Source organism: Flavobacterium beibuense, from assembly GCF_004151245.1.
GTDB lineage: Bacteria > Bacteroidota > Bacteroidia > Flavobacteriales > Flavobacteriaceae > Flavobacterium > Flavobacterium beibuense_A.
Genome location: NZ_JUIW01000011.1, coordinates 57,672 through 115,342, shown reverse-complemented (window position 1 = coordinate 115,342; position 57,671 = coordinate 57,672). Strand labels below are relative to the sequence as shown.

The following is a 57,671-nucleotide window of genomic DNA, read 5'->3' as shown; positions in this document are numbered from 1 at the left end:
TGCAAATTTAGGGCAGTCCCCTGCAAGACAGGCTGCAGTATTTGCAGGATTGCCCGTGGAGGCAGATGCCACAACGGTAAATAAGGTTTGTGCTTCGGGACTAAAGGCTGTTATTACAGGAGCCCAGCAGATACAATTGGGAACCGATAATGCAGTTGTAGCAGGCGGAATGGAGAGCATGAGCAATGTTCCTCATCATACAACCCAGCGTAAAAGCACAAAACTTGGCAATACAGAAGTTATAGACGGTTTACTGAAAGATGGTCTGACTGATGTTTACAACAGTTTCCACATGGGGAATGCGGCAGAAATTTGTGCCAGGGAATACTATCTGTCAAGGGAAGATCAGGATGCTTATGCCTTACAGTCTTACGAGAAAGCTGCAAAAGCATTTAGCCAGGGTAAGTTTAATAATGAAATAATTCCTCTTACGGTTAACGGAACGACAATTACGGCAGACGAGGATGTGTATAAACTTATACCGGAAAAGGTAGCCAAATTAAAACCTGTTTTTGAAGAAGGAGGTACCATTACAGCTGCAAATGCCAGTAACCTTAATGATGGCGCTGCTGCCTTATTACTGGTTTCAGAAGAAATGATAAAGGAATATAACCTTAAACCACTGGCAAAGATTAAAGGTTATGCAGATGCCGCCCAAGCCCCCGAATGGTTTACCACATCGCCGGCGATAGCTATACCTAAAGCATTGCAACAGGCAGGACTTACCAAAGAGGATATTGATTACTATGAAATTAATGAAGCTTACGCTGCGGTGATACTGGCAAACAGTAAAATTCTGGATCTAGATATGGATAAGATAAATGTTTATGGAGGCGGTGTGGCTATGGGACACCCAATAGGCGCATCGGGGGCTAGGATAGTGGTAACGCTTTTATCTGTCCTTAAACAGGAAGGCGGTAAATATGGTGTTGCCGCAATTTGTAACGGAGGCGGAGGAGCCTCGGCATTAGTAATTGAAAATTTACAGTAATATGGAAAAGGCATCAGAATTCCTGAAACAGTTTTTGGGTAAAAAGGTAGAGAATTCACCATCAGCTTTTATGAACTGGTTAAATCCGGTTATGGTGGCTGTAGAGTCCGAAAGTCTCACATTTCAGTATACGGTAAGAAAAGAAATGACCAACCCGTTCGGGATACTCCATGGTGGGGTAACGGCAGCTATGATAGATGACGCCGTAGGAGCAACTTTTATAAGTATGGGCGAACCCTATTACCATATAACAGTAAATCTGGCTGTAGACTATTTTGCTTCGGCTCGTGAAGGGGATGTTATTACAGCAACATCTACAGTGATAAAAAAAGGAAAGCAGATTGTAAATGCACAGTGTGAGATATGGAATGAAGACCATACCAAACTCATAGCAAGAGGCTATACCAATCTGATAAAAACCGAAATAAAATAAATGTATGAAAAGAGTAGCCGTAACAGGACTTGGTGCCATTACCCCGTTGGGTAATTCGGTAGCGGAGTTTTGGCAGAATATAATAGCAGGTAAAAGTGGTGCCGGACCCATAACAAAATTTGATGCCTCTAAGTTTAAAACGCAGTTTGCCTGTGAGGTTAAGGGTTTTAATCCTGAAGATTATATAGAACGTAAGGAAATTAAGAAATATGATCTTTTTACCCAATATGCCATAGCTGCCACAGACGAGGCAATACAGGATGCAGGCCTGGATTTTAATACAATGACACAGGAGCAGCGATTTGATGTAGGTGTTATTTGGGCTTCGGGTAATGGTGGTATAGGTACGTTTGAAGAGCAGCTGGATGAGTTTCATAAAGGAGATGGTACACCACGTTTCAACCCGTTTTTTATCCCTAAAATGATTGTGGATATTGCAGCAGGTGTTATCTCAATACGCAATGGTTTACACGGACCTAATTATGCTACGGTTTCTGCCTGTGCCTCATCAAACACGGCGTTAATTGCTGCTTATGATGCCATAAGGCTGGGCAGGGCAAATATTATGATAGCGGGTGGTAGTGAAGCTGCCATAACTCCTGCTTCTATAGGAGGTTTTAATGCTTCTCAGGCACTTTCCAAACGCAATGATGACCCGCAGGGTGCCTCAAGGCCTTTTGATAGTAATAGGGACGGATTTGTTGCAGGTGAAGGTGCCGGTGCCCTTATACTTGAGGAATGGGACCACGCAGTTAGCCGTGGTGCAAAAATATATGCAGAATTGGCAGGTGGCGGTATGGCAGCAGATGCTTACCATTTAACAGCTACCCCTGCAGATGGTATAGGCGCATTGCTGGGTATGCAGAAAGCTCTTAACGATGCCGGACTTACACCCGATAAGATAGACTATATCAATACTCATGCTACGTCTACTCCGTTAGGGGATGTCAGTGAACTTACAGCGGTTAAAACACTTTTTGGTAATCATACTCCGGCTATAAGTGCGACAAAATCCATGACGGGACATTTACTGGGTGCTGCCGGCGCAATAGAAAGTATTATAAGTGTATTGGCAATACAAAATAATATTATCCCTCCTACAATCAATACACAAAACATAGACAATGCAATCCCTTCGGGGCTCAATATAATTACACAACAGGCTGTAAAAACTAAAGTGGATTATGTGCTTAACAACACTTTTGGCTTTGGCGGACATACAGCGAGTACCATTTTTAAGAAAGTTTAATTAATAATCCCAAATACTTTATATATGAAAACAACAGGAAATACCATTTTAATAACCGGCGGTAGTGCCGGTATAGGTCTTGAAATTGCAAGAAAGTTTGTACAGCAGGGCAACAAGGTGATAATTACCGGAAGAGATGCAGCAAGGCTTGAAAAAGCAAAAGCGGAATTAGGTAATGTAACCGCAATACAGTTTGATGTTACCAGTGCAGCTGATGCTGATGCTCTTACAGAAAGGATAAAAGCAGAATTTCCTGAGCTGAATATCCTGATCAATAATGCAGGTAGGGCACTTATACATAACCTGTCGGAATCAAGGTCGTATGATATAGCGGTGGACGAAATGACAACCAATTACTTTTCGGTACTCCGCCTTACCGATAAACTATTACCCTTACTAAAAGAACAAAATGAGGCAGCTGTATTGAATGTATCGTCTGTAGTTGCTTATGTGCCAACACAACACCTGCCAACTTATGCGGCTTCAAAAGCAGCACTTCATTCCTATACAACATCGTTGCGATTGGCTTTAAAAGATACTTCGGTTAAGGTGTTTGAACTAATGCCTCCTCTGGTTAATACTGAGCTTTCTAAAGAAATAGGAGGGGAGAATGGTATTGCTCCGTCAGTAGTGGCAGAGGATGTGCTGGATGCCATTGCAGGCAACAGGTATGAGATACGTACCGGACAAACAGAAGATGTTTACAAATTAAGCCTTGCCAATCCGGCTGAGGCACTAAAAGTTATGAATCCGGTAGCTTAAAGCTTTCTGAATATTTAATTGTGCAAAGCCAATACTTTAAGTGTTGGCTTTTGTTTTTCAGGTAATTATGTTAATATAATCTTTAATAAATTCTATAAGCCTGCTCGTTTTTCTAACTTTATCCGTCAACTTCTAAAAATACACGCCCAATGAATTTTTCTAATCTTGACACTAACCTCATAAAATTTATTGCAATAAGTGTAGTAGGTTTGGTAATTGTCTTTACCATAGTTTTTTATGTTCTTAAAAAGGTAGGTAAAAACCCTAAAAACATACTTCCTGTAAATTTTGCCCATCGCATAAAAATTCCGCTGGTTCTTTTTATAGCTGCGCTTGCCCTGCGAATAGGCGTAGCCAGTGATGTTTTTAACGAGAAAGCCTCGAAGGCAATAGCGCATATCGGGACACTATTGTTTATACTAAGTGTTACGTGGTTCCTAATAATTTTTGTAAAAGTGCTTAAGGCAAGCTTTGTAAAGAAGTATGATATCTCGGTGTCGGATAATCTTACCGCTCGCCGGGTATATACACAATTCTCCATACTGGAAAGGGTGGTGGTCTTTCTTATTATTGTATGCGCCATAGGAGTGGCACTTATGAGCTTTGAAAGCATACGGTCTATAGGGGTGAGTTTCCTGACCTCGGCAGGTATAGCAGGTATTATTATTGGTTTTTCGGCACAAAAAGCATTAGGGACATTATTGGCGGGTATTCAGATAGCGATTACACAACCCATACGGCTGGACGATGTGGTTATTGTAGAAGGTGAATGGGGAAGGATAGAGGAAATTACCTTAACCTATGTGGTGGTAAAGATTTGGGATAAACGCAGGCTGGTGGTGCCAACACCTTATTTTATAGAAAAACCCTTCCAAAATTGGACGCGCAATTCTGCTGAGATATTAGGGACAGTATTTATTTATACCGATTTTAAGGTGGAAGTTGATAAATTACGAACAGAGCTGACAAGGCTGTTGGAAGGTTCTGATTTATGGGACGGACAGGTAAATGTGCTTCAGGTTACAGATGCCCGCGAAAGGGTAATGGAAATAAGGGCGCTTATGAGTTCTAAGGATTCTTCCATCTCATGGGATTTGAGGGTTTATGTAAGGGAAAAGCTTATAGAGTTTATACAAAAGAATTATCCGGACAGCCTTCCGAGAACCCGTATAGCACTAAAGGAAAGTCCTAAAGAAGAAGATGATAAGAATGATGAATAAAAAAGCCCCTGAAAAGGGGCTTTTTGTATTAATTAAGTTCTTTTGTAACGATTTGTAATGTTTCGCGGCTTAGCTGTCTTACTAAAACTTCTCTGTTTTTAGTAACAGCATCGGCCGATTTGTCGTTAAAGTGGCGGATGGTATATAATGATACATCATCATTGTAAGTCACTTTAAATTTCTTTGAAAGAATTGTTTTAAGCTCATTAAAATTACCAAACTTATCATCTACACATACAGAGAAACTGATGGCAGAGTTCTGGATAAGGTGCACTTTCATTTTGTATTTATGCAGCAGGCTGAAAATCTCACTAATGTTTTCTTCCATAATGAAAGAGAAATCAAGGGAAGACAGCGATATGAGCAACTGGTCTTTCTTAACGATAAAGCACGATGTTTGCGGCTCTAAATCGGCACCTTTGCTTACGCTTGTTCCCGGTAATAACGGGTTGATAAACGATTTTACATAAAGAGGTATTTCCTTTTTTTGTAACGGTTGCAGCGTTTTAGGGTGAATAACCGAAGCTCCGTAAAACGCAAGCTCAATAGCTTCACGGTACGAAATCTGGTTAAGCAGCGTAGTGTTTTCAAAATACCTTGGGTCGGCATTAAGTACACCCGGTACATCTTTCCATATTGTTACGCTTTCTGCATTAAGGCAGTAAGCAAATATAGCGGCACTGTAGTCAGATCCTTCCCTTCCCAGTGTGGTTGTAAAGCTGTTTTCGTCAGACCCTAAGAAACCCTGAGTAATGTTAAGGGTTTTCTTTTTGATGCCTTTTTTAATGTTTTGTTGTGTCTGTTCCCAGTCAACAACCGCATCACGGTACGTGTTGTCTGTTTTAATAAGTTCCCTTACATCTACCCATTGGTTTTTAAGTCCGCTGTGGTTAAAGTAGTGGCTTACTATGGTAGTAGAGATAATCTCTCCCATACTGACAACCTGGTCGTAAACAAAGTTGTAGTTAGGCGATTTATTATGCTCAAGAAAATATTCAAGATCTTTAAAAAGAGTATTCACAGCAGCAAAAACCGCATGCTTTTCGTCGTCAAAAAGGTCAAGAAGTATTTGGTTATGATACTTCTTCACTTCCTGAATAGATGCCTTCAGTTCGGCCGACTTGTCAAAATAGTTCCTTACAACAACCTCCATGGCATTAGTGGTTTTGCCCATGGCAGAAATAACAACAAGCACATCTTCGTGCCCTACCTTCTGCAAAACATCATATACATTTTTAATGCCGTCAGCATCTTTTACCGACGCACCTCCAAATTTAAATACTCTCATAAATTAAGTGTAAACTTTGTAATTCCTTCTTCGTTCATCTGCACTGTTAGCCAGTCCTGAAAAACTGTTGCTCCGGATCGTTCATAAAAATCGATGGCGTGCTGGTTCCAGTTTAAAACCGCCCATTCCACACGGCGAACACCTTCATGCTTGGCAAACTTTATAACCTCTTTATAAAGCGCACTTCCGGCACCCGTACCGCGATGATTTTCTTTTACGATAAGATCTTCCAGGTGTATGGTTTTTCCTTTCCAGGTAGAATAACGGTAATAAAACAGCGCCATGCCTATAATCTCGTTGTCTTTTTCGGCAACAAAGGTTTTAAACAGGGGGTTAGGGCCAAAGCCATCTTTTACCAGTTCGTCAACAGTTACTACCACCGCATCAGGTTCCTTTTCAAATACTGCAAGTTCTTTTATAAGTTCCAGTGCGGCAGGCATGTCCTCTTTTTGTCCTTTTCGGATAACCATAAGCAAAATTTGAGGCAAAAATACATTCTATTTAGCTATCTTATAATAAATTATTATCATATCACAAAAATATCGATATTTGTGCCCTCAACACAACTACAACGTTATAGTAATGGAAGAACGCAACAAGACACTGGGGGAATTTATAATTGAAAAGCAGGAAGAATTCAAGTATTCTTCGGGCGAGCTGTCAAGGCTTATTAACTCGATACGATTAGCTGCAAAAGTGGTTAATTATAAGGTAAATAAGGCAGGACTGGTAGATATTGTAGGTGCTTTTGGTGAACAGAATGTACAGGGTGAAGACCAGCAGAAGCTTGATGTTTATGCTAATGAAACTTTTATGCAGACGCTTATAAACCGTGAAATTGTTTGCGGTATAGCCTCTGAAGAGAATGATGACTTTATAACAATTAAGGGTAAAGATGAGTCTAATAATAACAAGTATGTGGTGCTTATGGACCCGCTTGACGGTTCATCTAACATCGATGTGAATGTGTCGGTAGGTACGATCTTCTCGGTATACAGAAGGGTAACACCGGTAGGTACGCCTGTAACCATAGAAGATTTCCTTCAGCCGGGCGTTAACCAGGTAGCTGCGGGCTATGTAATTTACGGTACCTCTACCATGCTTGTTTATACTACAGGGCACGGGGTAAACGGGTTTACCTTAAACCCTGCAATAGGTACCTTTTACCTTTCGCACCCTAACATGCAGTTCCCTAAAGACGGGAACATCTATTCAATAAATGAAGGAAACTATGTTCATTTCCCTCAGGGAGTGAAAGACTATATTAAATACTGCCAGACTGAAGAGGAAGACAGGCCTTATACATCAAGGTACATTGGTAGCTTGGTATCTGATATTCATCGCAATATGATTAAAGGTGGTATTTATATTTACCCAACCAGCTCTAAGGCGCCTTCAGGAAAATTGAGACTGCTGTACGAGTGCAACCCTATGGCTTATTTAGCAGAACAGGCCGGAGGCAAGGCTTCAGACGGGTTTAACAGGATAATGGAAATAAAGCCAACCGAACTGCATCAGCGTGTTCCGTTCTTTTGCGGAAGCTACAATATGGTGGAAAAGGCAGAGGAGTTTATGGCAAAGTATAAGTAATAAAAAAAAGCCCCGGTTTTCGGGGCTTTTTTTATTTATTCATGTGTTGCATTTCGTAAAGGAAAGTGTCAAGATCTACATTAAGAACTAAAAGCGAAAGGGCCTTGTCTACAATGTAGTGTACGTTACCCGGTGTAAAACCTAATGCAAGGGCAAAACGGGTAAGTATTTCTTTTTGTTTTGGTCCAAGTATATGGTCAGCATAAACCATTCTTGACAGGTCATACAAACGCTCTAGCCTGTGTACATGCAGGTAAGGAGGGTTGATAGGGTACTTTAACGGATTAGCCATTATTTCCTGATATTCATCTTCTGAAATCTCCAGCTGTTTTGCAAGTTTATCAAGAAACGTTTTCTCTTCAGGACTTAGGTGTCCGTTCTCCATAGCTACTCTTACAATAGCCGAAAAGTGACCTTTATTCCTGTTTTTAAAGCCGCTATCAAATAAATCTGAAATTGACATAATTCTCTATGTATTATATATTTTGAGCAAATATAATCCTATATTTTATCTCCTTTAAAATTTTTTTAAAAGTTTTTGGCAATAATATGCCGTTATGGCGTTTTTGCAGTAAGGTATTTTATAAAAATTGATGTAAGTTTACGGCTTGCAAACACTAAAATTACTATGTCAGAATTTCAGTTATATTTTCAGCAGGGACTGTACCACGTGCTTGATATTTATGCATACGACCATATACTTTTTATCGTTGCATTAACCGTGCCATACGTATTTAAAGACTGGAAGAATGTGTTGTTGCTGGTAACATTGTTTACCATAGGGCACAGTATGTCGCTTATACTTTCGGTATACGATATTATCCATGTAAACGGAAGGCTTGTGGAATTCCTCATTCCGGTAACAATACTCATAACTGCTCTGTATAATATATTCAGGGCAAATAAGTCGGGTAAAAAGGAGAGTGTAAACTTCCTTGCTTTTACCACTTTGTTTTTCGGTATTATACACGGGCTTGGTTTTTCAAGCTATTTTAAAATGCTGGTAGCAAATAACCACGACGATAAACTGTTGCCTTTAATGGAGTTTGCCTTAGGTATAGAGGTGGCACAGGTTATTATTGTACTAATAGTACTTATACTGTCATGGGCGGTACAAACGTTTTTCCGTTTCTCGTTAAGAGACTGGATATTGGTTACCTGTTCGTTTGTAGCGGGAGTGGTTGTACCTATGATAATTAACAACAGAATTTGGTAAGGATATAATGCATAAAAAAGGTCAAAAAAGCTTAAATTTGACTGTATGCTTTAAAGATGAAGGATAAAAAATTAAACAAATACGATAAGGCTTATTTAAGAATAGCCAGAGAGTGGGGCCAGCTGTCTTATTGTGAAAGAAAGAAAGTTGGTGCAATTATTGTAAAGGATAGGATGATAATATCCGATGGGTACAACGGTACACCATCGGGGTTTGAAAACTGCTGTGAAGATGAAGAAGGCCTTACTAAATGGTATGTACTGCATGCTGAGGCCAATGCTATTTTAAAAGTGGCGCGCTCTACCCAATCCTGTGAAGGGGCAACCTTATACATAACCATGTCGCCCTGTAAAGACTGCAGTAAACTTATACATCAGTCGGGTATAAAAAGGGTGGTTTATCAAAGCGGCTATAAAGACAATTCGGGTATCGATTTCCTGATAAGAGCAGGAGTTGAAGTCGTACACATTCCCGATCTAGATTCATAATACTATGGAAAACGAAGAAAGAGACATGTACCCTCATAACAAAAGAGGTGGTTCTGTAAACAGGATTTACCTGCCTATTATTGTTGCTTCAGCATTGGCTGCCGGAGTGCTTATGGGTGGTTTTCTTAATTTTTCTTCGGGAGGAAGTACATTACTTGGTTCAGGGTCTCATAAAAATAAGCTTAATAAGCTTATGGATTTTATAGAAAGCGAGTATGTGGATAATGTAAATACCGATTCTATAGTAGATCTTACGGTTAACAACATACTGGAACAGCTTGATCCGCATTCGGTATATATAGACAAAAATGACATGGAACAGGTAGCCCAAAGCATGAAGGGCGATTTTGTAGGTATCGGGGTGAACTTCTATATGTACAAAGACTCTGTGGCGGTTATTAAGCCTGTACCAAACGGTCCGTCAGACAAGGCAGGTATCAAAGCGGGCGACCGTATTTTATTTGCCGGTAATGATAAACTATTTGGGCGAAACCTGCCTAACGACAGCCTGTTCTCAAAACTTAAAGGAGAAGAGGGTTCCAAAATAGAGCTTACCGTATTCAGGAAAACGGACAATAAGAAATTCAAGGTTAATGTAACCCGCGATATAGTTCCTATTAAAAGTGTAGATGCTTCGGTTTTATTAGATAATAAAACTGGTTATATAAAAATCAATCGTTTTGCCGAGACTACCTATAATGAATTTCATGACGCGCTGTTAAATCTTAAAGATGAAGGGGCTAATTCGCTTATTATAGATTTAAGGGATAATGGTGGTGGATATCTTGAAATGGCAGTTAGTATAGCCGATGATTTATTGGCTAATGATCTACTGATTGTAAAAACCAAGAATAAAAAGAATCGTGAAGACTTAACTTTTGCTACTTCAAGAGGTGATTTTGAAAAAGGTAAAGTATATATACTTATTAACGAAAACAGTGCTTCTGCCAGCGAAATTCTTGCCGGTGCCATACAGGATAACGACAGGGGTAAAATAGTAGGCAGGCGTTCTTTTGGTAAAGGGCTTGTACAGCGCGAAATGCCTTTAGGTGATGGTTCTGCGGTAAGACTTACCGTGGCAAGATATTATACACCATCCGGGCGTTCGATTCAGCGAAGTTATGCCGAAGGTGGTGATGCTTACTTTAATGATTTTTCCAAGCGTTATGAAAGTGGTGAGCTTTATGCTGCCGACAGTATTAAAATAGCTGATACCCTTAAATACAAAACACTAAAAGGTCGTACCGTATATGGCGGCGGCGGTATTATACCGGATATGTTTGTGCCTATGGAAGGCAAACATGGCGACGAAGGCGTTACAATGGTAATGCAGTCGGGCTTTGTGAGCTATTTCATTTTTGAACAGCTGGATAGGGAAAGAAAGCAGTTTGAAGGGCTTTCACAGAAAGAAGTCGTGGATAAGGTACTTGCTACCGATAAATATTACACTGCCTTTTCGTCTTATCTTTCTAATAACGGACTTGTGTTTAATCTGCAAAAGCATAAAGACAGGGTGAAGCATTACCTTGCTGCCGAATTTGTAAGACAGCTTATAGGGGAGGATGCTTACTACCAAATGGTGCTTAAGGAAGACAATATGGTAAAAGCCGTATTGACAGACGAGAAAGAATAATGTTGCTTATTCTTTCATCTCTGCCGTATAATTTAAATCTGATTTTTTATTAATGTTTAGGACGTGTACTGTCGTGGTGTTGCGACGGGATGCCGTTATTCCATAAGGTAAGGATATCTGTTCCTACAGATGCTCCGCTGCCTGCTGCAATAGATAACTGGCTTCTCCAGCCTGCAAGTGTTCCTGCTGCATAAATACCTTCGGTAACTAAATGATCGTTGTTTTTAAGCTGTATCCTGTTTTTTTCAGGTAGTGCTTTTTTGTGCGGAATAACATAATCCATTAACCCTTCTATAGCAAAAGTATTGGCAGAGCCAATAGCAATAACCACAATCCTGGTTTGGTAAGTGTTTTTGTTAGTGGTAACTATAAAGTTTCCGGCTGCACCTTCCACTTTCATTACTTTTTCGTTTTCAATCTGCTCAACTTCAGGATAAGCACTGTGCAGATGCTCCAGGCTTTCAGCCATAAGATCTTTGCCTAGTTTTCCCTGAGGTATTCCATATGCATTATTAAATAATGCGTCCTGTAATGCAGTTGATTTCTGGTGGGTAAAAATCCCTACCCTTTTGCCCTGAGCATAAGGTTTGTTGTGTGCAGAGCCTAATATAAGAGCACAGGATACTCCTGAAACCCCTCCGCCAATAATTAAAACATCAAACATAAAAAAACGACTTAGTATCTGGTTTTTTCGTCAATGCTTCTGGCAATCTTGAAGATAATAAGTATGCATACGGCACATAGCGAAGCTACTATACCGATAAGTGCTACAAGGCTGTTTCCTTCAAACAGGTTACTAAAATCAAGAAGGGTTGCATTAAATATTATAAGCGCTACCGCAATAGCTAAAAGTGTATAAATAAAAATTTTCATTCTTTAAATCTTAGATGCAAAAAAAGATTAATATATGTGATTATCAGGTTGTGAAAGTACTAAATATAAAACTAAGGGAACAATTGTTTAACATTAGCTGCAAATAATTTAACAGCTATGGCTAAGAGGATTACGCCAAAAACCTTACGTATAACGCCAAGTCCGTTTTCACCTAAAAGCTTCTCTATTTTAGAGGAAGATTTTAAAACAACATATACTACCGTAACATTTATAAGTATGGCTATAATAATGTTTATCTTCTCATATTCTGCCCTAAGGGAAAGTATGGTAGTCATTGTTCCTGCACCTGCTATAAGCGGGAACGCAATAGGTACTATGGATGCGGTGCTGGGGTTATCCTCTTTATAGAGACGTATTCCCAGTATCATTTCCAAAGCCAGGAAGAAAAGTACAAACGAACCTGCCACGGCAAACGAACTGGCGTCTATGCCTATAAGTTTAAGGATTTCTTCTCCTACAAAAAGGAAGGCAATCATTATAACGGCAGCTACTATAGATGCTTTTTCCGATTGTATGTGTCCTATTTTAGCGCGCAGGTCTACTATAATTGGTACACTACCTATAATGTCTATTACAGCAAAAAGTATCATGCTGATTGTAAACATTTCTTTCCAGTCAAATCCCATTTAGCTTAGTTTTTAAGAATTAACAAAAGTATTAATAATAAAGGGATATATAGTTAAAATTTTTCAGGCACCATTTTAGGTGATAAACAAGGGTAAACTTTGACTATCTTTGCGGCATGTTTCAACTGGGAAAAACAATTGTCTCTGAAGACATATTAGAAAAAGAATTTGTATGCAATTTATCGGCATGCAAAGGGGCTTGTTGTGTAGACGGTGATGCGGGTGCTCCCCTAAATGAAGAGGAGACAAAAATACTTGAGGAAATTTATCCTAAGATAAAACCCTTTTTAAGAAAAGAAGGTATAGCGGCTATAGAGGCGCAGGGTACATGGGTACATGGTACCGATGGTGATCTTGAAACTCCGCTTATAGATAATAAGGACTGTGCTTATGTAATTTTTGACGGACAAACTGCATTGTGCGGTATAGAGCAGGCATACAATCAGGGAATTGTAGACTGGAAAAAACCGGTTTCCTGCCATTTATATCCGGTAAGGGTAAAAGACTTTACCGAGTTTGCGGCTGTAAATTACGATCGCTGGGATATATGTAGTCCGGCATGTGCTTTAGGAAAAGAATTAGAGGTTCCTGTATACAAATTTGTAAAGGAAGCACTGATAAGAAAGTTTGGTGCCGACTGGTATGCGGAACTCGAAAAGGTTGCTGAAGAGCTAAAACAGGAACCGGGTCAAAGAAGGCGTTAATTCTTCCAAAAAGCCAAGTATATTGCGGTTTTTCCGCAAAAAATCCGTAACTTTATTTTTGTTCAAAATGTTCGTAATCAACAAGTTGCGAATAAGGTTTTTATACTCTGTAAAAATCAGCGTTGTTAAAAACTATCGCTGATTGTGAATAAGTTTGGCTTTCATTTTTTAATTCAAATGCCAATCTTTGTAGAACCGCTTTACCAAAAAAATCATTTTCATAATATCATATAAGTCAAAAAGATATGTCTGTAGTAGAACCAATTTTACAAGAAAACAAGAATCGATTTGTAATTTTTCCGATAAAACACCATGATATTTGGGACTGGTACAAAAAGATGGAGGCTAGTTTCTGGACGGCTGAAGAGATAGATTTACATCAGGACCTTACCGACTGGAACAATAAGCTTAGTGATGATGAAAAATATTTTATCAAGCACATTTTGGCCTTCTTTGCAGCATCTGACGGTATTGTAAATGAAAATCTGGCAGAAAACTTTGTAAATGAGGTGCAGTATGCAGAGGCTAAGTTTTTCTATGGTTTCCAGATTATGATGGAAAACATTCATAGTGAGACTTATTCGTTGCTAATTGATACATATGTAAAAGATGAGGCAGAAAAAGATGAGCTTTTTAATGCTATTGAGGTTTTTCCTGCTATTAAGAAAAAGGCGCAATGGGCACTTAAATGGATAGAGTCTGACTCTTTTGCAGAAAGGCTTATTGCATTTGCAGCGGTAGAAGGTATTTTCTTCTCTGGTGCATTCTGTTCAATTTTCTGGCTTAAAAAGCGTGGTTTAATGCCGGGGCTTACCTTCTCTAACGAGCTTATCTCAAGAGATGAAGGAGTGCACTGTGATTTTGCGGTACACCTGCACAACCATCACCTTGTAAACAAAGTACCTAAAGACAGGATTAAAGAGATTATTATAGATGCCCTTAATATAGAAAGAGAGTTTGTTACCGAGTCGCTTCCTGTAAGCCTTATAGGTATGAACGCTACCTTAATGACGCAGTACCTTGAGTTTGTTACCGACAGGCTTTTAGTAGAGCTTGGCTGTGAAAAACAGTTTAACTCAGGTAATCCGTTTGATTTTATGGATATGATTTCGCTTCAGGGTAAAACCAACTTCTTTGAAAAGAGAGTTTCTGAGTATCAGAAAGCGGGAGTACTGAATAAAGATAATAATGATACAGGAAAAATTAGTTTTGACGCTGATTTTTAATAAATATATACCCCAACCCCACGGGTGTCGTGACACCCAGTATTAACTTAAAATTGTTGCCTTATGAATGTAGTAAAAAGAGATGGCCGCAGAGAGCCGGTAATGTTTGACAAGATAACGGATAGAGTAAGGAAATTATGCTATGAGCTTAACGACTTAGTAGATCCGGTAAAGGTGGCTATGCGTGTTATTGAAGGTTTATATGATGGTGTGTCTACATCTGAATTAGATAACCTTGCAGCAGAAACAGCTGCGTCTATGACAACAACGCATCCTGACTATGCACAGTTAGCAGCGCGTATTGCGGTGTCTAACCTGCATAAGAACACAACAAAATCCTTCTCGGAAACGATGCATGAAATGTATCATTATGTAAACCCGAGAACAGGCCAGGAATCTCCGCTTCTTTCTGATGAAGTGTATGAGACAATCATGGCTAATGCAGAAGTTTTAGACTCAACAATTATTTATAACAGGGATTTTAACTACGATTATTTCGGATTTAAAACCCTGGAGCGTTCTTACCTGTTAAAAATTAACGGTAAGATTGTAGAAAGGCCTCAGCACATGCTTATGAGAGTGTCTGTAGGTATACACCTTAACGATATTGAGGCTGTTTTAGAGACGTATGAGCTAATGTCTAAAAAATTCTTTACACATGCTACTCCTACGTTGTTTAACTCCGGTACTCCAAAACCGCAAATGTCTTCATGCTTCCTTTTAACAATGCGTGATGACAGTATAGACGGTATTTATGATACTCTTAAGCAAACTGCAAAAATATCGCAGTCTGCAGGAGGTATAGGCTTATCTATCCACAATGTAAGGGCTACAGGTTCTTACATCCGCGGTACAAACGGTACTTCAAACGGTATCGTACCTATGCTTCGTGTATTTAACGATACTGCCCGTTATGTAGACCAGGGTGGTGGTAAACGTAAAGGTAGCTTTGCGGTATATATAGAAACATGGCATGCCGATATTTTTGATTTCCTTGATCTTAAAAAGAATCATGGTAAAGAGGAAATGCGTGCAAGGGATTTATTCTATGCTATGTGGACGTCTGACCTTTTCATGAAACGTGTTGAGGAAGATGCAAAATGGACATTAATGTGCCCTAACGAGTGCCCGGGACTTTATGATGTATATGGTGAAGAATTTGAGAAGCTGTATGAATCGTATGAGGCTGCCGGAAAAGGAAGAAAAACTATCAAGGCACGTGAGCTTTGGGAAAAAATCCTTGAGTCGCAAATTGAAACCGGTACACCATACATGCTTTATAAAGATGCGGCTAACAGAAAGTCAAATCAAAAGAATCTTGGTACTATCCGTTCTTCAAACCTTTGTACAGAGATTATGGAGTATACAGCTCCGGATGAGGTTGCGGTTTGTAACCTTGCTTCTATCTCATTACCAATGTTTGTGGAAGAAGGGAAATTTAACCACGATTACCTGTATGAAGTAACTAAGCGTGTAACGCGTAACCTTAATAAGGTGATAGACAGGAACTACTATCCTGTGCCTGAGGCAGAGAACTCTAACATGCGCCACCGTCCCGTAGGATTAGGTGTTCAGGGTCTTGCTGACGCATTTATCCTTATGCGCCTTCCGTTTACAAGTGATGAGGCTAAACAGGTTAACCAGGAGATTTTTGAAACTATTTACTTTGCGGCTGTTACTGCTTCAATGGAAATGGCTAAAGAAGAAGGTCCTTACTCAACATTTGAAGGATCGCCTATTTCTCAGGGTGAATTCCAGTACAATCTTTGGGGCTTAAAAGATTCAGACCTAAGCGGCCGTTGGGACTGGACTTCTCTAAGAAAAGAAGTTATGGAGCACGGTGTAAGAAACTCGCTTTTAATGGCGCCGATGCCTACTGCTTCAACTTCTCAGATTTTAGGTAATAACGAAGCGTTTGAGCCATACACTTCTAATATTTATACAAGAAGGGTACTATCGGGTGAGTTTATTGTAGTAAACAAGCACCTTTTAGAAGACCTTGTACAGTTAGGTTTATGGAACGATGAGCTTAAGCAGGAAATAATGAGGGCAAACGGATCTATACAGCATATAGATATTATCCCTCAGGAAATAAAAGAGCTTTACAAAACGGTATGGGAGATGAGTATGAAAGACATCATCGATATGTCCCGCCAAAGAGGTTACTTTATAGACCAATCGCAATCGCTTAACCTGTTCATGGAAAATGCAACCTTTGCTAAGCTTACTTCTATGCACTTCTATGCATGGAAGAGCGGACTTAAAACAGGTATGTACTACTTAAGGACTAAAAGTGCTGTGGATGCTATTAAGTTTACCCTTAATAACGAGAAAAAAGCACAGCCTGTTGCTGCGGTAGCAAATGCAGAAGGCGAGTCAGAAGCTATGTCGGTTACAGAATTCCAGGCGATGCTGGAGCGTTCGCGTAACGCAGAGCCGGATGACTGTGAAATGTGCGGTTCTTAATTTTAGAATAAATATAACCAATGATAAAGAAATAAGGAGCAGTAATGCTCCTTATTTGATTAAACCAATTTTAACCAAACACACCAACCAATGGAAACAACCACTTTTTATGTTAATAATGACCTTCTTGTAGGTTCGGGTAAAAGGTTTGCAAATTACGTAATCGACACAATTGTTTTTTATGTCATTATTTTTATCATAGCAGCATTAGCGGGCTTGATGTCAGGAATCTTAGGAATTGATGGGCCACTTATGTGGATTTCTACTATTGGCGCTGGCGAAGAGTTATTGCTTAATTTGAGTGTTCTATACATATACTCTACATTTATGGAGTCGCTTACACAACGAACGATAGGGAAATATATAACAGGAACAAAAGTAGTGATGCAGGATGGGTCAAAACCAAAGATTGGAACTATATTATTAAGGTCACTATGTAGGTTTATACCACTTGACGCTTTTACTTTTTTTGGAGATAAATCAAGAGGATGGCATGATAGTCTTTCTAAAACTTATGTTGTAGACGCTAAAAGTTTTGAACATGCCATAACGCTTAAAGAATCTTTTGAAGAAATAGGTGTTGAACAGTAATTATTGAGAATAAACAATTAAATCAAATATATGTCAAAAGACAAAAAGGAAATCTATATAGGGATTATAGAAAAAGATGATGAAGGGAACTTTTTTTGCGGAGAGTACCTGTTAGATTATCAGCGTGTAACAGCCGGATTTAAACCCGGAGAAAAAATAACCATAAGATCGGTTATTGAGAATCCAAGCGATAAAAGTTATGATAAGTACCCTAAAAAGTCTAAAGATTTCTTTTTGTTTAATAATAAAAAATAAGGGATTTAAATCTCTTAACTAATTATGGCTACAAAGATGCAGTGGGAACAGTTGCTGTCGCTAAAAAGACAGGGAGATACAAGCAAGCGTTTGCGTAAAGAGCAGGACGATACCCGTTTGGGTTTTGAGGTGGATTACGACCGTATAATATTTTCATCGGCTTTTAGGAGCCTGCAGGATAAAACACAAGTTATACCACTTTCTAAAACCGACTTTGTGCATACGCGCTTAACCCATAGCCTTGAGGTATCGGTTGTAGGCCGTTCCTTAGGAAGGCTTGTAGGAAAGAAAATTATAGAGAAGCATCCGTATCTTCAGGATGTACACGGCTACCAAATGAATGATTTTGGAGCCATAGTGGCTGCCGCAGCACTGGCTCATGATATTGGTAACCCGCCTTTTGGGCATTCGGGCGAGAAGGCTATTGGTGAGTATTTTAAAACCGGAAAAGGGCAACAGTATAAAAGTGAGCTTACCGATAAGGAATGGCAGGATCTTATAGATTTTGAGGGTAATGCAAACGGATTTAACCTGCTAACCGCTTCAAGGCCCGGAATTGAAGGCGGCCTAAGAATTTCTTATGCAACCCTTGGGGCTTTTATGAAGTATCCTAAAGAATCGCTTCCTAAAAAACCTACTGCTAATATTGCTGATAAAAAATATGGTTTCTTTCAAAGTGACAAGGCCTTTTTTCAGGATGTGGCAAAAGAGTTAGGGCTTATTCCTAACAAAACAGGTGATGATATAGGTTTTGAACGCCATCCGCTGGCTTATCTGGTAGAGGCGGCCGACGATATATGTTACACTATTATCGATTTTGAAGATGGTATAAACCTTGGACTTATCCAGGAAGAATATGCTTTGGAATATCTTATAAAACTGGTAAAAAACAGTATTGATGTTGCAAAATACAATACGCTTACCACTAAAGAAGACCGTATAAGTTACCTGCGTGCTTTAGCCATAAGCAGTCTTATAAGTGATGCGGTCGATGTATTTGTAGCAAACGAAGACAAAATACTTAATGGGGAATATCCTTATGCCTTAACCGATCAGGGCAAGTATACTGCCCAGATGAAAGATATTATAAACCTGAGTATTAAAAATATTTACCAGAGCCGCGAGGTGGTAGAAAAGGAGATTATTGGCTACCGTATTATCAATACACTTCTGGATACCTTTTGTACGGCTTATAACAATAAGTTTGAAGGTAAGGACAGCAATTATGATAAGCTGGTATTAAAAATGCTTCCGGAAAGGTTTGTGACAGAAAAGATGAACCTTTATGACAGGTTACTGCACATTTGCCACTTTGTATCTACCTTAACCGATGGTAAGGCATTACTTTTATATAATACTATAACAGGTAATACTAAGGCTTAATTAAAAAGTATAGCTAAGGCCAACGCCCAGCATTTGCTTTAGCTGTATTTTTGGCCCCATTGTTACCACTTCACCGTCTACCTCTTTGGTAGATTTAATGTCGTTGTCATAAATAAGCTGAGTACCTATATTGGCTTTTACATATTCGTTTACCGTCATATCCAGTTGTAACTGCCAGTCAACGTCTATGTTTCCGAACTTATTGATGTAATCAGAGTAAAGGGATATACGCTGATCCATCATGATGTTCTTAAATATCTGTCTTTTTAGCTGCGCGGTTAAGAGCATACCTATTTCGGTACGTGAATTTTTTCCTGATCGTACAAGATTGCCCAAATCATCATAAACTGCTTTATCAACACCAAATGCACCTTTATTGGCAAGCGTCTGGTTTAGTACTAAAGTAGTTTTATTAGTAAGCGGAGACATATATACGGTAAGGCCTAAATCTTTACGTTTGTATTCAGAACCAACACCCAGAAATATATAAGCAGGCGAAAAAGGGCCTGATATTTCATCATCAGTATTTGGATAAGCATAACCGTTAGCAAATTGCGTGTTGAAATTAAACTTAGCACTGTAGTACCAGTTTGAGACAGTGTCTTTCCTGTAACCAAAAGTAGAGGTTAACTGAATTTTATCTTCGGTTTTACGTACTTCCTGACCTTCCTGGCTGTTTAGACCATACCTAAGAATAAGCTCGTTAGCCCAGTTTACGTTTTTTCTTGTGTAGTTTTTGTCAAACTCACCTTTTATAACTCCGGAGATAGCATTGTTACCACCCACACTCCAGTTAATGAAGGCAACCTGGTTAATGTCCAGTCCTACTCTATTGGTGTTTTCCCAATGGCTTATGGTATCCGGTAATGTTGTGGTTATGATAACCTGTGAAGTTGCTTTAGTGCTTATAATAATAAATAATACTGCAAGAACGGCTTTTATTCTCATTTTACTAAACGGTGTATTAAATAGATGCGATGCAAAAGTCGGTATTTTTAATAAGTTGAAAAAATATCTTTTAAGCTTTTAACGTCAATACCGCAGTAATGTTGTAGCTGGGCAATACTTCCGTGCTCTATAAATTCATCGGGAATGCCCAGTATGGTTATGTTTGTAGTGTAATTATGTGTGGTTGCAAAAGAAGCTGTTATTGAGCCAAAACCTCCTTTAACTGTGCCGTCTTCTACGGTAATTACGGTTTTGTATTTGTTTAGGATGGTGTGTAATGCTTCCTCATCAACAGGCTTTACAAACCCAAAATGATAATGTGAGAACAAATTAGCTTTTTCGGTTTCGGCTAAGGCTTTGGTAACATTGTTGCCAATGGTTCCTGTGGTAAGTATCGCTACTTCACTACCTGCTTTAAGCTGTTTTGCCTTGCCAAACGGAATCTTTTCAAAAGGCAGTTGCCATTCGGTACTTTCTCCACGGCCTCTTGGATAACGTATGGCTATAGGATGATCTAAGCCAAGCTGTACGGTATATAATATATTCCGTAATTCCCTCTCATTAAGCGGAGCAAAAATACTCAGGTTAGGAATACAGTTAAGATAAGCCAGATCGAAAACCCCGTGGTGCGTAGCGCCGTCTTCACCTACCAATCCTGCCCTGTCAAGACAAAATATAACCGGAAGGTTTTGCAGGGCCACATCGTGTATTACCTGATCGTATGCCCTTTGCAGGAAGGTGGAGTAAATATTGCAGTATACAATCATGCCCTGAGTAGCCATCCCCGCGGAGAGCGTAACGGCATGTTGCTCGGCTATACCTACATCTATGGCCCTTTCGGGAAAAGCCTCCATCATAAATTTCATAGAGCTACCCGATGGCATGGCAGGGGTAATACCTATAATCTTATCATTTTTTTCGGCGAGTTCCACAAGGGTAAGCCCAAATACATCCTGGTATTTTGGTGGAAGATTCTCATCGGCAATCTTAAGGATTTCTCCTGTAAGTTTATCAAACTTACCGGGAGCATGGTATTTTACCTGATCTTCCTCGGCCTGTTTAAGGCCTTTCCCTTTAGTTGTAATTATATGAAGAAACTTAGGGCCTTTTATGTTTTTAAGACGCTCCAGTTCTTTTATAAGTCCGTTAAGGTCGTGCCCGTCAATAGGTCCTGAATAGTCAAAATTCAGGGATTTGATCATGTTGTTTTTACGCGGGTTTTTTCCGTCCTTAACCTGTGTAAGGTAATCTTTCAGTGCACCTACGCTTGGATCTATGCCTATGGCATTGTCATTAAGTATAACCAGTAGATTGGCATCGGTAACTCCTGCATGATTAAGGCCTTCAAAAGCCATCCCTGAGGCTATTGAAGCATCCCCGATAACCGCAATGTGGTTTTTGTCGTTTTTTCCCTTTAACTGAGAGGCTATTGCCATACCTAACGCCGCAGAAATAGAAGTAGAGGAATGACCTACACCAAAAGTATCATAAATGCTTTCGCTTCTCTTCGGGAAACCGCTAATACCTCCCAGCTGCCTGTTGGTGTCAAAGTTATCACGGCGTCCGGTAAGTATTTTATGTCCGTATGCCTGATGGCCCACATCCCAAACCAATAAATCGTTTGGGGTGTTAAAAACATAGTGCAGGGCAATGGTAAGCTCCACAACACCAAGGCTGGCGCCTAAGTGCCCTTCCTTAACCGATACGATATCAATAATAAAATCACGCAGTTCTTTTGCCAGTTGCGGCAGCTGCTGTGGCTCCAGTTTACGTAAATCGCCGGGGGTTTGTATGTGTGAGAGTAAATTGCCTGACATTATAGCTTTTGAAAGGACAAATTTACAATATAGTTTCCTATTTTTGGGTTGGCAATACAAACAATTAGGTTAACCATAATGATTGAAGACATTTTTACCGATGAGTATTTTATGAAAAAAGCACTGCAGGAAGCGCAGGAAGCTTTTGATAAAGGCGAAATACCGGTAGGTGCGGTTATAGTTGTTGATAATAAGGTTATTGCCAGAACCCATAACCTTACCGAACTTTTACACGATGTTACCGCCCATGCAGAAATGCAGGCCATAACATCGGCAGCTAATTTTTTAGGAGGGAAATATCTTATAGGCTGTACGCTTTATGTAACGCTTGAGCCCTGCCAGATGTGTGCGGGGGCATTATACTGGAGCCAGATATCAAAAATTGTTTTTGGGGCTGCAGATACGCACAGGGGATACAGGGTTATAGGGACAAAGCTTCATCCTAAAACTGAGGTGGTTAGCGGAATTATGGAGAACGAATGCTCGGTTTTGGTGAAAGATTTTTTTAAAAGAAGGAGATAGAGACATAAAGGTGTGATTGTCAGTAAATTTTTAATGTTTTTATTACAATAATTCCGACTTTTTTTAAGTTATTGCAGTACACAAATATCCATTTTTAACATAAACCTTACCGGCCTATGAAACCCCTTAAACTGTTACTGTTTGTTGCAGCTATGGCATTGCTGCATTCATGCTCCAAAAAATCTGATGAAGATTTTGAATCCGAGATCTCTCTTTATCGCGAATACATAACCAGTTTTACTTCGGGAATCATTTCAACGCACTCTGATATTCAGGTAGGGCTTGCTTTTGATAAAAAGGAATGGGAACTTAATAAGGAACTGGATGACGATTATTTTACCATATCACCTTCGGTTTCGGGAAAGGTGGTTTACATGCCGGGCAACATTATCACCTTTAAACCTGAAAAACCTTTACAGCCGGATACTGAATACAGGGTTACACTTCACCTTTCAGAATTTATAGATGTACCTAAAAATCTGCGTGACTTTAACTTTATAGTAAAAACGCTGGAGCAGGATTTTATGGTTGCCTCAAAAGACCTGCAGTCGTACAGCAAAGACTGGCAGTTTTTAAACTGTGAGCTCAAAACAAGTGATTTTATTGATGCCGAAACCGTGAAAAAACTGGTAAGGGCAGAGCAGGACGGAAGGCAGCTTGCTGTTCGTTTTACTAAAACCATGGGTAACCAGACAGAGTTTCCTTTTGTGATAGACAGCATTAAGCGTCCGGAAGAGGATGCCGCCATAAAAATTATATGGAACGGTAAGCCTTATGGTATTGAGCGTGAAGGCTCGGAAGAATTTATCATTCCCGGTAAAAACAACTTTAAGGTTATTAGTATTGATGTGGCTAACGGCGATACGCAGGCTATGTATATTAATTTCTCCGACCCACTTAAAAAGAACCAGAATTTTGACGGACTTATATCGGTAGAAGGGGTACAGAACCTTAAATTCTCGGTAGACGGTAACCTGCTTAAGGTTTTCTTTTCGGAAGCATTAAACGGTAACCGACTGGTGGAGGTTTTTCAGGGAATAGAAAGTACAGACGGTTATAAGACCAAAAAGACCTATTCCACTAAAGTGCTTTTCGAACAACTTAAACCGGAAGTGAAGTTTTTAAAGAGCGGAACAATACTGCCGGGATCGAGCAATCTTAAAATAAACTTTCAGGCAGTGAACCTTAGTGCGGTAGATGTAAAGGTTTACAGGATTTTTGAAAACAACATAATGCAGTTCCTTCAAAGCAATGAGCTTGATGGTAGCTATATAAGAAACGTGGCCCTGCCGGTAGCCAAAAAGAACCTTGTACTTAATACCGATAAGATGGCCGATTACAGCAAATGGAATTCGTATGCCATAGATCTTGCAACCATTATAAAGCCGGAAAGAGGAGCTATTTACAGGGTAGAAATAACCTATAAAAAAGCATACTCGCTGTACAAGTGTGACCCAAGCGAAACAAACGATGATGAAAGTAGCGATGAGGAAGAGGAAGACGATGAGTCAGACTACTATCCGGAGTATGACGAATATGGTGAGGAGTATTATGATTACTATGACTATGATTACGACTGGAGGGAAAGAGAAAACCCTTGCAGCAAATCATATTATTACAATAAGAAGATAGCTACTAACGTACTGGCCAGTGACTTGGGTGTAATTGCCAAAAGAGGTGAGGATAACAGTTATTATTTTGGCGTAAGTAGTATTATCACTACCGATGCGGTTTCGGGAGCCAATGTTGCGGTATATAATTACCAGCAACAGAAAATGGCAGAGGGCACAACAGGGGTAGATGGTTCTGTTACGTTGTCAACCGAAAGGCCTGCATTCTTTGCGATAGTTAAAAAGGATGACAATACCACCTATGTGAAAATGGCTGATGGTAACTCACAGTCGGTTAGTAACTTTGATGTAGACGGTACCAAGCTGCAAAAAGGACTTAAGGGGTATATTTACGGGGAGCGTGGTGTATGGCGTCCGGGAGATACCCTGTTTATAGGGTTTATCCTTAACGACAAAGCGGCTAAACTGCCACCATCTCACCCTATAAAGCTAAAACTAAGCGATCCTAATGGTAAAGTAGTGTTTGAAGCAGTACAAAACCATAATGATAAAAACCATTATAAATTTATTGTGCCCACACAGGCTTCGGCACCAACAGGAAACTGGGAAGCTGTAGTGGCTGTGGGAGGAGCTAAATTCTATAAAAGTATTAAAGTAGAAACCATAAAGCCTAACCGATTAAAAATTAAAAATGGCTTTAATGGTAAAACCATTTATGCATCACAAAAAAACACAGCTAATGTTGATGTGGCATGGCTTCATGGAGCAGTAGCTAAAGACCTTAAACTGGAAATGCAGGCCAAATTCCTGAACCAGAAAACAACCTTTAAGAATTATAACAACTTTGTGTTTGACGATCCTGCACAACGTTTCTCTACAGAAGAGGTAAACATCTTTACAGGAAAGACCGATGCAAACGGTTCGGCAACGGTAACGCTTCAGCCAAAATTAAAGCTGCGTGCACCAGGTATGCTTAAGGCGGTGATAATGACTAAGGCCTATGAAAAAGGAGGCGATTTTAGTACCGATGTTATTAGTTCTACCTATTCTCCATACAGCAGCTATGTAGGGGTAAAGCTGCCTGAAGGAAATAAGTATGGAATTGTAGAGAACGGTAAGAGCAACCGTATTAATGTGGTATCTGTAGATGAGAACGGTAAACCTAAGGCATCAAGAAAACTTACAGCTAAAGTATTTGAGGTGTCATGGAGCTGGTGGTGGGATGCCTCACACGGCAATATGTCGTCTTACAGTTCGGCGCTTTCAAATACGCCATATTATGAAACCCAAATAGTAACAGATGCTTCGGGTAAAGGAAGCTTTAGTTTCGGTACCGATAAAAATCAGTGGGGCAGGTTCCTTGTAAGAGTTACCGATGATGAGAGCGGACACTCTGCCGGAGGTACCGTATATATAGATTACCCTTACTGGTCTGGCAGAAGCAGAAACAACGGAGGAGACGAAGCAAAAATGCTTGTGTTTACTACTGATAAGGAGAAATACAGTGTAGGCGAAAAAGTAAAAGTGTCATTCCCTTCCAGTGAAGGGGGAAGGGCATTGGTGTCTCTTGAAAACGGCTCTAAGGTACTTGAAACCTATTGGGTAAAAACGCAGAAAGGCGAAACCCAAATGGAAATTCCGGTAACGGCAAAAATGGCCCCTAATGTGTATGTAAATGTTACCATGTTACAGCCGCATGCCACCACTAAGAATGATTCGCCTATACGACTGTATGGTATAGTGCCTATTGAAGTGGTAGATAAAAGCACGTTATTACAGCCTCAGATAAACATGCCTGAAGTGCTGAAACCGGAACAGAAAGCTACAATAAAAGTTAGCGAGAAATCAGGTAAGGCTATGACCTATACCATTGCCATAGTAGATGAAGGTTTACTTGATCTTACAAGGTTTAAAACGCCAAACGCGTGGGACAGTTTTTATGCAAAAGAAGCTCTGGGAGTAAAAACCTGGGATGTATATGATGATATTATTGGTGCTTACGGTGGTAAGGTAAACCAGATATTCAGCATTGGTGGTGATGCTGACCTGGGCGGAGGTAATGCCAAAAAAGCAAACCGATTTAAACCGGTGGTAATTTATTTGGGTCCGTTTAATCTGGCTAAGGGTGAAACCAAAGCACATAGTATTACACTGCCTAAATATGTAGGCTCCGTACGTACTATGGTTGTGGCTTCCAATAACGATCTTAATGCTTATGGCAATGCCGAAAAGGCAACACCTGTAAGGAGTCCGTTAATGTTGTTGGCTTCACTTCCAAGAAAAGTAACTCCGGGTGAGAAGGTAACCCTTCCGGTAACGGTATTTGCCATGGAAGACCATGTGAAGAATGTTACCGTTAAGGTAAAAACCAATAACGGCTTTATAATGGAAGGCTCTGCAAGCCAGACACTCTCATTTAGCAGACCGGATGAAAAGATTGCCTACTTTGATTTAGAGGTTGGAAACCTTACCGGAATTGGTAAGGTAACGGTTGAGGCTTTCTCAGGCAATGAGAAGGCAAGCTATGATGTGGAGTTGGATATAACCAATCCTAACCCTGTAACCACAAACGTTAAGACGCTGGTTATAGACCCTAAGAGCACAGCAACTATAGACTGGGCTGCATTTGGTGTGCCGGGTAGTAATAAGGCTAAGCTGGAGGTATCATCGTTCCCGTCTATTGATTTTAATAAGAGACTGGATTACCTTATCCAGTATCCTCACGGATGTTTGGAGCAAACTACTTCAAGTGTGTTTCCTCAGCTGTACCTTGCGGATATAGCTGATATTGATGAAGCAAGAAAACAAAAAATACAGCGCAATGTAACCGCTGCCATAAACAGGCTGGCACAGTTTCAAACGGCAAGCGGCGGTTTTGTATACTGGCCGGGTAATTCAAATCCGGATGATTGGGGTTCAAGCTATGTAGGGCATTTTTATATTGAAGCCGAGAAAAAAGGATATAAACTTCCTTTAAACGCAAAAGCCCAATGGTTGTCTTACCAAAAGAAAATGGCAAGGCAATGGCGCTATGCAGAGGGTTATTCTAATGATTTTGCACAGGCTTACAGATTATATACACTTGCACTTGCAGGTTCACCTGACTTATCGTCTATGAATAGGTTACGAGAAACAAGAGGCCTTGATAATGAATCGAAATTAAGGCTGGCAGCAGCCTATGCACTTGCAGGGCAAAAGAATGTTGGGCAGTCATTGTTAAGCCAGAGTAGTATTAATTACAATTATCAGGATGGATATTATTACTATTATGGCTCTGCAGAGCGTAACAAGGCTATGGCATTGGAAACACTTGTAATACTTAATCAAAAAGAAAAGTCGTTTGAAATGGCTAATAAAATAGCTGAGTCAATGTCGTCTAACATGTGGATGAGTACACAAACCACGGCTTATTGCCTGTATTCAATGTCTAAATTTGCCAAAGCAAATGGTGGTAAGGGAATAGAGCTACAATATAACAATGCCGGTAAAGCCCAAAGCATTGCAACTGCCAAAACATTTGCAGACAGGGTGCTTACGGTGTCGGATAATAATTCGGTTACAATTAAGAATACTAAGGATGCTACACTATACGCTAAAGTAGTATACAGTGGTATACTGCCTGTGGGCGAGGAGCAGACCGAGCAAAAAGGACTTAGTACAAGAATAAGCTTTAAAGACAGGTCTGGTACTGTTATTAACCCTGCTTCGTTAACTCAGGGAACAGAGTTTGTAGCCGAAGTGTATATAACCAACCTGAAAGATGAGAGGGTAGATAATGTGGCGCTTACACAAATTATTCCTTCGGGATGGGAAATTGTAAATACAAGGTTTACTGATTTTGGCAACTTTGCAGAGAATCAGGTTGACTATACCGATATAAGGGATGACAGGACCAACTTCTATTTCACGCTCAAACCTCGTGAAACCAAATCCTTCAGGATACTGCTTAATGCATCTTATCCGGGAAGTTATTACCTGCCGGGAGTACAGTGTGAAGCCATGTATGACAACTCTTATCTGGCACGAACCAAAGGACAATGGGTGAAAGTAGAAAAACAGCAATAATCAATTGGATTAAAAAGCGCAGGATAAAACTTGGAGTAAGTTTTATCCTGCTGCTTCTATACTATTTTTGCCTTCCCTCAACTCTTTTTAAAGAGCCTTATTCTACGGTTATAGAAAGCACCGAAGGCGATTTGCTGGCTGCCCGTATAGCAACGGATGGTCAATGGCGTTTTCCGGCGCAGGATAGTGTGCCCTATAAGTTTAAACAATGTATTGTTTATTTTGAGGACCAGCATTTTTACAGCCACCCGGGGTTTAATCCGGTAGCGATTGTAAAGGCTGCAAGGCAAAATCACAAAGCAGGCAGGGTAGTAAGGGGAGGAAGTACGCTTACCCAGCAGGTAATACGCCTTTCCAGAGGTGATGAAAAACGGACTTACTTCGAAAAATTTATAGAGATTATACTGGCTACCCGACTGGAGTTTAGGTACAGTAAAGACGACATACTTAACCTGTATGCTGCACATGCTCCTTACGGAGGTAATGTAGTAGGGCTTGAAATGGCCTCCTGGCGCTATTTTGGCGTTCAGCCGCATCAGCTTAGCTGGGCAGAGACTGCAACACTTGCCGTATTGCCTAATGCTCCAAGTCTTATCTATCCGGGTAGGAATCAAAAACAGCTTTTGGATAAACGAAACAGGCTCCTTAAAAAACTTAAGGATGAGGGTGTAATAGATAAGGAAACCTATGAGTTGTCCTTGCTGGAGGAGTTACCTCAAAAACCTTTTGATTTGCCTCAGTCGGCACAGCACCTGTTACAAAATATTGCTAAAACACACGAAGGGCAGCGTATAAAGACTACAGTAAATAATAACCTTCAGGGAAGAGTAAACCAGATAGCTGCAAGATATTATCAGGAATATAAACAGACAGAGGTTTATAACCTTGCTATACTGGTTGTGGATGTGCAAACCAGAAATGTTATGGCTTATGTGGGTAATTCCCCTACCGACAGGGCACACCAAAAGGATGTGGATATAATACCTGCAGCGAGAAGTACGGGAAGTATACTTAAGCCTTTGCTGTTTGCCTCCATGCTTAACTCGGGAGAGTTATTGCCTAACACCTTAATACCTGATATTCCTACGCAGATAGCGGGCTATAGCCCTAAGAATTATGACCTGACCTATGATGGTGCCGTTCCGGCGCAAAGGGCGCTTGCAAGGTCGTTAAATGTGCCTGCTGTACTTATGTTAAGGGATTATGGGGTGTATCATTTTTATGAACAACTTCAAAAGTTCAAACTTTCGGATATTAAGGAGCATCCTAATCATTACGGGTTGTCGCTTATTTTAGGAGGTGCGGAGTCTAACCTTTGGGATTTATGCAGTGCTTATGCCGGTATGAGCTCTACGCTCAATTATTTTACGGCACATCAGGCAAAATACAGGCAAAATGAATTTGCCAACCTTAATTGGGACAGCAGCCTTAAAAATGACTTTGGTAAGGAAGTATATAACAAGCCTGTATTAGGAGCAGGGTCTATATGGCTTACCTATAATGCCATGAAGGAAGTTAACCGCCCTGAAGGGGATGAAGCCTGGAAGTTTTATGATTCGTCGCTGGAAATCGCATGGAAAACAGGAACCAGTTTTGGTAGCCGTGATGCCTGGGCTATAGGTACTAATTCAAGATATGTGGTAGGTGTGTGGGTTGGAAATGCATCAGGAGAAGGAAGGCCAACACTTACAGGTGTAGGGAGTGCGGCTCCTGTATTGTTTGATGTATTTAACCTGTTGCCAAGGCAGAAATGGTTTGCCACTCCCTATGATGATCTTGAAGAGGTTGAGGTATGCACTGCAAGCGGGCATCTGGCCGGGCAGTTTTGTCCTACTATTAAGCAATGGATTCCTTTAAGCGAGAAACAGACAGAAGCATGTCCGTATCATCGTTTAGTGCATCTTGATGTTTCAGAAAAATATCAGGTAAACAGCGGATGTGAGAGTGTGGATAATATGGTAACCAAACCATGGTTTGTACTTCCTCCTGTAATGGAATGGTACTACCGCAGCAACCACCTGGATTATATAGCGTTGCCGCCTTTCCGGGAAGACTGTAAAGGTTCATCTGGCAGTACTATGGATTTTATCTATCCTAAGGAGGACAGTAAAGTATATCTTACCAAAGATTTTAACGGCGAAATTCAGCCTGTTATATTCAAAGCGGCCCATACTGTGCCTAATGCAAAGCTGTTTTGGTATTTGGGGGATAAATATCTGGGAGAAACCCAAACGTTTCATGAAATGGCCGTAACGGCACAAACAGGAACTTATTATTTAACAATAACCGATGAGGAGGGTAATGAAATAAAAAGAAAGGTTGAATTTATAAACAAGTAAAGTGATGTAAAAGCAAAACAGCTCCCTGTAAAGGAAGCTGCCGCATTTATTCAGAATTAATTATGGGTTTATTTTGAAACTGTCTCAGAGAACATTTTGTCGTTGTAACTAATTACAAAAGTGAACTCTTTAGATAATATTTTACTTGTGTTGAACTTCTTAGCAACGTTACCTTTTACAGTCTCGTTGTAAAGCTCTCCGTTGTGCTGATCGTATAGTGTAATGTTTACAGGAGTTTTTACATCACCCGGTACCGTTACAGTGATATAATCGCCTTTTTTAGTGATAACCGGCTTATATGTTTCTTCGATAGCAGTTTTAGAAATTGTAGCTGTCTGGTTTACTACAGTAATTTCATAACGAGCAACTTTAGCTGCTGTTTCTGCCTCAAGGTAATAGGTTCCTTCAGGGAAAGCCGAAAGGTCATAAGTCCTGTTAATAGCGTTAGGGCCGGATATCTGTTCGTTAAATAACAGCTCTTCGTTAGTATTGTATATAGAGAAATTTACTGTTTCTGCATCAATAACAGAAAAGCTTACTTTTTTTCCTGTTTCGTTAGTTACCTTCAGTGAAAAATCATATTCACCTGCACGTACACCGAACGTAGTTAATAAAACTGCTACGGCTAAACCAATTTTCGCAAAATTTTTCATAATTAAAAGTCTTAAGGTTCTACATCTTTTTCTATAATGCTAAATTACTGTGTTTAAGTCCTGGCTATTACCACATAATTTTCATATTTATATACTATATTAACTCTACTATAACGTTTTAGTGTTAATTTTGGTAAAAATGTATAATATTTAGGTAAATTTGCAAAGAGAAAAATGATGTTGCCATGAAAACGCTTAAACCCACTTTTGAAGTTATAGAACCACCATTTGGGAGTTCGTTTTGCTATTCTAAATACATGCAGAATGAAAACAGTAAAGCACACGTTTGGCATTACCATCCTGAAATAGAACTGGTATTTGTAAACGGGGGTTCGGGTAAGAGACAGATAGGCACACACCTTTCTTATTATACCGATGGAGACCTGATACTAATAGGGAGTAACCTGCCGCACTGCGGATTTACCGACACTACTACCGGAAACCGTAATGAAACCGTAATACAGATGAAGCCTGATTTTTTAGGAGAAGGTTTTTTAGAGATTCCGGAAATGAAGAATGTTCAGCATTTGTTTGACAGGGCAAGAGGTGGGCTCGCTTTTGGCGAAGAGACTATAAAGAAGCTGGGCCATAAAATAGAAGCGCTTAACGATAAACCTTATTTTGAAAGGCTACTGGGGTTGCTTGAGGTACTTAACGAACTGGAAGACGCGGCCGATTATAAGGTTTTAAATGCGCAGGGGCTGTCTATGGAAATGCAGGTGCAGGATAACGACAGGCTAAACACCATATTTAATTATGTAAAAGATCATTTTAAGGAACCTATTCCGTTAGATGAGGTAGCCGACAGGGTGAGTATGACCGTACCTTCTTTTTGCCGTTATTTTAAAAAGATAACCAATAAGACCTTTACCCGTTTTGTAAATGAATACCGTATTGTACACGCTTCAAAACTGCTGGCCGAAAAACCTATTGGCATTACCGAGGTATGTTATGAAAGCGGATTTAATAATTTCAGCCATTTTAATAAGGCGTTTAAGGAGTTTACGGGTAAGAGTGCTTCGCAGTATCGCAAAGAGCTTAAATCGGTTATTAAATAAGCAAGGGTTTAAATAATTTGATTATATTGGTTAGCCAATTAAATAGTCAATACTAAATCTTATGAAAAAACTACTGCTTCTTCTTCCGTTATTACTTTTGACTTCCTGTGCCAAATTTTCCCTGTATAGTGAAAAAATCAAGGATTTTCCGGATAACCGATGGGTAGCAGCTGATGCAAAAACCTTTAGTTTTGAATTAACGGAAGATGTTGAAAAAGCAAAACTGGATTTGTTTTTTTCTTATGTTTTTGAACCGGGTTACGACAAAGTTCCTGTTAAGTTGTATATGATAAAAGAGGGAGAAGAAGAGAACCTAATGCCTGAAGTCCTTCTTTTAAAGAATGAAGCAGGTGAGGATATGGGTGATTGCCTGGGTGATGTTTGTGACCTCACACAAACTATAGCAACACAAAGCTTTACTAAAGGTAAATATACAATAAAGGTAATGCATGAAGTCAACGGACCTTATTTGCCTAATGTTATTGCTTTAGGAATAAGCCTTGAAACTACAGAATAATTACTGAGGGGTATAGCTTAACAGTACCACGCCGCTTTTAAATACTTTTGAGTTGGTAAGCATCAGGTTTAGATTGTTGCTTATACCATTAAAAATAGGTGTGCCGTTGCCTATGGCTACGGGATCTATCATAATTTCATAGCCATCTATAAGTCCGGCTTCGGCAAACTGTGTAACAATGCTTCCGCTGCCCAGTATGGTCATGTCTTTACCCGGCTTCTGTTTCAGTTTTTTTATTTCCTCAACTATATCTCCCTTTATAATACGGGTGTTTTGCCACTCGGCTTTATCAAGTGAGTTGGAAAACACTATTTTCTCGGCATTGTTCATTCCGGTAGCTACATCGGGCATACTTTCCATAGCCATGGGGGTAGGCCAAAAGGAAGCCATCATTTGGTAAGTAACCCTGCCAAACAAAAGCATATTATCCTGCTGAAGGCTGTCTACAGAGAAGCCTTCCTCTTCGCCGCCGTGCCTGTGCCAGCTTATGTCTTCATTTAATCCTTTATAAAAACCGTTAAGGGTAATAAAGTTGTACATGGTTAACTTTCTCATCGCTGTATGTTTTATTCAGATATTCAAAGTTCTGAAAATCAAATTAAAACATAAGGAGGCAGACGGGACAAAAAAAGGGGGTGTTTGGGTATAAAATAAGCCGCTATAAGCGGCTTTGTTATATGTAGACTATTAATTGAGTAACTGTTTACGGTATTCATTAGGTGTTAAACCGGCCTCTTTTTTAAAGAGCCTTGTAAAATAAGGCGGGTTTTCAAAACCAAGCTGATAAGCAATCTCTGCGACCGTGTTTTCCGATGCCTGAAGCATGTGCTTGGCTTCGGTTATAAGATGGATATGAATAAGGTCTATAGCTGTTTTTCCGGTTTCCTGCCTAAGCATATCGCTTAAGTAACGAGGGGAAAGGTTAAGCGAATCGGCCATGGTCTTAACCGTTGGTAATCCGTTCTCCTTTAGTTGTCCGCCCTCAAAATAAGAACCCAGCAGTTCATTGAATCTGGATATGGTTTTACCCGAAAGCTGGGTGCGGTTTATAAACTGTCTTTTGTAAAAGCGTTGCGAATATTTAAGGATGGAGTCGATATGCGTTAAGATAATATCGCGGCTGTACTCATCGGTAGTGTTATTGTACTCTGCCTTTATCCTGAAAAAAAGATCCCATATTATCTGTTCTTCACGAGCGGAAAGGTGCAATGCCTCATTAGCCTCATACTCAAAGAAGCCATACTTCTTTATTTCAGAATGCAGGCTGTGGCCATTAAGGTAATCTTCGTGTATGTAGATAATAAAACCGTTTTCTTCCAGTTCAATATTGTCCAGCTGTATAATCTGTCGGGGTTTTACAAATGATAGTGAGCCATTATCATGATCATATTTTGTACGACCATACAGGACCACCCCCGACTTCATTTTTTTAAACATTATTGCATAAAAATCGCTGGTAAACTCTTCCCTGATTATAGAGCATGTATCTAAACCTTTACATTCTACTAAACTTAATAAAGGATTTTCGGGTGGCGGAAAACCGTTCTGTCGGTTAAACTCGCTCAGGCTTTTAAAATGTTTCATAACCTTTAAAGATAAACACCGGCACCCGTTGCGGGTGCTAGTGTAAAGTTAGTAAAAAACAATGTGAAATTATTTTCCGTGAGCAGCAGATGCAACCGCATCCCACTCTTCCCACTCGTTAATACGCTGTTCGTAGGTTTGTTTTGCCCATGGTAGCGCTACTTTACCTAAAAACAAGCGAAGCGGTGGTGTTTGTGCGTCTACCAGTTTTAGTATTGCAGGTGTAGTAGCTTCTGGGATACCAAAAATATCTGTGTCGCTCATGCCTTCGTTAAATGCGGCTCTTACCTGGTCGTAAGCAGGTATGGTTTCAGATTGTTTAGCAGAAGCACCAGCCCATTCGGTAGCAAAACCATTTGGTTCTACTAATGTAATGTTGATTCCGAAATCTTTTACTTCAGCAGCTAAGGTTTCGCTAAGGCCTTCCACGGCAAATTTAGAAGCGTTGTATATGCCTAAGTTAGGCAGGGTAGTAATACCAAGTACACTTGATACCTGAATGATGTGTCCGTGCCCCTGTGCTCTCATAACAGGAAGTGCTGCCTGAGTAACCCAAAGTAGTCCGAATACGTTGGTTTCAATCTGTTGACGGGCATCTTCCTCGCTGGTTTCCTCAATAGTTCCAAACAATCCGTATCCGGCATTATTAATCACTACGTCTATTGTGCCGAAATGTTCTTTGGCTTGGTTTATTGCAGCAAAACTTTGTTCGCGGTTGTTTACGTCAAGCTGAAGTGTTAGCACAGCATCGCCGTATTTTTCTTTCAGTCCGTTAAGGGATTCTGTACTTCTTGCTGTGGCGACCACTTTGTCACCACGGTTTAAAAAGGCCTCTGCCCAAAGGCGTCCAAATCCTCTGGAAGCACCTGTTATAAAAATTGTTTTGCTCATTGTTGTATCATTTAATATTGATGATACAAAGTTATGTAGGGCACCTACCTTAGGACTTATACAAAAGTGGGGGAGTATGATACATTTTGACGGGAGTTATTCCTCAGCTCTTTTGGTTAGCTCCTTTTCAAATAATATTCTTATTTCTTTATAACTTCTTCGTCCTTTATTGTATCTCGCATTAACTTCACTTTCTATAAGATGGTTTATACCAGCTTCGAGTTCAGAGTTTGAAAGCTCTATAGGGTTTTTGAGAAGTATTTCGTTTTTGAATATTTCTTCCTCCTCTAATTCGTTTTCAATAAGGTATGTCTGCTTCTTAACGTCATTTGTTATAACATCTGTTATAGTATATTTTGAACTGTCAAGTTCACTGCGATTAATAATAGTAAGATATTCGTTTACTATGCGGCTGTCTACAGCTATTTTTCCGGAACCAAAAGTGTGTCTGTCGAAACCATTTTTTTTAACGCCCGATATCCAGTACTCATCGCCAGTCTCCATATCATAGTAATTGCCGCTTATACCCTGAGCTTTTAAGTTTTTAAGAGCCTTTCCGTTAAAATATATGGTACGTCCGGTTTTGGAAAAAGTAACAAGTCCTATCCATGCAGGTCCGTTGTCGCTGTAGCCTGATTTTAGTTCTATATATTTAATTTGCGGTTTCATGTTTAGTAGGTTTTGTATAAAAACTATTTTTTATCCCTTATTACAATAGTTTTTGCCCAACTGTCGCCAAGGCGTTGACTTTTCTCGGAATTTTTAATTGTAATTATCCCTACTAAACCAAAGAAGAACATATCTATGGGGTCTAAAAGATGTCTTTTAAAAGATTGTATAAAACTGGGTTTTGAACCTGATAAGGTTGTTGGTTTTAAGCCAGTTATGCCATTGCCTAATGTTGCCCCGGTTATTTGCTCCATGCCGACAATAAATAATAGCCAAAACAAATTAATTATAAGAGCGGGAAATCCTGTTAATTCATAATTACCACCACCTTTATGTGTTCCAAGAGTTACTATAAGGATAACTGATATGAAAAACATACAGCTGTAATCTATAAATCCTGCTATAATTCGTCTTGTAAGGTAAGGCTTAAGTATAATGTCCATTGGAAAATTTATGAAACGCTAATTTAAGAAAAACTAGTAAATAGTAAAAAAAACCGCCAGGGTTTCCCAAAGCGGTTTTTTATTATTATTTTAAAACATCTTTAGTGATATTACCATCTTTATCTAAAAGATTAAAGGAGGCATTTCCGTTATCATCTACAGCTATTTTTAAGCGTGGCTTACCGTTGGCATCGTTTAATATCAGTTGGGCACTACCGTTATCATTCTCTAAGGCAATACGTCCGTTACCGCGGCCCAATGTTCCTTTAGGAGATGGATCGTTTATTATGAAACCGGCATTGTAGTCTCCACCTTCGGTGTCAATTACGCGCATTGCTATGGCGTCCATGTTGCTGTAGTCTAAAACCAGCGCGCCAATATCTGTATTGTCTTTGCCTGAAAGGGCAAGTCCTCCACATTCATTGCCTTTTTTATCATAAAATATAATTCCGGCGGGGCTTATAGCTCTTTTAAACTCTTTGCCGTCTAATATGGGAGGCGGTATCCTTTCCTCATTTGATATTACAAGACGTACATTACCTTGTTCATCGGTTATGTTAATGCGTTTTAATGATATTTCATCTTCATTAAAAGAATTATTTGTTTTAAAGGAAAATAAAAGAAATACGAATGCTATACTTACAATAGCAGAATACACCACCAAAAGAATGGCAGGGATTTTTACTGTTTTCATTGATTGATTGATTTTAATGATTTTTATACGGCAAACTTCAGGAAATTTAATAACATATCAGGGTGGGTATTGAGACTATAATAGGTAGAATAAGATTTTAATGCTAAATATTGATATTGGTTTACTATTCGTTATAAAACAAAAAAACCGCCAGGGTTTCCCAAGGCGGTTTTTGTTTGTTACTCTTTGATAGCGTTTCCTTTGCTGTCAAAAAATCTGTATTCTAAATACGTGTAAGCGTCACGCGGTATGATTTTCACCCATTTTTTATGTTCAAAAAACCATTTTGAACGTATTGATGGAAAACCTTTAGTAAGGTATGCGGCCACAAAAGGGTGTGCGTTAAGCACTATCTTCTTATGGGTCTTAATAATTCTTTCTAGGTCGGACGTAATTCGGTCTATTACCAGTATAGGAGCTTCAATTTCTCCGTTAACCCTGTTAGGGTCTTCTTCTCTGGTTTTAATATTCACCTCTGGCCTGACACGCTGTCTGGTAATTTGGATAAGTCCAAATTTACTAGGAGGCAGGATCTTGTGTTTCGCTTTATCGTCGCTCATTTCCTCTTTCAAAAAGTCGTAGAGGGTCTTTCGGTTCTCTGGGTTGGACATGTCTATAAAATCGACAACTATAATTCCACCCATATCCCTTAGCCTTAATTGTCTTGCAATCTCTGCAGCAGCAATAAGGTTTACTTCAAGGGCTGTATCTTCCTGGCTTTGTGCCTTATTAGAACGGTTTCCGCTGTTTACGTCTATAACGTGAAGAGCTTCTGTGTGTTCTATAATAAGGTAGGCTCCCTTACTCATGGATACCGTTTTCCCGAAAGAGGTTTTAATCTGCCTTTCTATATTGTATTTCTCAAATAGTGGCAGTTCCTTAGACTGGTACAGCTTAACGATGTTAGCTTTTTGAGGGGCTATCTCCTGCAGATAGTCCTTTGTTTGGTAATACAAATCCTCATCATCCACATGAATACCGGTAAAGGTATCATTAAAAATATCCCTTAGCATTGATGAAACTTTATTTACTTCACCTAATACTTTAGAGGGATGATGGGCAGATGGGATGCGCTTGCACATGGCTGACCATTTATCGATCAGGTTTTGCAAGTCTTTATCCAGTTCGGCTACTTTTTTGCCTTCTGCTACTGTTCTCACAATAACACCAAATCCTTTTGGCCTGATAGACTGAACCAAGCGTTTTAGTCTTTCTTTTTCATCTTTGGAATCAATTTTCTGAGAAATTGAAATCCTGTCAGAGAAAGGTACTAAAACAACATATCTTCCGGCCAGTGAAAGCTCTGAGCTTATTCTTGGGCCTTTTGTAGATATGGGTTCTTTTACTACCTGTACAAGAACCGACTGGTTGGCGCTCAAAACATCGGTAATGGCTCCGTCTTTGTCGATTTCTTTTTCAAAAGGAAAGTTTTTCAGGGAGAAATCTTTTATTTTACCTGCGCTTACAAGTTTTATGAATTTCAACAGGGAGGGCAAATTAGGCCCCAGGTCATGATAATGTAAAAAGGCATCTTTTTCAAAGCCTACGTTTACAAAGGCGGCATTAAGGCCGGCAACAGGTTTTCTTATTTTGGCTATAAATATATCGCCAACAGAAAACTTGTTTTTATCTTCCTGTTCCTTGTGTAATTCAATTAGTTTTCCATCTTTTAATAAGGCAAAATCTACGGCATCAGAACTGGATCGGATAATTAATTCCTTGTTCACACTGTACATTTTTATCCGCACATGGCAAAAATTTCAGGTTTTAGCTTTCAGGTTATATAACTTGAAATTTGAAACATCGAAACCATTGCTCTATACAGATGGATTAAACAATAAATTTACAGGTATTGTGTACCCGGCGGTTTTTATAGACAATTATTGACAGAAATAGTTTTTTTAATTGAGCCGTATAGGCTAGAGTGTTATTTCTTAGTGTCTTATAAAAACCTTTTTCAATGAACTTAAATCTTAAAAAAGAAAAAGTAGTATTAAACTACTTTTTCTTTTTGTGACGGTTAGCTCTCGCTCTCTTCTTACGTTTGTGCGTCGCTACCTTATGTCTTTTTCTTTTTTTACCACTTGGCATAGTGTTAAGGTTTTGTGATTAATAATTAGTTTACTTTGACTTCAGTATTTGTTTTTACTCCGTCAATGAATATTTTCGCAGGTTTAAATGCCGGAATGTTGTGTGCAGGAATTTTAATGGTAGTGTTTTTAGAAATGTTTCTACCAGTTTTCTCGGCACGGGTTTTAATAATAAAGCTACCAAAACCTCTTAGGTATACGTTATCACCCGTTTCTAAAGAGTTTTTTACTTCTTCCATAAAAGACTCAACTGTTGCCTGTACATCTCCTTTTTCTAGACCCAGTTTTTCCGAGATTTTCGCTACGATGTCTGCTTTCGTCATTTTTATTCTTATTTATAAGTATTTAAATATTTCTCTTGTGCATTTTTTTGAGTTTGCAAATATATGAATTAAAAAAACAATTATTCAACGTTAATGCATTAAAATTTAATAACATAAACTTTTACTTTTGTTGTCTAATAAGTAATAATGGTTTTTTATAAGTCTTTAATTCAGTGGTATTTACATAATAAAAGAGATTTGCCATGGCGAAAAACTCACAATCCGTATTTTATATGGTTGTCAGAAATTATGCTTCAGCAAACGCGGGTTGCACAGGGGTTGCCCTACTTTTTGAGCTTTCAGGAAGCTTTTCCTACCGTGTTTGATCTTGCTGATGCTCCTGAGGAAAAGGTGCTTAAGCTATGGCAGGGGCTGGGTTATTATTCCCGTGCACGCAACCTCCATGCTACCGCTAAACACGTGGCTTATAACTTAAACGGTAAGTTTCCTTCAAGCTATAAGGAGCTATTAAAACTAAAAGGAGTAGGCGATTATACTGCTGCTGCCATAGCTTCCATATCCTATAATGAACCTGTTCCTGTGGTAGACGGTAATGTGTACAGGGTACTGTCCCGCTATTTTGGTATTGAAACAGATATATCGTCTTCTGCCGCCAAGGCAGAGTTCAGGGAGCTGGCAGGTTCTCAATTGCCAAAAGATAATGCTGCCGAATTCAATCAGGCCATGATGGAGTTTGGTGCTTTGCAATGTGTTCCTAAAAGTCCTGATTGTGTAAACTGTATTTTTAATGTAAACTGTGTGGCCTACACTACCGGTAGGGTAGACAGCCTGCCGGTTAAACTGAAAAAAACAAAAGTGACCAACAGGTACTTTAATTATATGGTGGTTAAAGATGCGTTAGATAATACTATTGTACAAAAACGTACGGCAAAGGGTATTTGGCACAATCTGTATGAGTTTCCGCTTTTGGAGACTGTAATGCCCGTTCCTGATAAGGAAGTTGTAAAACTTATTGAACAGTTTCCTGGGTTTGAATTTACTGTAAAAAGCGTGCAGGCTATAGTGCCCGAAGTTGTGCATAAGCTTTCGCATCAGCACCTTCACATCCGTTTTTGGGAGGTTGTTACTAACGACACTGTTGTTAATGGTCAGTCTTATGATGAGATTAAGGTCTATCCGTATCCTATAGTGATCCATAATTTTATGGAGAAGCATTGGGAGTAACAATTAAATTTAGTATTTTTGAGTAAACACAGTAAAAGCCATGAACGGAACGTTAAATAAAGTAATGCTTATAGGACACTTGGGAGATGATGTAAAACTGCACTATTTTGAAGGAGGTAACTGCATTGGAAGGTTTCCTTTAGCGACCAACGAAGTGTATATTAATAAGCAGACTAACGAAAAGATAACTTCTACGGAATGGCATAACCTTGTGGTGAGGAACAAAGCTGCAGAGATTTGTGAAAAATACCTTACCAAAGGTGATAAGATTTATATAGAAGGCCGTATTAAGTCGCGCCAATGGCAGGCTGAAGACGGGACTACTAAATATACAACGGAAATTCAGGTTACCGAATTTACTTTCCTTACTACTAAAAAGGATATTGACGGCAGCGGTAGCACAACAGCACCTGCAAAGCAGCAAAACTATGGTAGTGCTGCCAGTGAACCTGCCAGAACGCCGGATGCCGAACCACATAATGTACCCGCGCCGGATGATGACCTTCCGTTCTAATTGTTTAACTAATTTGTATAGCTTTGGATCCTGACCCCTCGAGTTACACGCTGTTAGATTATAACCTTATTATAGGTTTCGCAGGGATATTACTCCTATTAATCTGTTCTGCATACATTTCGGGAACAGAAGTAGCTATTTTTTCGCTTACTCCCCATGATCTTGACAAGATAAACGAAGAGAACCCTAAAAAAGGTAAGCTCATCAGTACACTATTGCAAAAGCCTAAAAAACTATTGGCTACCATAGTAATTACAAATAACATGTTTAACCTGGCAGTTATCATCCTTTTTTTCAGGCTGTCGGGTAATCTGTTTGCTAATGTTATTTCGCCATTTCTAAGATTCGGACTCGAAATACTACTTGTTACCTTTTTTATATTATTGTTTGGAGAGGTGCTGCCTAAACTCTATGCCTCTAGAAACAGTATACGTTTCTCCAAAAGGGTAGCTTTTCCATTATATGTGCTAAATATAATACTCTCGCCAATAAGTGTCCCTATGCGTGAGGTAACGCTGGCTCTAAACAAACGGTTTGGGAATAAAAAATCGAATTTTTCTGTAGACCAGCTTTCGCAGGCACTTGAACTTACCGATTATGGTGATGCTACCCAAGAAGAACAGAAGATACTGGAAGGGATAGTGTCTTTTGGTAATACTGATGTTAAGCAGGTTATGTGTCCGCGTATTGATATTTTTGCTCTGGAGATTGAGGAAACTTTTCAGGAGATATTCCCAAAAATCCTTGATAAAGGGTTTTCCAGGATACCTGTGTATCGTGACAATATAGACCAGATTGAAGGAGTGTTGTTTATTAAAGACCTTATACCTCATATTGACAAGGAAGAATTTAACTGGCAGGAAATAATAAGGCCTCCGTTTTTTGTGCCCGAAAACAAAAAGCTGGATAACCTGTTGAAGGAATTCCAAACCATGAAAAACCACCTTGCCATCGTGGTAGATGAATATGGAGGAACATCGGGGCTTATATCGCTGGAGGATATACTGGAAGAGATAGTAGGGGATATAAGTGATGAGTTTGACGACGAAGATATAATTTACTCTAAAATAGACGATAAAAACTATCTTTTTGACGGTAAAATAAACCTTAAGGACTTTTACAGGGTTACTGATGTTGAGGAAGAGGAGTTTGAGGAAGCGAAGGGTGAAGCAGAGACACTTGGCGGCTTTATTTTAGAGATATCAGGAAATTTTCCTAAAAAAGGACAAAAAATTACTTTTAATGGCAATATCTTTACCATCGAATCTGTTGATAAGAGAAGGATAAAACAAATAAAGGTTACTTTACTATAAATGGACGCTATTAAAAGATTTTTTGGTTTTGGTATAATGGTTTCAATAGCTGCTTTTACAGGAAGCTGCGGAGACGATACGGTACCTAAACCTGAGGCTTACCTGAGACTGGATTACAACGAGGCTAATTATGTGCTTTATAATAAGGATTGTGCTTTTGATTTTGCAGTAAACGATAGGGTCATTGTTGAAGATAAGGGTAACTGCAACCTGACTCTCAGATATCCTAACATGAAGGCGAGTGTTTATATTACTTATAAGCCGGTTAATGGTAATCTTGAGAAGCTGCTTAGGGATGCGCAAAAGCTTACCTATGAGCACGTTATTAAGGCTGATGGTATACAGGAACAGCCGTTTGCTATTCGCGAAAAGAAACTTTACGGTATGTTTTATCAGGTAGGGGGTGATGCGGCAACTAATGCCCAGTTTTATGTGACCGACAGTACAAATCATTTTGTTACCGGGTCTTTATATTTTTATGTAAAGCCTAATTACGATTCCCTTATGCCGGCAGCAAGTTATGTAAAAAACGATATGCGAACCCTCATGGAAAGCATACGATGGAAATAAAAAAAGGCAGCTGAATAGCTGCCTTTTTTGTTTATATGTTTAAGAATTACATAGTTGTAGGTTTCTTAGTTTCAGAAGAGCATTTTTTAGCTCCGCCACAGCATGAGCTTCCTTCTTTTTTCTCTCCTGATGAACAGGATTTATCGTTTTTCTTGTCAGCTTTTTTAGTTTTTTCTTTCTCCTGGTCTACACCATAGTAAGCTTTATCAGCCGAAGAGTGTACATCAGATACTTTGTAAGCACCATCTGCAATATTTTCTACAGTATAAACGAGTGTTTCAGGAGTTTGTTTTGCAGTGTCATAAGAAATGGTAGCTGTTTTGTTGTCAAAATCCACTTTAGCATCCTGAACACCTTCAAGAGCAGCAAGTTTGTGCTCTATAGTAGCAGCACATCCCTGAGGGCATGTCATACCATCAATTTTAAACGAAGTAGTTTCTACATTGGCAGCAGCAGTAGCATCTGTCATTGTAGTATCTGCAGATCCTTCAGGAGTCTCCATGTTTTCTTTCTTGTCATTACAACTTACAAGTAAGGCAGCTGTAAGTGCAAAGAATGCAATTTTTTTAATACTGTTCATAATATATAATATTGTGTAGTTAATAAACTCTGTTAAAAGAGTTTACAAAAATATGAAAAAACTGTTGTCAGGCAGTTTTAAATAGCGGAATTTTGGGCAAAATAATTTAAAAAGTATGCAGTCAAAAAACTTAAAGTGGTATCTTTTAATAGTGTTAGCCTGTATTTGGGGCAGTTCTTTTATATTGATGAAGAGAGGCTTGGAAGGGCTTACGGCTTTTCAGATGGGTTCGCTGCGTATTATATTCTGTGCTCTTTTTTTACTGATAGTAGGGTTTAAAAGCCTTAAAACTATTCCGTTAGGTAAGTGGAAATATATAACCGCAACGGCATTAACAGGTACTTTTTTGCCGGTATATCTATTTTCTATAGCACAAACGGAAATAAATAGTTCGGTAAGCGCCATATTAAATTCTTTGGTGCCGCTTAATACGTTAGTTATCGGGGCGCTTGTGTTTGGGCTTCAGTTCCAGAGGAGACAGTATTTTGGGGTAGTTATAGGTTTAATAGGCAGTATACTTTTAGTCTATAATGGTGCAGTAGACAATCCGGGACAGAACTATTATTTTGCTTTGTTTGTGGTGTTGGCCACCATTTGTTATGCTACAAACGTAAACCTTATAAAAAAATACCTTTCAGATCTTACTCCTTTAAGTATAACGGTAGGCAACTTTGTTGTTATGCTTGTGCCGGCACTTATTATCCTGTTCTGTTCAGGGTTTAGTGATGTAATGGTAAAGCCAGAGGCTCAAACTGCAATGATGTATATAGCCATACTTGGTATTTTAGGTACAGGTATAGCAAATATTGTTTTCTTCAGGCTTATACAAATGTCCTCACCGGTATTTGCTTCTTCGGTTACTTATCTAATACCTATAGTAGCCTGTATATGGGGCTTGCTGGATAACGAATCGCTTAGCTTAGCTCAGGGATTTGGAGCTTTGGTAATTTTAATCGGGGTTTATTTTTCTGCAAGGAAATAGCGAATAAAACACATAAAAAAAGGCTGCCAATCGGCAGCCTTTTGTATATAAAGTCTTTAATGATTATTGGAAATCAGCATCGCTAACACCTTCATTGATCTTAGCCTCAGAAACTGTTAACTCAATATCGATACCTACATTCATTGTAAGTTTGTAAGGAATCTTAATACCTTTTACATCTTTATAATCGCTGTAATATGTAGTTTGTGTCATTTTTTGACCCATTTGTTCCATTTCTTTAGCTTCAGCAATTTTTAAACCTGTTTTTGTGTCAAAGTATAAAGTTGTATCGTCGTTTTTAACAGCATATGCGTCAGTACCGTTAATAGTTTCGATACCTGTTAGGGTTACATTAGCATTGTTTACAAGGTTAAGCTCATCAAAAGGAACTGCACCTTTTCTCATTTCCTCCAGCTTTTCACCCTCAACAGCCATTTTTTGGCCTTGTTGTACCATGTAGCCTTCTTTGTTGTTAACTACCTGTTTCATCATGCTCATACCCATGGCAGTCATTTCTACAAACATTTTGTGGTCTGCAGTAGTTTTTACAGTAAGCTCAAGCGGAGTACCCTGTACTACACCAGAAGCTTTAGTATAAAGTGTTTTTACACCTTTAACGGCTTTCTCACCACCAATTGCGTTGATATAACCTTCTAAAACAGTTTTAGCTGTTACACCAGCAGGTATTGGTTTGTTAAGAACCGGTTTTTGTGTAGGGTTGCCATACTTATCAAAATAGTTGATAGGAAGCTTTCTGCTCTCAAGACCCGGTAATACGTCTGCAGCTTTACCTACAATTACGATTCTTGCATTATCAGCCTTAAAGAATTTTTGAGCTGCATTTCTAATATCTTCAGGAGTTACTGCATTAATGTTTTTAATGTAGTTCTCATAGAAATCTGCAGGAAGGTTTTGTGTTTCTGTTCTTAAAGCGTAACTGGCAACAGTAGATGGTTTTTCAATCTGCATTACAAAGTTACCAATGTATTTAGCTTTAGCGTTTTTAAGATCTTCTTCGCTTACAAGATCAGTTCTTATTCTCTTCATTTCGTTAAGAATCTCAACGATAGAACTGTCAGTTACTGTATTTCTTACAGAAGCTGTAGCACGGAAAGAAGATACACGTTTGTTAGCGCCAAGTGAAGAGTATGAACCATAAGTCCATCCGTGAGCCTCACGAAGATTAAGGAATAGACGGCCTTCTCCACCACCACCAAGGATTTGGTTAGCAAGGATAGCAGCAAAGTATTCTTTGTCTGTCATCTTAAGATTAGAAACGTTTACAACTGAAATTTCAGACTGTACTGCGTTTGGCATATCAACAAAGTCGATTTGAGTGTACTGTACATCTTTAGGGTCAGTGTAAGTAATGTTTGGAGCTGTAGCAGGGGTCCAGTTTTCAAATAACTTCTTAACCTGTTTCTTAACGTCTTTTACTTTAACGTCACCAACAATTACAAGGTAAGCATTACCAGGAACGAAGTAAGTATTATAGTTTTCTACAACATCGTTTAAAGTAACGTTGTTTAGTGTCTCTTCGCTAACATACTCACCTGCAGGATGGCTTTTACCGTAGATTAAAAGATCTGTAACTCTTGAAGATACTGCAGAAACGCTTTTCTCGTCAGACTTAAGTCCTTCAATCATTTTAGCTTTTTGCTTATCAAACTCTTCCTGAGTGAACACAGGGTTAAGAGCACCGTCTGCCATTAACTCAAGAATTCTGTTAGAGTATTTAGAAAGTCCGCTTCCGGCAGCACCGCTGGCCCAGAAGTTAATGTTGGCACCTAAAAAGTCAATCTCTTCGTTAAATGCTTCTTTAGACATTTTTTTAGTACCACTACCTATTACAGCACTTAATAGATCTGAAACACCTTTTTTGCTTCCTTCAGCATATGGAGCGTTGTCCATAGTAAGTGTATAAGATACTCTAGGTAGTTTGTGGTTTTCCACAACTAGTACAGTTAAACCGTTTTTAAGTTTAAATGTTTCCGGCTTACCTACGTTTACAGTAGGCGACGGGCCCGCCTGGGGCATTGGTCTGTCTTGTGCCTGCATAGTAACTGTTAAAAACAAGCTGGCTAATATATATATTACTTTTTTCATGATGTTTTGTATGCTTAGTTTTGTGCTTTGTCTTTAGCTGGTACGTAATCAAGAATTAATCTCTGGTTAGGGTTTAGGTATTTTTTAGCCACATCCCTAATCTCTTCCCTTGTAATGCTTTGGTAAATACCGTTCTCAGTATTTATAAGGTTAACATCACCATAAAGCAGGTAGTAAGTAGCAAGGTTTTCTGCAACACCTTCAACGCTCGCATTACTGTTTACATACTGGCTTTCAAACTGGTTTTTAAGCTTTTGCATTTCTTTTTCAGAAATAAGCTCAGTTTGTAGTTTTACGATTTCTTTATCAGCTTCAGCGATAAGCTCTTCCGATGTATGGCCCTGCATAGGGATGCCATATATAATATATGCACCATAATCTTCCTGGCTGTAGTTGAAAGCACCCATTTGAAGTGCCATTTTCTCCTCGTCTACAATTCTCTTGTACATTCTTGAACTTTTACCACCGCTTAGGATAGCAGAAATCATATCAAGTACTCTTGCCTCTCTTGTTTTCATAGAAGGAGTTCTATATGCAGCAATTGCCATTGGCAGCTGGATATTAGGATCTTCGTATGTAGCGTGGATAGTTTTTGTGATAGGAGCTTCCTCAAAGTGCTGACGAGTAATAGGTGTACTTTTAGGTATTGCGCTAAAGTATTTGTTCACCCACTCTTTAGTTTGAGCGATATCTAAATCACCTGCAATTACTAATACAGCATTGTTAGGGATATAGAATTTTTTGTTGAAAGCCTGGAACTCTTCTAAAGTAGCAGCATCCAGGTGATCCATAGAACCGATAGTAGCCCAACGGTATGGGTGTACTGTGAATAGGTTTCTTTTAACCTCTGCAAGAAGGTTACCATAAGGCTGGTTGTCTACACGTAGCCTTTTTTCTTCTTTTACTACTTCATTTTGAGTATCAACACCAATTTGGTTAATAACCGGGTGCATTAACCTTTCAGATTCCATCCAAATGGCAAGCTCAAGGTTGTTTGAAGGGAATACTTCATAATAGTAAGTTCTGTCGTCAGAAGTATTGGCGTTATTGTTACCACCGTTTGCAGTAACTATTTTAAACCACTCTCCACGTGCAATATTTTCTGTACCTTCAAATAAAAGGTGCTCAAAGAAATGTGCAAATCCTGTTCTCTGAGGGTTCTCATCTTTAGAACCTACGTGATACATAACCGATGTAACGATAACAGGAGCCGATTTGTCCTGATGTAATATTACATGCAGACCATTATCCAGATCGTATTCCTCAAATGCTACTTTTTGGGCTGAAGCTACTCCGCCAAGCATCAGAAGTGAACCCAAAGCCATTAAAGATTTTTTCATAAAAATTAATAATTATTTTGATTTTGATAATTGGTACGCAATTTCGGTATTTTGTTACAATAAATTTTTATTTTTTTTCATTATTGATAATTAAGGGGTTAGGAGAGTGTATTTTTTGTCATAACATGTTGTGTGATAAATATTAAGTCGTATATTTGCAAACTCAAAAAATTAATTAAACCATATTGTTATGTACGCAATCGTAGAGATAGCAGGGCAGCAATTTAAAGTTAGCAAAGACCAAAAGGTTTATGTTCACCGTCTTGAAGGTAAAGAAGGAGATGCAATTTCATTTGCAAAAGTTCTTTTACTTGATGACAACGGAACAGTAACCCTTGGCGCCCCGGCTATAGAAGGTGCTTCAGTTGAAGCCAAAGTGTTACAACACTTAAAAGGAGACAAAGTAATCGTTTTCAAAAAGAAAAGAAGAAAAGGTTACAAAGTGAAAAACGGTCACCGTCAATCTTTAACTCAAATTGTAATTTCTGGAATTACAGCTGGAGGTACTAAGAAGAAAGCGACTAAAAAAGCGGAAGCTACAGAAGAATAATTAACAATTAAAACCAAAACATCATGGCTCACAAGAAAGGTGTCGGTAGTTCGAAGAATGGTAGAGAATCAGAATCGAAACGTTTAGGCGTTAAGATATTTGGTGGCCAAGCTGCTATTGCTGGTAACATTATCGTAAGACAGAGAGGTTCTAAACACAACCCGGGTGAAAACGTTTACATGGGTAAAGATCATACTTTACATGCAAAAGTTGCTGGTGTTGTTAAGTTCCAAAAGAAAGCTAACAACAAATCTTTTGTTTCGATAGTTCCATTTGAAGCTTAAGAATTTGAAACAATACAAAAACCCACTCAATTGAGTGGGTTTTCTGTTTTTATACCATCTGATTAATCAGTTTGTCCCATTTTCTGGCAATCATTAACTCATCTGCAAGCTGCATTGAAACATCAGCGCTGTAGAACTCTAAAAGTATGGCAGGTTCACTTTTAGTTTGAGGGAACAATGCCAGTTCCAGCTTTTCTATACGCTCTGCCTTATCCATGCCATCCAGCGGTAATACATTGCAGGCTCTTATTTCCTCAAGATCTACTTTTTTAATATAATGCTCTTTATGGTTTCCTTTAAGGAAAAATAATACCTTGTTGTCTTTATCTATACCTATTGCAGCATTAAGCCATATATCGTGATAGCCTATTTTACACGACTCATTTTCGGCAAAATCATAAAGCGCTTTTAGCGTTAGCTTATCTTTTTTCTTTCTGTTGTTACTTACTATTACTATTGGTATAATGCATAATAATACAAGGATGCCTCCTATTATTGTTGTTCCTAATTCCATTTTAAATTGTGTTTAATATATACATGTAGTTTATGGCCTGGCAATAATTATTGCAAGCCTCCTGAATGTGCTAATATTATTAGCATCTAAAAGGAAAGGAATTTACCAGAAGTAATGAAAGGGGTAGATAATATCCGTTGTGCTGAAACGGATGAAAAAATTACCTGATTTGAGTATGTACTGTGCAAAAGTACTTGGTGTAAAGCAGTCAATACTATACTCGTGAATGATACCGTAAACCGGATTGCTGATTTTATTAGCGGCAGTTTCGGTAAACTTTGATTCGGAAACCGTATGAAGCGACGATTTGTATTCGCTTTTAATAAGGTAAGCCTCTTTTGATGATTTTACCGTGTTAGGTTTAAAATCAGGCATGTAGCAACCAGTCACACCAGCGGCAAGCAGGTATAAGGCGGCAATTAATACTAAACTGATTTTTTTAACCGTTTCTTTCACGGTGCAAAGATATTTTAAATTTGTGTAACCGACTATTATTTAGTGCTTTAAAATTTCAAGAAAGTCTTCGCGGTAAATTTCACGTGCACCTAGGCTGGCTAAGTGGTCGTTGTAGACCTGACAGTCCAATAGTTGATAACCTGCAATTTCTAACTGTTTTACCAGAGCGATAAAAGCTATCTTACTGGCATTTGAAGCTTTAGAGAACATACTTTCCCCGCAAAATATATGGCCCAGGTCTACACCATATAGTCCGCCTACCAATTCGTTGTCCTGCCAAACTTCAACCGATTTTGCCTTACCCAGTTCATTAAGCCTGCAATAGGCTTCAATCATGTCAGGGGTAATCCATGTTCCCGGCTGCCCGTCACGTTTAATGTTTCGGCAATTGGTTATCACTTCCCTGAAAGCAGTATTAAAGGTCACTTTAAAAATCCCGCGATTAATAATGTTTCTCATACTCTTGGAAACCTTTAATTCGTTGGGGAAAAGTACCATTCTTTCCGGTGGAGACCACCATAAAATAGGTTCGTCATCTTCAAACCAAGGGAAGATGCCGTTGTTGTAGGCAAGCATAAGCCTTTCGGGAGACAGGTCGCCGCCAATAGCCACAATGCCTTCGGGAGAGGCATGTATAGCAGGAGGGAAGTATAAATCTCTGGAAAGGAAATACATATACAATGCACTTATTATGAATGTTCAAATTTAAGCATTTGAACGCAGAGGTAAAAGAATTAAGCTATACTTATGCACTTAATAAAGGGGCTGGTTCCTTTTCCAGTTGTTTTATAAAGTAAGACGGCTTAATGCCGGTTTGAGAAAAGAAGGCATCTGAAAAACTGCGCGGATTACTAAAGCCAAGTTCTTCTGCCAGTGCCTTTATGGTATAACGGCGATGAACCGAACTGTTTTTTAAAAGGGTTACGGCATAATTTACCCTTAATTCATTAAGGTAAGAGTTAAAATTTTTCCCTTTATAATGATTGATAACTTTTGAAAGATAAGAGGTATTAGTGTTCAGGTCTTCAGCCAGTGCCGACTGGTTTATACCTGCATTAAGAAACTCTTCCTTGTTTTCAAAGGTTTCCAGTCCGTTAAGTATTTTTACTATAATATCCTGATTGATATCTAAATCATCTGTAGCTTCTTCGGTAACTTCAATAGTTTCCTCTGGCGTAGTCTCTTTTTTCTCTGTTTTGGCTATAAGTTCCTCATATTTGAGCTTGTAGACCTTTTGTTTTTTGTAATTTCTGACAAGCAGCAGGCTTATAACCAGAATAACCAGAGCTCCAAGGCAATATACCGTATAGCTTATTATGGTATTTCTTTTAAGTGTTTTTTCAAGATTATCTTTTGAAGCTATAAGAGCTGCTGTGTCGTACTCCTTGTGGATAGTAGATATAAGGGTTTTGTAGTTTTTTTCCAGAATCTTATCAGCATCTAATAATCGGTTAGTGTATAAAAGCTGGTTTTCAAGATCTCCTTTTGCCTTATAATAATTAATAAAAAGTTCGTAGGTTTCCCTTAAGTCAAGATTCGCATATTGATGTTGCTGTAGAATTGAATCTGTTTTTTGCAGATAGGCTATAGCTTTTTCATCATCATTAAGTTTAAGGTAGTCTTTGCCTAAATACATATAGGTGATGGCTATATTAACAAAGTCTTCGTTTTGGGTAATCTCAGGTAAAGCTTTTTGAAGGTAGCTAACTGATTCTTTGTAATTTTTTTTTGCAAACTGATTTATTCCTTCTGACTGAAGAAAATAACCGTGAATAAGAGTAAAGTCTTCACCAGTACTTTCAGCTACCCCTTCTTTGTTTATTTTAGAACATTCTTCATAATTGGAAAGTCTGAAATTACTTCTGCCCATTGAACATAATGAATGTAAATAGCCCTGCCTGTTGTTATACCCCTCTCTCTTCCTGTAAAATTCCTTACACTCGGTAAAAAGATTTAAAGCTTCCTGGTGATGTCCCAGATATGATTTAATGTTCGCTATTCCGTATTTAATCTTATACTGTGTGTAAACATCATTGGTTTCATTGATGTATTTATCAGCAATAAGGTAGTTGTTTAATGATTCATCATAGTTTTTCGACTTAAAATAAATCACTGCCCTATCAATATATCCCCTTCCTATAAGTAAATCATCGTTAAGCCTGGTGGCAATATTTAAAATACTGTCGGAGTATTTTAGGGCTGCATTTTCAGGTAACCTTTTTAATGTTTTTTGATACCCTATAATCAATTCCTCATCATTATGTTCATTCTTTGCTTTTTGAACATAGGTTTTTAAATATGTCCATAGGATAGGATCATCGTCTTCAGAATCATCTATGTCATCAATCAACTGATCAAAAGTTTTTTGAGAAAGGGAATCAGGAATAACAAACTTCTCCTGAGACACTCCCAAAAAAGGAATTATAAAAAAGAGTATTAAATAGCGTGTCATCATTCTTTCATCGCCTTTTTGTTTAAAAAAGACTACTTATTGTTTACAGAGGGAATTAAAAAAAACTATGAATAATGCAAAAATACACTTTTTGAAAAGCAAAGATGTTAATTTTTTTGTTTTTGATTATCAGTATGTTATATGATTTTGCACTGCAGATTTATAAATCTGCACAACAACCTTTTGCCTACTTTTTTTACCTCTCATAGTTTTGTCCTGTATCGATAAAGTGAAAAAAATGTTTACTGCCCGGGAAGTAAACAAAGAAACAAATCTTAAAAACGTGATTAAATGAAAAGATTTTCTTTGTTTATGGCAGTTACTGCTTTGGCTCTTACAAGTTGCAGTACAGATGACAGCCTTGAAGGAAGTAGTGTTAAAAATGGTGAAATTAAATTTAAATCGGGTGTCAGTGAGAGTAATTATGAAGCATTAGTATTAGGTGAGATTACTGATGCATATATACTCAGATATGGAACATCCGGCGCCAGTATTGAAGAAGTTATGGAGAATATATTATCTATAGCTAAGTCTAATTCGGCATTTATGTCTTTAGAAGGAAGTGATTATGTTTTTGTTGATGAGGGTGATATCAACAGGGCAATTGCAGACACAGAGGCATATGTTGTAGAATTGCCTTTTGAGGTTGCTACATCTGTTGATTTACGTGGTTTTATAACACAGGAGTCTAATCCGTATATCGTGTCTGATGTATTGGTTCAGGAATTTTCTGATGAAGTAAAAAATAATTACAACATAAGTCAGACAGATAAGGAAATAATTGTTATGTCTTCAGATTTAACGATTATGAGCAATTCTAAAAAAGGAAGAGACGAAGACTGGGGTACAACAAGGGATGTTATGGCTTGTGGCCTTTCAGGGGGGTTATACAGTCCTGCACAGGCAGTATTAAATACAGCGGTAGTAACCGTTTTAACAATGTAGTTTTAGTTTTGGAGAACAATAATCACCACGTTTTTAAGAACCCCTGTCGCCACACCGATACACCTGCGGCAGGGGATTAAAACGGGGTAATAAAAATCGGTTATGTTCATAATAATGTTTTTAAGTTTCCTTACCTCACACCTTGTAACCTTAGGGTCGGGGACTTAAAAACTACTTATTGGGTTGTTTCAAAAGGAGAAGTGTCTTTTTTTGAACAAAAAGCCCCGAACATTGTTCGGGGCTTTCATTTTTTATTCTGCTTTTATTAGAAAGGAAGATCGTCGTGGTCTTCTTCTTTGTAATTTGTTGCCGGCTCAAAAGAGTCATAAGAGTTTGGCATAGGCTGTTGCGGCATTTGTTGTGAAGGCGCAGCAGGCTGTAGCTTTTCTATTCTCCATGCCTGGATAGAGTTAAAGTATTTGGTTTCTCCCTGAGGGTTTACCCATTCTCTTCCTCTAAGATTAATGGAAATCCTTACAGGTTCGCCTACCGTATAGCTGTTAACCAGGTCACATTTATCCTGAGTAAATTCAACCAGGATGTGTTGCGGGTACTGCTCATCTGTTGTAACTACCACTTCTCTTTTTCTAAATCCGTTGCTTCCAAAAGATTTAGTTTCATCAATCATCTTAATTCTTCCTGTAACTTCCATAATACTGTTTTGTTATTGTTGTTTTCAACCGGCACAGCCGGGCAATTATCATTATTTTCTTGTTGCAAGCAGTACCTTCCATGCGGTAAGTACCTCATTATTGTCAAGGTGTTCCTTGGCTTTCAGGTATTTTTTTGTTTCATCATCGGCGCTTAAAACAGCTTTCGTTTCAAATGAGCCTTCTACAAAGGTATCAATTTCTTCTTCGGTAGGCAAAGTCTCAACGTTACCAAGTTTGCCCAAATCGTTACCGTCAAAAACAGAGCTTTCTTTCACAAAATCAGGAATGGCATCTACACCTATCCCTAGTGTTGTAAGTGGCTTTTCTACCTCAAAAAGACCTGCATTGGCACGGCTGTACCAGTTTCCACCCATACGGGAAACAAGGTCAATTTTGTTTTGGTCTACAGCCCCGTTTTCATCCAGTATGTTTTCATCAACATGAAGTTTTACCACTTCACATATAATAAGGTTTCCGGCACCACCGCCATCACCTAGAGAAATAATATCTTTTACCCTGCACTCAAACTGAACAGGTGATTCCTTAACACGGAAAGGTTTAACAATATCTGACGGAAGCATCGTTAACCCCGACTTGATAAACTCGTTTACTCCCTCGGCATACTCCGTACTTGATAATGATGCCTGCTGTACAATGGCATAGTTAACCACGTTAATAACGACCTCCCGGTTAAGTTCTGCATTAATAAGCGTATGCTTTATAGTATTGTCTCTTACCCTGCGTGAAGGTGAGAAAACCAGTATTGGCGGGTTTGCGCTAAATACGTTAAAAAAACTGAACGGAGACAGGTTTGGGGTTCCGTCTTTGTCTATTGTGCTGGCAAAAGCTATGGGTCTTGGGCCTATGGCTCCCTGTAAATAACCCTGAAGCTTTGCTGTAGGTATTTCTTTTGGATCTATACTAAGCATTGCAAAAAATTGTATTTATGCAAAGATAAATTTTCCTGCGTACTTAACCCAGTTTGCCAAACCCGATTTAATAACAAAATAATAAACGTAGTTTTTGATCGTTATCAAAACCCACACTTATGCCATATTTACTATCTTTAAGCCACAAATAGTTGTATATGCAGTTTTCTAATAGCAGAAGTTTTACAAGGGGGTTTATTATTCTGGCCTCTTTCCTTATAGTTGTACTGATTGTATGGAATACTTATTATCTTTTTCAGGTTTTTAAGGATGAGGAAAGAAATAAAGTGGAGCTGTGGGCAATGGGGACAAAGGCTGTTAACGATCCCGGTTTGCAGGATACAGGTCTTGAACTAACACTTCGTGTTATAAGAAGTAACAATACTATTCCTGTATTTAAAACCGATAAGCGGGATAATATTCTTGATAACAATAATATACCTCCCGATATATTAAAAGATTCCGTTAAGCTGTACAATTACTTTGAAGATATTAAAAAGCAAAATGAGCCCATAAAAATTATGATATCGGATAGCGAATATCAGTATATATATTATGGCAATTCCCCTTTGTTAGATCAGCTTAAGTATTATCCCGTAGCATTGATACTTATTATAGTATTGTTTGGAGCCTTGGTATTCAATTTTTACAGGGCTACAAAAATTGCCACCCAAAATAAGTTGTGGGCAGGTATGGCTAAAGAAACGGCCCACCAAATTGGCACACCACTTTCTTCATTATTGGGATGGATTGAGATAATGAAGGTGGATAATGTGGATGAAACTACTGTAACTGAGGTAGAAAAAGATGTAAACCGACTACAGACTATAGCCGATCGTTTTTCTAAAATAGGCTCTGAGCCGGTATTGGAACCGGTTGACATAGTAGCCGAAACCGAAAAATCCTTTGAGTATTTAAGGTCGCGTACTTCAAATCAGGTGGAGTTTCTATATAAGGGACCTGATTATCCCATACCGGTTATGCTTAACAAAGAACTGCATAGCTGGACAGTGGAAAACCTGGTAAAAAATGCTGTAGATGCCATGAAAGGTAAAGGTTCTTTAAAGCTGATTATTCAGGATGTAGACGGTATTGTAAAAATTCAGGTAACAGATACCGGAAAGGGGATTCCTAAAAAACAGTATAAAAAGGTATTTGAGCCTGGTTTTACCACAAAAAAGAGAGGTTGGGGGCTTGGCTTGTCGTTAACCAAACGTATTGTGGAAGAGTACCATAAAGGGAGAATAAAGGTAAAACACTCTGAAGTGGGTGTGGGTACAACCATGCAGGCCAGTTACCATAAAGCATAAAAAAAGGCACTTTAAAGTGCCTTTTTATTTTATAAGTTAGCGTTTATTTCTTTTGCTAACGCTTCAAATTCTTCTTTTTCAAGTTTAACCTTGTTTATAAAGCGCATTTCATCCATTTCATTAAGAGGGATAAGGTGCACGTGTACATGAGGCACTTCAAGGCCCACCACGGCAACTCCCACGCGTTTGCACGCTACAGTTTTTTCAAGCGCTTTAGCCACTTTTCTCGAAAACTTCATAAGCCCAAGATAGTGATCTTCCTCCATATCAAAAATCTTGTTTATTTCCTGTTTCGGTATGCAAAGCGTATGCCCTTTAGCATTTGGATTTACATCAAGGAAAGCAAGAAATTTGTCGTCTTCGGCTACTTTGTATGCCGGGATTTCGCCATTTACAATTTTAGTGAATATGGAAGCCATGATAAATCTTTTACAGGTTAGTCTCTTGTAATTTCAAGGATTTCAAAATTAAGGGTTCCGTTAGGTACCTTAATTTCTGCAATTTCTCCCACTGATTTTCCTAAAAGGCCTTTGCCTATAGGTGATGTAACCGATATTTTTCCTGTTTTAAGGTCGGCTTCACTTTCTGCTACCAGTGTATATTTCATTTCCATGCCGTTAGCCTGGTTCTTAATTTTTACTGTAGAAAGTACAAGCGCTTTAGACAGGTCAAGTTGTGATTCGTCTATAAGGCGTGCATTAGCAAGAAGCTCTTCCATTTTGGCAATCTTCATTTCAAGAAGTCCCTGTGCTTCTTTTGCTGCGTCATATTCTGCGTTTTCAGATAAGTCTCCTTTATCGCGTGCTTCGGCAATAGCCTGAGAAGCTCTTGGTCTTTCTATGGCTTTAAGATGATCAAGCTCATCTCTTAACTTTTTTAGTCCTTCTGCTGTGTAGTAAGATACTGTACTCATAACTTCATCGTTTATATAAATAGAAAAAATCCCATCAGGACGGGATTTCTTTATCGCAAAGATACTGTTTTTTTTATTACGTCAATTTTTAAATTCGCGCTATAGCGTTTGTCAAAGTTAAATAAATTAAATTTGTTTCATAATTATACAGTAAAAATTTATTAAAATGAGAAAATATCTGTTACTGCTGTTTGCAGTTGCCTTTTTATCATCATGTAGTGACGACGATTATAATAATAGTAATAAGTACCTGCCTAATTATGGTTTTTCTATAAACATAGACATGAATCTTCCTTCGTATACGCCTTTAATATATACTGGCAACCCTGTATATATAGGTCAGGCCGGTATAGGCATAAGAGGTATTATTGTTATGAATACCGGAGCAGGATATGCGGCCTATGAGGCCAGCTGCCCAAATCAGGAATTAAGTTCATGCTCTACGCTGGATCTTAACGGTATTAATGCCGTTTGCCCATGTGATGATGTGGAATACAGCCTTTTTACAGGACTTGCCAATAATGCTGATGTGCAATATCCCTTAAAGCCTTACAGGGTAGAGATAATAAGCGAGAATGTTATCAGGGTTTATAATTAATGCCTGTTATTAAAATAGAAACTTATATTAATGCTCCTATAGAAGTGGTATTTGACCTTTCACGGAGTATTGACCTTCATAAAGTTTCTACAGCTCACACCAATGAAGATGCCATTGCAGGAAAAACATCAGGTCTTATAGAAATGGATGAGACAGTGACATGGAGAGCAAGGCATTTTTGGGTTTATCAACTGCTGACATCAAAAATAACATCTTTAAACAGGCCTTATCAGTTTACAGATGAAATGGCAAGCGGTGCTTTTAAAAGCTTTAGGCAC

At 38.8% G+C, this 57,671-nt stretch carries 59 protein-coding genes (2 of these 59 cut by a window edge); 31 read left to right on the top strand and 28 right to left on the bottom strand.

Annotated features, from left to right (window positions below):
* The 5 genes from NU09_RS15260 to NU09_RS15240 form a co-directional block, all read left to right on the top strand.
* On the top strand, positions 1 to 991 hold the 3' portion of the coding sequence (locus NU09_RS15260) for an acetyl-CoA C-acyltransferase (protein ID WP_129752173.1). Its footprint begins 173 nt before the window's first position; only the last 991 of its 1,164 coding nucleotides appear in the window; its start codon lies off the left edge, out of view; the stop codon is at positions 989 to 991.
* Position 992: 1 nt separating this feature from the next.
* Positions 993 to 1,424 (top strand): PaaI family thioesterase, encoded by a 432-nt coding sequence (locus tag NU09_RS15255; protein WP_129752172.1) that lies wholly within the window; start codon positions 993 to 995, stop codon positions 1,422 to 1,424.
* Positions 1,425 to 1,428: 4 nt separating this feature from the next.
* Positions 1,429 to 2,673: a beta-ketoacyl-ACP synthase II gene (fabF, locus tag NU09_RS15250; protein ID WP_129752171.1), complete on the top strand. Its 1,245-nt coding sequence runs from the start codon at positions 1,429 to 1,431 to the stop codon at positions 2,671 to 2,673.
* Positions 2,674 to 2,697: 24 nt separating this feature from the next.
* The gene (locus NU09_RS15245; protein WP_129752170.1) at positions 2,698 to 3,435 is read left to right on the top strand and encodes an SDR family oxidoreductase; all 738 of its coding nucleotides are present in this window, start codon (positions 2,698 to 2,700) and stop codon (positions 3,433 to 3,435) included.
* 149 nt (positions 3,436 to 3,584) lie between these two features.
* Positions 3,585 to 4,655, top strand: coding sequence for a mechanosensitive ion channel family protein (locus NU09_RS15240; protein WP_129752169.1), 1,071 nt, complete (start codon positions 3,585 to 3,587; stop codon positions 4,653 to 4,655).
* Between the two features lie 28 nt (positions 4,656 to 4,683).
* Here the strand turns inward: NU09_RS15240 and NU09_RS15235 are convergent, their stop codons facing one another.
* Positions 4,684 to 5,943, bottom strand: coding sequence for an aspartate kinase (locus NU09_RS15235; protein ID WP_129752168.1), 1,260 nt, complete (start codon positions 5,941 to 5,943; stop codon positions 4,684 to 4,686).
* Positions 5,940 to 6,413 carry a GNAT family N-acetyltransferase gene (locus tag NU09_RS15230; RefSeq protein WP_129752167.1) on the bottom strand — a complete coding sequence of 158 codons (474 nt, stop codon included), beginning with the start codon at positions 6,411 to 6,413 and terminating at the stop codon, positions 5,940 to 5,942. The genes NU09_RS15235 and NU09_RS15230 overlap by 4 nt, the downstream gene beginning before the upstream one ends.
* Before the next feature lie 112 nt (positions 6,414 to 6,525).
* On the opposite strand from NU09_RS15230, the gene fbp reads away from it, so the two are divergent.
* Entirely contained in the window at positions 6,526 to 7,533 is a 1,008-nt protein-coding gene (gene fbp / locus NU09_RS15225) for a class 1 fructose-bisphosphatase (protein ID WP_129752166.1), read from the top strand.
* Positions 7,534 to 7,564: 31 nt separating this feature from the next.
* Here the strand turns inward: fbp and NU09_RS15220 are convergent, their stop codons facing one another.
* On the bottom strand, positions 7,565 to 7,996 hold the full coding sequence (locus NU09_RS15220; protein ID WP_129752165.1) for a TerB family tellurite resistance protein: 432 nt from the start codon (positions 7,994 to 7,996) through the stop codon (positions 7,565 to 7,567).
* A 165-nt stretch (positions 7,997 to 8,161) separates the two neighbouring features.
* Here NU09_RS15220 and NU09_RS15215 point away from each other — a divergent pair, with 165 nt between their 5' ends.
* From NU09_RS15215 to NU09_RS15205, 3 genes are read left to right on the top strand one after another with little or no spacing between them, the layout of a single operon-like run.
* Positions 8,162 to 8,749: a HupE/UreJ family protein gene (locus tag NU09_RS15215; protein ID WP_129752164.1), complete on the top strand. Its 588-nt coding sequence runs from the start codon at positions 8,162 to 8,164 to the stop codon at positions 8,747 to 8,749.
* Between the two features lie 56 nt (positions 8,750 to 8,805).
* Positions 8,806 to 9,237 (top strand): deoxycytidylate deaminase, encoded by a 432-nt coding sequence (locus tag NU09_RS15210; protein ID WP_129752163.1) that lies wholly within the window; start codon positions 8,806 to 8,808, stop codon positions 9,235 to 9,237.
* Positions 9,238 to 9,241: 4 nt separating this feature from the next.
* Complete coding sequence (locus tag NU09_RS15205) at positions 9,242 to 10,870, top strand: S41 family peptidase (protein ID WP_410501060.1); 1,629 nt, start codon at positions 9,242 to 9,244, stop codon at positions 10,868 to 10,870.
* 49 nt (positions 10,871 to 10,919) lie between these two features.
* Here NU09_RS15205 and NU09_RS15200 read toward each other — a convergent pair whose 3' ends face one another.
* The 3 genes from NU09_RS15200 to NU09_RS15190 form a co-directional block, all read right to left on the bottom strand.
* A complete protein-coding gene (locus NU09_RS15200) occupies positions 10,920 to 11,534 on the bottom strand; it encodes an FAD-dependent oxidoreductase (RefSeq protein WP_129752162.1) in 615 nt (204 codons plus the stop codon).
* Between the two features lie 11 nt (positions 11,535 to 11,545).
* Positions 11,546 to 11,743 carry a hypothetical protein gene (locus NU09_RS15195; protein ID WP_129752161.1) on the bottom strand — a complete coding sequence of 66 codons (198 nt, stop codon included), beginning with the start codon at positions 11,741 to 11,743 and terminating at the stop codon, positions 11,546 to 11,548.
* 71 nt (positions 11,744 to 11,814) lie between these two features.
* Entirely contained in the window at positions 11,815 to 12,390 is a 576-nt protein-coding gene (locus NU09_RS15190) for a MarC family protein (protein ID WP_129752160.1), read from the bottom strand.
* 116 nt (positions 12,391 to 12,506) lie between these two features.
* On the opposite strand from NU09_RS15190, the gene NU09_RS15185 reads away from it, so the two are divergent.
* The 6 genes from NU09_RS15185 to NU09_RS15160 all read left to right on the top strand — a co-directional run bounded on the left by NU09_RS15185 (position 12,507) and on the right by NU09_RS15160 (position 19,015).
* Entirely contained in the window at positions 12,507 to 13,094 is a 588-nt protein-coding gene (locus NU09_RS15185; RefSeq protein WP_129752159.1) for a DUF3109 family protein, read from the top strand.
* A gap of 245 nt (positions 13,095 to 13,339) precedes the next feature.
* Entirely contained in the window at positions 13,340 to 14,320 is a 981-nt protein-coding gene (locus NU09_RS15180) for a ribonucleotide-diphosphate reductase subunit beta (RefSeq protein WP_129752158.1), read from the top strand.
* Positions 14,321 to 14,383: 63 nt separating this feature from the next.
* The gene (locus NU09_RS15175; protein ID WP_129752157.1) at positions 14,384 to 16,786 is read left to right on the top strand and encodes a ribonucleoside-diphosphate reductase subunit alpha; all 2,403 of its coding nucleotides are present in this window, start codon (positions 14,384 to 14,386) and stop codon (positions 16,784 to 16,786) included.
* Between the two features lie 90 nt (positions 16,787 to 16,876).
* On the top strand, positions 16,877 to 17,377 hold the full coding sequence (locus tag NU09_RS15170) for an RDD family protein (RefSeq protein ID WP_129752156.1): 501 nt from the start codon (positions 16,877 to 16,879) through the stop codon (positions 17,375 to 17,377).
* Positions 17,378 to 17,407: 30 nt separating this feature from the next.
* The gene (locus NU09_RS15165) at positions 17,408 to 17,632 is read left to right on the top strand and encodes a hypothetical protein (RefSeq protein ID WP_129752155.1); all 225 of its coding nucleotides are present in this window, start codon (positions 17,408 to 17,410) and stop codon (positions 17,630 to 17,632) included.
* A 36-nt stretch (positions 17,633 to 17,668) separates the two neighbouring features.
* Entirely contained in the window at positions 17,669 to 19,015 is a 1,347-nt protein-coding gene (locus tag NU09_RS15160; RefSeq protein WP_129752243.1) for a deoxyguanosinetriphosphate triphosphohydrolase, read from the top strand.
* Here the strand turns inward: NU09_RS15160 and NU09_RS15155 are convergent, their stop codons facing one another.
* On the bottom strand, positions 19,016 to 19,963 hold the full coding sequence (locus NU09_RS15155) for a DUF3078 domain-containing protein (RefSeq protein WP_129752154.1): 948 nt from the start codon (positions 19,961 to 19,963) through the stop codon (positions 19,016 to 19,018).
* Positions 19,964 to 20,010: 47 nt separating this feature from the next.
* A complete protein-coding gene (locus NU09_RS15150; RefSeq protein WP_129752153.1) occupies positions 20,011 to 21,780 on the bottom strand; it encodes a 1-deoxy-D-xylulose-5-phosphate synthase in 1,770 nt (589 codons plus the stop codon).
* A gap of 78 nt (positions 21,781 to 21,858) precedes the next feature.
* Between NU09_RS15150 and NU09_RS15145 the strand changes: the two genes are divergently transcribed.
* The 3 genes from NU09_RS15145 (at position 21,859) to pbpC (ending at position 30,277) form a co-directional block, all read left to right on the top strand.
* Positions 21,859 to 22,302, top strand: coding sequence for a nucleoside deaminase (locus tag NU09_RS15145; RefSeq protein WP_129752152.1), 444 nt, complete (start codon positions 21,859 to 21,861; stop codon positions 22,300 to 22,302).
* Positions 22,303 to 22,418: 116 nt separating this feature from the next.
* Entirely contained in the window at positions 22,419 to 27,938 is a 5,520-nt protein-coding gene (locus NU09_RS15140; protein WP_129752151.1) for an alpha-2-macroglobulin family protein, read from the top strand.
* Positions 27,911 to 30,277: a penicillin-binding protein 1C gene (gene pbpC, locus NU09_RS15135; protein ID WP_129752150.1), complete on the top strand. Its 2,367-nt coding sequence runs from the start codon at positions 27,911 to 27,913 to the stop codon at positions 30,275 to 30,277. The genes NU09_RS15140 and pbpC overlap by 28 nt, the downstream gene beginning before the upstream one ends.
* 68 nt (positions 30,278 to 30,345) lie before the next feature.
* Here the strand turns inward: pbpC and NU09_RS15130 are convergent, their stop codons facing one another.
* Complete coding sequence (locus NU09_RS15130; protein WP_129752149.1) at positions 30,346 to 30,930, bottom strand: hypothetical protein; 585 nt, start codon at positions 30,928 to 30,930, stop codon at positions 30,346 to 30,348.
* A 185-nt stretch (positions 30,931 to 31,115) separates the two neighbouring features.
* Here NU09_RS15130 and NU09_RS15125 point away from each other — a divergent pair, with 185 nt between their 5' ends.
* Positions 31,116 to 31,988: an AraC family transcriptional regulator gene (locus NU09_RS15125; protein ID WP_129752148.1), complete on the top strand. Its 873-nt coding sequence runs from the start codon at positions 31,116 to 31,118 to the stop codon at positions 31,986 to 31,988.
* A 61-nt stretch (positions 31,989 to 32,049) separates the two neighbouring features.
* On the top strand, positions 32,050 to 32,505 hold the full coding sequence (locus tag NU09_RS15120) for a hypothetical protein (protein WP_129752147.1): 456 nt from the start codon (positions 32,050 to 32,052) through the stop codon (positions 32,503 to 32,505).
* Here NU09_RS15120 and NU09_RS15115 read toward each other — a convergent pair whose 3' ends face one another.
* The 8 genes from NU09_RS15115 to NU09_RS15080 all read right to left on the bottom strand — a co-directional run bounded on the left by NU09_RS15115 (position 32,506) and on the right by NU09_RS15080 (position 39,199).
* A complete protein-coding gene (locus NU09_RS15115; RefSeq protein WP_129752146.1) occupies positions 32,506 to 33,060 on the bottom strand; it encodes a dihydrofolate reductase family protein in 555 nt (184 codons plus the stop codon). It lies immediately after the preceding gene.
* Between the two features lie 132 nt (positions 33,061 to 33,192).
* Entirely contained in the window at positions 33,193 to 34,089 is an 897-nt protein-coding gene (locus NU09_RS15110) for a helix-turn-helix domain-containing protein (protein WP_129752145.1), read from the bottom strand.
* A 69-nt stretch (positions 34,090 to 34,158) separates the two neighbouring features.
* Complete coding sequence (locus NU09_RS15105; RefSeq protein WP_129752144.1) at positions 34,159 to 34,980, bottom strand: SDR family NAD(P)-dependent oxidoreductase; 822 nt, start codon at positions 34,978 to 34,980, stop codon at positions 34,159 to 34,161.
* A gap of 96 nt (positions 34,981 to 35,076) precedes the next feature.
* Positions 35,077 to 35,649, bottom strand: a complete 573-nt coding sequence (locus NU09_RS17160; protein WP_207209782.1) for a hypothetical protein — start codon at positions 35,647 to 35,649, stop codon at positions 35,077 to 35,079.
* Positions 35,650 to 35,672: 23 nt separating this feature from the next.
* Positions 35,673 to 36,092, bottom strand: coding sequence for an RDD family protein (locus NU09_RS15095; protein WP_129752143.1), 420 nt, complete (start codon positions 36,090 to 36,092; stop codon positions 35,673 to 35,675).
* Between the two features lie 85 nt (positions 36,093 to 36,177).
* Positions 36,178 to 36,786: a hypothetical protein gene (locus NU09_RS15090; protein WP_129752142.1), complete on the bottom strand. Its 609-nt coding sequence runs from the start codon at positions 36,784 to 36,786 to the stop codon at positions 36,178 to 36,180.
* 179 nt (positions 36,787 to 36,965) lie between these two features.
* On the bottom strand, positions 36,966 to 38,522 hold the full coding sequence (locus tag NU09_RS15085) for a ribonuclease E/G (RefSeq protein ID WP_242501888.1): 1,557 nt from the start codon (positions 38,520 to 38,522) through the stop codon (positions 36,966 to 36,968).
* A 380-nt stretch (positions 38,523 to 38,902) separates the two neighbouring features.
* Complete coding sequence (locus tag NU09_RS15080; protein WP_129752140.1) at positions 38,903 to 39,199, bottom strand: HU family DNA-binding protein; 297 nt, start codon at positions 39,197 to 39,199, stop codon at positions 38,903 to 38,905.
* A gap of 147 nt (positions 39,200 to 39,346) precedes the next feature.
* On the opposite strand from NU09_RS15080, the gene mutY reads away from it, so the two are divergent.
* Genes mutY through gldD form a run of 4 tightly spaced genes read left to right on the top strand, consistent with a single transcriptional unit; the run spans position 39,347 to position 42,781 of the window.
* Positions 39,347 to 40,384, top strand: coding sequence for an A/G-specific adenine glycosylase (gene mutY, locus NU09_RS15075; RefSeq protein ID WP_129752139.1), 1,038 nt, complete (start codon positions 39,347 to 39,349; stop codon positions 40,382 to 40,384).
* Positions 40,385 to 40,424: 40 nt separating this feature from the next.
* Positions 40,425 to 40,898, top strand: a complete 474-nt coding sequence (locus NU09_RS15070; protein WP_129752138.1) for a single-stranded DNA-binding protein — start codon at positions 40,425 to 40,427, stop codon at positions 40,896 to 40,898.
* Positions 40,899 to 40,921: 23 nt separating this feature from the next.
* Complete coding sequence (gldE, locus tag NU09_RS15065) at positions 40,922 to 42,211, top strand: gliding motility-associated protein GldE (RefSeq protein ID WP_129752137.1); 1,290 nt, start codon at positions 40,922 to 40,924, stop codon at positions 42,209 to 42,211.
* Complete coding sequence (gene gldD, locus NU09_RS15060) at positions 42,212 to 42,781, top strand: gliding motility lipoprotein GldD (RefSeq protein ID WP_129752136.1); 570 nt, start codon at positions 42,212 to 42,214, stop codon at positions 42,779 to 42,781.
* Positions 42,782 to 42,827: 46 nt separating this feature from the next.
* On the opposite strand, the gene NU09_RS15055 is transcribed toward gldD, so the two are convergent.
* Entirely contained in the window at positions 42,828 to 43,361 is a 534-nt protein-coding gene (locus NU09_RS15055) for a heavy-metal-associated domain-containing protein (protein ID WP_129752135.1), read from the bottom strand.
* 115 nt (positions 43,362 to 43,476) lie between these two features.
* Between NU09_RS15055 and NU09_RS15050 the strand changes: the two genes are divergently transcribed.
* Positions 43,477 to 44,343 (top strand): DMT family transporter, encoded by an 867-nt coding sequence (locus NU09_RS15050; RefSeq protein ID WP_129752134.1) that lies wholly within the window; start codon positions 43,477 to 43,479, stop codon positions 44,341 to 44,343.
* A gap of 63 nt (positions 44,344 to 44,406) precedes the next feature.
* Here NU09_RS15050 and NU09_RS15045 read toward each other — a convergent pair whose 3' ends face one another.
* Together NU09_RS15045 and NU09_RS15040 are read right to left on the bottom strand one after the other, a co-directional pair.
* The gene (locus NU09_RS15045; protein ID WP_129752133.1) at positions 44,407 to 46,449 is read right to left on the bottom strand and encodes an insulinase family protein; all 2,043 of its coding nucleotides are present in this window, start codon (positions 46,447 to 46,449) and stop codon (positions 44,407 to 44,409) included.
* Positions 46,450 to 46,463: 14 nt separating this feature from the next.
* Positions 46,464 to 47,789 carry a M16 family metallopeptidase gene (locus NU09_RS15040; protein ID WP_129752132.1) on the bottom strand — a complete coding sequence of 442 codons (1,326 nt, stop codon included), beginning with the start codon at positions 47,787 to 47,789 and terminating at the stop codon, positions 46,464 to 46,466.
* Positions 47,790 to 47,979: 190 nt separating this feature from the next.
* On the opposite strand from NU09_RS15040, the gene rplU reads away from it, so the two are divergent.
* Complete coding sequence (gene rplU, locus NU09_RS15035) at positions 47,980 to 48,339, top strand: 50S ribosomal protein L21 (RefSeq protein ID WP_035135157.1); 360 nt, start codon at positions 47,980 to 47,982, stop codon at positions 48,337 to 48,339.
* Positions 48,340 to 48,362: 23 nt separating this feature from the next.
* Positions 48,363 to 48,623 (top strand): 50S ribosomal protein L27, encoded by a 261-nt coding sequence (gene rpmA / locus NU09_RS15030; protein ID WP_129752131.1) that lies wholly within the window; start codon positions 48,363 to 48,365, stop codon positions 48,621 to 48,623.
* A 49-nt stretch (positions 48,624 to 48,672) separates the two neighbouring features.
* On the opposite strand, the gene NU09_RS15025 is transcribed toward rpmA, so the two are convergent.
* The 4 genes from NU09_RS15025 to NU09_RS15010 form a co-directional block, all read right to left on the bottom strand.
* Entirely contained in the window at positions 48,673 to 49,137 is a 465-nt protein-coding gene (locus tag NU09_RS15025; protein ID WP_129752130.1) for a hypothetical protein, read from the bottom strand.
* A 102-nt stretch (positions 49,138 to 49,239) separates the two neighbouring features.
* Positions 49,240 to 49,593 carry a hypothetical protein gene (locus NU09_RS15020; RefSeq protein WP_129752129.1) on the bottom strand — a complete coding sequence of 118 codons (354 nt, stop codon included), beginning with the start codon at positions 49,591 to 49,593 and terminating at the stop codon, positions 49,240 to 49,242.
* 39 nt (positions 49,594 to 49,632) lie between these two features.
* On the bottom strand, positions 49,633 to 50,268 hold the full coding sequence (aat, locus tag NU09_RS15015) for a leucyl/phenylalanyl-tRNA--protein transferase (protein WP_129752128.1): 636 nt from the start codon (positions 50,266 to 50,268) through the stop codon (positions 49,633 to 49,635).
* Between the two features lie 70 nt (positions 50,269 to 50,338).
* Positions 50,339 to 52,048, bottom strand: coding sequence for an AraC family transcriptional regulator (locus tag NU09_RS15010; protein ID WP_129752127.1), 1,710 nt, complete (start codon positions 52,046 to 52,048; stop codon positions 50,339 to 50,341).
* Positions 52,049 to 52,336: 288 nt separating this feature from the next.
* Between NU09_RS15010 and NU09_RS15005 the strand changes: the two genes are divergently transcribed.
* On the top strand, positions 52,337 to 52,990 hold the full coding sequence (locus NU09_RS15005) for a hypothetical protein (protein WP_129752126.1): 654 nt from the start codon (positions 52,337 to 52,339) through the stop codon (positions 52,988 to 52,990).
* 265 nt (positions 52,991 to 53,255) lie between these two features.
* Here the strand turns inward: NU09_RS15005 and NU09_RS15000 are convergent, their stop codons facing one another.
* Positions 53,256 to 53,642: a DUF3127 domain-containing protein gene (locus tag NU09_RS15000; RefSeq protein ID WP_129752125.1), complete on the bottom strand. Its 387-nt coding sequence runs from the start codon at positions 53,640 to 53,642 to the stop codon at positions 53,256 to 53,258.
* 51 nt (positions 53,643 to 53,693) lie between these two features.
* On the bottom strand, positions 53,694 to 54,572 hold the full coding sequence (locus NU09_RS14995) for a flavin reductase family protein (RefSeq protein ID WP_129752124.1): 879 nt from the start codon (positions 54,570 to 54,572) through the stop codon (positions 53,694 to 53,696).
* 158 nt (positions 54,573 to 54,730) lie between these two features.
* Between NU09_RS14995 and NU09_RS14990 the strand changes: the two genes are divergently transcribed.
* A complete protein-coding gene (locus NU09_RS14990; protein WP_129752123.1) occupies positions 54,731 to 55,882 on the top strand; it encodes a sensor histidine kinase in 1,152 nt (383 codons plus the stop codon).
* Between the two features lie 29 nt (positions 55,883 to 55,911).
* On the opposite strand, the gene NU09_RS14985 is transcribed toward NU09_RS14990, so the two are convergent.
* A complete protein-coding gene (locus tag NU09_RS14985; protein ID WP_129752122.1) occupies positions 55,912 to 56,301 on the bottom strand; it encodes an HIT family protein in 390 nt (129 codons plus the stop codon).
* 17 nt (positions 56,302 to 56,318) lie between these two features.
* Positions 56,319 to 56,795: a transcription elongation factor GreA gene (gene greA / locus NU09_RS14980; RefSeq protein ID WP_129752121.1), complete on the bottom strand. Its 477-nt coding sequence runs from the start codon at positions 56,793 to 56,795 to the stop codon at positions 56,319 to 56,321.
* Positions 56,796 to 56,961: 166 nt separating this feature from the next.
* Between greA and NU09_RS14975 the strand changes: the two genes are divergently transcribed.
* Both NU09_RS14975 and NU09_RS14970 read left to right on the top strand, forming a co-directional pair.
* The gene (locus NU09_RS14975) at positions 56,962 to 57,393 is read left to right on the top strand and encodes a Rieske (2Fe-2S) protein (RefSeq protein WP_129752120.1); all 432 of its coding nucleotides are present in this window, start codon (positions 56,962 to 56,964) and stop codon (positions 57,391 to 57,393) included.
* Positions 57,393 to 57,671 carry the 5' portion of an SRPBCC family protein gene (locus NU09_RS14970; protein ID WP_129752119.1) on the top strand. 180 nt of this gene lie beyond the right edge of the window, so only the first 279 of its 459 coding nucleotides appear in the window; it begins with the start codon at positions 57,393 to 57,395; its stop codon lies beyond the right edge, outside the window. Before NU09_RS14975 ends, NU09_RS14970 begins: the two co-directional genes overlap by 1 nt.

Coding starts and splice junctions, on each gene's coding strand:
- NU09_RS15240 (WP_129752169.1), top strand. CDS start 3,585: ATGAATTTTTCTAATCTTGACACTAACCTCATAAAATTTATTGCAATA.
- NU09_RS15230 (WP_129752167.1), bottom strand. CDS start 6,413: ATGGTTATCCGAAAAGGACAAAAAGAGGACATGCCTGCCGCACTGGAA.
- NU09_RS15080 (WP_129752140.1), bottom strand. CDS start 39,199: ATGACGAAAGCAGACATCGTAGCGAAAATCTCGGAAAAACTGGGTCTA.
- NU09_RS15150 (WP_129752153.1), bottom strand. CDS start 21,780: ATGTCAGGCAATTTACTCTCACACATACAAACCCCCGGCGATTTACGT.
- NU09_RS15160 (WP_129752243.1), top strand. CDS start 17,669: ATGCAGTGGGAACAGTTGCTGTCGCTAAAAAGACAGGGAGATACAAGC.
- NU09_RS15180 (WP_129752158.1), top strand. CDS start 13,340: ATGTCTGTAGTAGAACCAATTTTACAAGAAAACAAGAATCGATTTGTA.
- NU09_RS15005 (WP_129752126.1), top strand. CDS start 52,337: ATGAAAAGATTTTCTTTGTTTATGGCAGTTACTGCTTTGGCTCTTACA.
- NU09_RS15195 (WP_129752161.1), bottom strand. CDS start 11,743: ATGAAAATTTTTATTTATACACTTTTAGCTATTGCGGTAGCGCTTATA.
- NU09_RS15025 (WP_129752130.1), bottom strand. CDS start 49,137: ATGGAATTAGGAACAACAATAATAGGAGGCATCCTTGTATTATTATGC.
- NU09_RS15115 (WP_129752146.1), bottom strand. CDS start 33,060: ATGAGAAAGTTAACCATGTACAACTTTATTACCCTTAACGGTTTTTAT.
- NU09_RS15070 (WP_129752138.1), top strand. CDS start 40,425: ATGAACGGAACGTTAAATAAAGTAATGCTTATAGGACACTTGGGAGAT.
- NU09_RS15085 (WP_242501888.1), bottom strand. CDS start 38,522: ATGTACAGTGTGAACAAGGAATTAATTATCCGATCCAGTTCTGATGCC.
- fbp (WP_129752166.1), top strand. CDS start 6,526: ATGGAAGAACGCAACAAGACACTGGGGGAATTTATAATTGAAAAGCAG.
- rpmA (WP_129752131.1), top strand. CDS start 48,363: ATGGCTCACAAGAAAGGTGTCGGTAGTTCGAAGAATGGTAGAGAATCA.
- NU09_RS15170 (WP_129752156.1), top strand. CDS start 16,877: ATGGAAACAACCACTTTTTATGTTAATAATGACCTTCTTGTAGGTTCG.
- NU09_RS15185 (WP_129752159.1), top strand. CDS start 12,507: ATGTTTCAACTGGGAAAAACAATTGTCTCTGAAGACATATTAGAAAAA.
- NU09_RS15235 (WP_129752168.1), bottom strand. CDS start 5,943: ATGAGAGTATTTAAATTTGGAGGTGCGTCGGTAAAAGATGCTGACGGC.
- NU09_RS15045 (WP_129752133.1), bottom strand. CDS start 46,449: ATGAAAAAAGTAATATATATATTAGCCAGCTTGTTTTTAACAGTTACT.
- NU09_RS15090 (WP_129752142.1), bottom strand. CDS start 36,786: ATGAAAACAGTAAAAATCCCTGCCATTCTTTTGGTGGTGTATTCTGCT.
- NU09_RS15105 (WP_129752144.1), bottom strand. CDS start 34,980: ATGAGCAAAACAATTTTTATAACAGGTGCTTCCAGAGGATTTGGACGC.
- NU09_RS14995 (WP_129752124.1), bottom strand. CDS start 54,572: ATGCTTAGTATAGATCCAAAAGAAATACCTACAGCAAAGCTTCAGGGT.
- NU09_RS17160 (WP_207209782.1), bottom strand. CDS start 35,649: ATGAAACCGCAAATTAAATATATAGAACTAAAATCAGGCTACAGCGAC.
- NU09_RS15130 (WP_129752149.1), bottom strand. CDS start 30,930: ATGAAAAATTTTGCGAAAATTGGTTTAGCCGTAGCAGTTTTATTAACT.
- aat (WP_129752128.1), bottom strand. CDS start 50,268: ATGTATTTCCTTTCCAGAGATTTATACTTCCCTCCTGCTATACATGCC.
- NU09_RS15155 (WP_129752154.1), bottom strand. CDS start 19,963: ATGAGAATAAAAGCCGTTCTTGCAGTATTATTTATTATTATAAGCACT.
- NU09_RS15205 (WP_410501060.1), top strand. CDS start 9,242: ATGGAAAACGAAGAAAGAGACATGTACCCTCATAACAAAAGAGGTGGT.
- NU09_RS15175 (WP_129752157.1), top strand. CDS start 14,384: ATGAATGTAGTAAAAAGAGATGGCCGCAGAGAGCCGGTAATGTTTGAC.
- NU09_RS15055 (WP_129752135.1), bottom strand. CDS start 43,361: ATGAACAGTATTAAAAAAATTGCATTCTTTGCACTTACAGCTGCCTTA.
- NU09_RS14985 (WP_129752122.1), bottom strand. CDS start 56,301: ATGGCTTCCATATTCACTAAAATTGTAAATGGCGAAATCCCGGCATAC.
- NU09_RS15010 (WP_129752127.1), bottom strand. CDS start 52,048: ATGATGACACGCTATTTAATACTCTTTTTTATAATTCCTTTTTTGGGA.
- NU09_RS15095 (WP_129752143.1), bottom strand. CDS start 36,092: ATGGACATTATACTTAAGCCTTACCTTACAAGACGAATTATAGCAGGA.
- rplU (WP_035135157.1), top strand. CDS start 47,980: ATGTACGCAATCGTAGAGATAGCAGGGCAGCAATTTAAAGTTAGCAAA.
- NU09_RS15210 (WP_129752163.1), top strand. CDS start 8,806: ATGAAGGATAAAAAATTAAACAAATACGATAAGGCTTATTTAAGAATA.
- NU09_RS15220 (WP_129752165.1), bottom strand. CDS start 7,996: ATGTCAATTTCAGATTTATTTGATAGCGGCTTTAAAAACAGGAATAAA.
- NU09_RS15040 (WP_129752132.1), bottom strand. CDS start 47,789: ATGAAAAAATCTTTAATGGCTTTGGGTTCACTTCTGATGCTTGGCGGA.
- NU09_RS14990 (WP_129752123.1), top strand. CDS start 54,731: ATGCAGTTTTCTAATAGCAGAAGTTTTACAAGGGGGTTTATTATTCTG.
- gldD (WP_129752136.1), top strand. CDS start 42,212: ATGGACGCTATTAAAAGATTTTTTGGTTTTGGTATAATGGTTTCAATA.
- pbpC (WP_129752150.1), top strand. CDS start 27,911: ATGGGTGAAAGTAGAAAAACAGCAATAATCAATTGGATTAAAAAGCGC.
- NU09_RS15200 (WP_129752162.1), bottom strand. CDS start 11,534: ATGTTTGATGTTTTAATTATTGGCGGAGGGGTTTCAGGAGTATCCTGT.
- mutY (WP_129752139.1), top strand. CDS start 39,347: ATGGTTTTTTATAAGTCTTTAATTCAGTGGTATTTACATAATAAAAGA.
- NU09_RS15000 (WP_129752125.1), bottom strand. CDS start 53,642: ATGGAAGTTACAGGAAGAATTAAGATGATTGATGAAACTAAATCTTTT.
- NU09_RS15050 (WP_129752134.1), top strand. CDS start 43,477: ATGCAGTCAAAAAACTTAAAGTGGTATCTTTTAATAGTGTTAGCCTGT.
- NU09_RS15145 (WP_129752152.1), top strand. CDS start 21,859: ATGATTGAAGACATTTTTACCGATGAGTATTTTATGAAAAAAGCACTG.
- NU09_RS15125 (WP_129752148.1), top strand. CDS start 31,116: ATGAAAACGCTTAAACCCACTTTTGAAGTTATAGAACCACCATTTGGG.
- NU09_RS15140 (WP_129752151.1), top strand. CDS start 22,419: ATGAAACCCCTTAAACTGTTACTGTTTGTTGCAGCTATGGCATTGCTG.
- NU09_RS15190 (WP_129752160.1), bottom strand. CDS start 12,390: ATGGGATTTGACTGGAAAGAAATGTTTACAATCAGCATGATACTTTTT.
- greA (WP_129752121.1), bottom strand. CDS start 56,795: ATGAGTACAGTATCTTACTACACAGCAGAAGGACTAAAAAAGTTAAGA.
- NU09_RS15215 (WP_129752164.1), top strand. CDS start 8,162: ATGTCAGAATTTCAGTTATATTTTCAGCAGGGACTGTACCACGTGCTT.
- NU09_RS15120 (WP_129752147.1), top strand. CDS start 32,050: ATGAAAAAACTACTGCTTCTTCTTCCGTTATTACTTTTGACTTCCTGT.
- NU09_RS15255 (WP_129752172.1), top strand. CDS start 993: ATGGAAAAGGCATCAGAATTCCTGAAACAGTTTTTGGGTAAAAAGGTA.
- NU09_RS15245 (WP_129752170.1), top strand. CDS start 2,698: ATGAAAACAACAGGAAATACCATTTTAATAACCGGCGGTAGTGCCGGT.
- fabF (WP_129752171.1), top strand. CDS start 1,429: ATGAAAAGAGTAGCCGTAACAGGACTTGGTGCCATTACCCCGTTGGGT.
- NU09_RS15165 (WP_129752155.1), top strand. CDS start 17,408: ATGTCAAAAGACAAAAAGGAAATCTATATAGGGATTATAGAAAAAGAT.
- NU09_RS15110 (WP_129752145.1), bottom strand. CDS start 34,089: ATGAAACATTTTAAAAGCCTGAGCGAGTTTAACCGACAGAACGGTTTT.
- NU09_RS14975 (WP_129752120.1), top strand. CDS start 56,962: ATGAGAAAATATCTGTTACTGCTGTTTGCAGTTGCCTTTTTATCATCA.